The 57338-nt window shown below is 65.7% G+C and carries 50 protein-coding genes (1 of these 50 running past the window's edge); 20 read left to right on the top strand and 30 right to left on the bottom strand.

From position 1 onward, the window contains the following. Positions 1-423: the 5' portion of an amidase gene (locus ACQR1F_RS27870; protein ID WP_434914223.1), read on the bottom strand. 930 nt of this gene lie to the left of the window's left edge; 423 of the gene's 1353 nt are visible here — the first part of the coding sequence; it begins with the start codon at positions 421-423; the stop codon falls past the left edge of the window. A gap of 6 nt (positions 424-429) precedes the next feature. Beyond that, positions 430-753, bottom strand: coding sequence for an AtuA-related protein (locus tag ACQR1F_RS27865; RefSeq protein ID WP_434873736.1), 324 nt, complete (start codon positions 751-753; stop codon positions 430-432). 191 nt (positions 754-944) lie between these two features. Between ACQR1F_RS27865 and ACQR1F_RS27860 the strand changes: the two genes are divergently transcribed. From ACQR1F_RS27860 to ACQR1F_RS27845, 4 genes are all read left to right on the top strand, one after another. Next, positions 945-1358 (top strand): Zn-ribbon domain-containing OB-fold protein, encoded by a 414-nt coding sequence (locus tag ACQR1F_RS27860; protein WP_434914222.1) that lies wholly within the window; start codon positions 945-947, stop codon positions 1356-1358. Positions 1359-1362: 4 nt separating this feature from the next. Next, on the top strand, positions 1363-2502 hold the full coding sequence (locus tag ACQR1F_RS27855; RefSeq protein WP_315801295.1) for a thiolase C-terminal domain-containing protein: 1140 nt from the start codon (positions 1363-1365) through the stop codon (positions 2500-2502). A gap of 110 nt (positions 2503-2612) precedes the next feature. Continuing rightward, the gene (locus ACQR1F_RS27850; protein WP_315801296.1) at positions 2613-3527 is read left to right on the top strand and encodes an SDR family oxidoreductase; all 915 of its coding nucleotides are present in this window, start codon (positions 2613-2615) and stop codon (positions 3525-3527) included. Between the two features lie 416 nt (positions 3528-3943). Beyond that, positions 3944-4822: an SMP-30/gluconolactonase/LRE family protein gene (locus tag ACQR1F_RS27845; RefSeq protein ID WP_315801386.1), complete on the top strand. Its 879-nt coding sequence runs from the start codon at positions 3944-3946 to the stop codon at positions 4820-4822. A gap of 67 nt (positions 4823-4889) precedes the next feature. On the opposite strand, the gene ppc is transcribed toward ACQR1F_RS27845, so the two are convergent. The 3 genes from ppc to ACQR1F_RS27830 form a co-directional block, all read right to left on the bottom strand. Next, a complete protein-coding gene (gene ppc / locus ACQR1F_RS27840; RefSeq protein ID WP_434914221.1) occupies positions 4890-7673 on the bottom strand; it encodes a phosphoenolpyruvate carboxylase in 2784 nt (927 codons plus the stop codon). Between the two features lie 117 nt (positions 7674-7790). After that, entirely contained in the window at positions 7791-9335 is a 1545-nt protein-coding gene (locus ACQR1F_RS27835; RefSeq protein WP_434914220.1) for an acyl-CoA synthetase, read from the bottom strand. A 129-nt stretch (positions 9336-9464) separates the two neighbouring features. Then, a complete protein-coding gene (locus ACQR1F_RS27830; RefSeq protein ID WP_434914219.1) occupies positions 9465-10274 on the bottom strand; it encodes a crotonase/enoyl-CoA hydratase family protein in 810 nt (269 codons plus the stop codon). 104 nt (positions 10275-10378) lie between these two features. Here ACQR1F_RS27830 and ACQR1F_RS27825 point away from each other — a divergent pair, with 104 nt between their 5' ends. Together ACQR1F_RS27825 and ACQR1F_RS27820 are read left to right on the top strand one after the other, a co-directional pair. Continuing rightward, entirely contained in the window at positions 10379-11254 is an 876-nt protein-coding gene (locus ACQR1F_RS27825; protein WP_006613814.1) for an SDR family oxidoreductase, read from the top strand. Between the two features lie 132 nt (positions 11255-11386). Further along, positions 11387-12967 carry a fatty acid--CoA ligase gene (locus ACQR1F_RS27820; RefSeq protein WP_434914218.1) on the top strand — a complete coding sequence of 527 codons (1581 nt, stop codon included), beginning with the start codon at positions 11387-11389 and terminating at the stop codon, positions 12965-12967. A gap of 189 nt (positions 12968-13156) precedes the next feature. Here the strand turns inward: ACQR1F_RS27820 and ACQR1F_RS27815 are convergent, their stop codons facing one another. After that, positions 13157-14431, bottom strand: a complete 1275-nt coding sequence (locus tag ACQR1F_RS27815; protein WP_434914217.1) for an acyl-CoA dehydrogenase family protein — start codon at positions 14429-14431, stop codon at positions 13157-13159. 166 nt (positions 14432-14597) lie between these two features. Here ACQR1F_RS27815 and ACQR1F_RS27810 point away from each other — a divergent pair, with 166 nt between their 5' ends. Next, positions 14598-15377, top strand: a complete 780-nt coding sequence (locus ACQR1F_RS27810; RefSeq protein WP_434873730.1) for an enoyl-CoA hydratase-related protein — start codon at positions 14598-14600, stop codon at positions 15375-15377. Between the two features lie 233 nt (positions 15378-15610). On the opposite strand, the gene ACQR1F_RS27805 is transcribed toward ACQR1F_RS27810, so the two are convergent. The 3 genes from ACQR1F_RS27805 to ACQR1F_RS27795 are packed head-to-tail and all read right to left on the bottom strand — an operon-like array spanning position 15611 to position 17768. Then, positions 15611-15988 carry a DUF6285 domain-containing protein gene (locus ACQR1F_RS27805; protein WP_315801304.1) on the bottom strand — a complete coding sequence of 126 codons (378 nt, stop codon included), beginning with the start codon at positions 15986-15988 and terminating at the stop codon, positions 15611-15613. Next, positions 15988-16977 (bottom strand): phosphotransferase family protein, encoded by a 990-nt coding sequence (locus ACQR1F_RS27800; protein ID WP_434892292.1) that lies wholly within the window; start codon positions 16975-16977, stop codon positions 15988-15990. The genes ACQR1F_RS27805 and ACQR1F_RS27800 overlap by 1 nt, the downstream gene beginning before the upstream one ends. Next, positions 16974-17768 carry an enoyl-CoA hydratase/isomerase gene (locus tag ACQR1F_RS27795; RefSeq protein WP_316183436.1) on the bottom strand — a complete coding sequence of 265 codons (795 nt, stop codon included), beginning with the start codon at positions 17766-17768 and terminating at the stop codon, positions 16974-16976. The genes ACQR1F_RS27800 and ACQR1F_RS27795 overlap by 4 nt, the downstream gene beginning before the upstream one ends. A 178-nt stretch (positions 17769-17946) precedes the next feature. On the opposite strand from ACQR1F_RS27795, the gene ACQR1F_RS27790 reads away from it, so the two are divergent. Then, positions 17947-18726, top strand: a complete 780-nt coding sequence (locus ACQR1F_RS27790) for an SDR family NAD(P)-dependent oxidoreductase (RefSeq protein ID WP_315801307.1) — start codon at positions 17947-17949, stop codon at positions 18724-18726. 168 nt (positions 18727-18894) lie between these two features. Beyond that, positions 18895-19728, top strand: a complete 834-nt coding sequence (locus ACQR1F_RS27785) for an alpha/beta hydrolase (RefSeq protein ID WP_315801308.1) — start codon at positions 18895-18897, stop codon at positions 19726-19728. A 69-nt stretch (positions 19729-19797) separates the two neighbouring features. On the opposite strand, the gene ACQR1F_RS27780 is transcribed toward ACQR1F_RS27785, so the two are convergent. Next, entirely contained in the window at positions 19798-20088 is a 291-nt protein-coding gene (locus tag ACQR1F_RS27780) for a hypothetical protein (RefSeq protein WP_315801309.1), read from the bottom strand. 181 nt (positions 20089-20269) lie between these two features. On the opposite strand from ACQR1F_RS27780, the gene ACQR1F_RS27775 reads away from it, so the two are divergent. Further along, positions 20270-20881, top strand: a complete 612-nt coding sequence (locus ACQR1F_RS27775; RefSeq protein ID WP_315801310.1) for a flavin reductase family protein — start codon at positions 20270-20272, stop codon at positions 20879-20881. 20 nt (positions 20882-20901) lie between these two features. On the opposite strand, the gene ACQR1F_RS27770 is transcribed toward ACQR1F_RS27775, so the two are convergent. The 3 genes from ACQR1F_RS27770 to yghU form a co-directional block, all read right to left on the bottom strand. Beyond that, the gene (locus ACQR1F_RS27770) at positions 20902-21231 is read right to left on the bottom strand and encodes a cytochrome c (RefSeq protein WP_434882602.1); all 330 of its coding nucleotides are present in this window, start codon (positions 21229-21231) and stop codon (positions 20902-20904) included. Positions 21232-21236: 5 nt separating this feature from the next. Beyond that, a complete protein-coding gene (locus ACQR1F_RS27765) occupies positions 21237-22436 on the bottom strand; it encodes a molybdopterin-dependent oxidoreductase (RefSeq protein WP_434907010.1) in 1200 nt (399 codons plus the stop codon). A 528-nt stretch (positions 22437-22964) separates the two neighbouring features. Further along, entirely contained in the window at positions 22965-23840 is an 876-nt protein-coding gene (gene yghU, locus ACQR1F_RS27760) for a glutathione-dependent disulfide-bond oxidoreductase (protein ID WP_315801313.1), read from the bottom strand. A gap of 179 nt (positions 23841-24019) precedes the next feature. On the opposite strand from yghU, the gene ACQR1F_RS27755 reads away from it, so the two are divergent. Then, entirely contained in the window at positions 24020-25531 is a 1512-nt protein-coding gene (locus tag ACQR1F_RS27755; protein WP_316183440.1) for an acetyl-CoA acetyltransferase, read from the top strand. Between the two features lie 15 nt (positions 25532-25546). Here the strand turns inward: ACQR1F_RS27755 and ACQR1F_RS27750 are convergent, their stop codons facing one another. From ACQR1F_RS27750 to ltnD, 11 genes are all read right to left on the bottom strand, one after another. Next, positions 25547-25885: an antibiotic biosynthesis monooxygenase family protein gene (locus ACQR1F_RS27750; RefSeq protein WP_315801315.1), complete on the bottom strand. Its 339-nt coding sequence runs from the start codon at positions 25883-25885 to the stop codon at positions 25547-25549. A 112-nt stretch (positions 25886-25997) separates the two neighbouring features. Next, on the bottom strand, positions 25998-27086 hold the full coding sequence (locus ACQR1F_RS27745; RefSeq protein WP_434914216.1) for a J domain-containing protein: 1089 nt from the start codon (positions 27084-27086) through the stop codon (positions 25998-26000). A 39-nt stretch (positions 27087-27125) separates the two neighbouring features. Beyond that, positions 27126-28091: an MBL fold metallo-hydrolase gene (locus tag ACQR1F_RS27740; RefSeq protein WP_434914215.1), complete on the bottom strand. Its 966-nt coding sequence runs from the start codon at positions 28089-28091 to the stop codon at positions 27126-27128. A gap of 339 nt (positions 28092-28430) precedes the next feature. After that, on the bottom strand, positions 28431-30122 hold the full coding sequence (locus ACQR1F_RS27735; protein ID WP_434914214.1) for a methyl-accepting chemotaxis protein: 1692 nt from the start codon (positions 30120-30122) through the stop codon (positions 28431-28433). A gap of 470 nt (positions 30123-30592) precedes the next feature. Continuing rightward, entirely contained in the window at positions 30593-32299 is a 1707-nt protein-coding gene (locus ACQR1F_RS27730) for a methyl-accepting chemotaxis protein (protein ID WP_434914213.1), read from the bottom strand. A 386-nt stretch (positions 32300-32685) separates the two neighbouring features. Then, the gene (locus tag ACQR1F_RS27725; protein ID WP_434914246.1) at positions 32686-34194 is read right to left on the bottom strand and encodes an ABC transporter substrate-binding protein; all 1509 of its coding nucleotides are present in this window, start codon (positions 34192-34194) and stop codon (positions 32686-32688) included. A 159-nt stretch (positions 34195-34353) separates the two neighbouring features. After that, positions 34354-36057, bottom strand: a complete 1704-nt coding sequence (locus ACQR1F_RS27720; RefSeq protein ID WP_434882610.1) for a methyl-accepting chemotaxis protein — start codon at positions 36055-36057, stop codon at positions 34354-34356. A gap of 541 nt (positions 36058-36598) precedes the next feature. Beyond that, positions 36599-38626: a methyl-accepting chemotaxis protein gene (locus ACQR1F_RS27715; protein WP_316183447.1), complete on the bottom strand. Its 2028-nt coding sequence runs from the start codon at positions 38624-38626 to the stop codon at positions 36599-36601. A 267-nt stretch (positions 38627-38893) separates the two neighbouring features. Continuing rightward, positions 38894-40171, bottom strand: a complete 1278-nt coding sequence (otnK, locus tag ACQR1F_RS27710) for a 3-oxo-tetronate kinase (RefSeq protein WP_434848882.1) — start codon at positions 40169-40171, stop codon at positions 38894-38896. Continuing rightward, the gene (otnI, locus tag ACQR1F_RS27705; RefSeq protein ID WP_434914211.1) at positions 40168-40950 is read right to left on the bottom strand and encodes a 2-oxo-tetronate isomerase; all 783 of its coding nucleotides are present in this window, start codon (positions 40948-40950) and stop codon (positions 40168-40170) included. The genes otnK and otnI overlap by 4 nt, the downstream gene beginning before the upstream one ends. Before the next feature lie 22 nt (positions 40951-40972). Beyond that, positions 40973-41887, bottom strand: coding sequence for an L-threonate dehydrogenase (ltnD, locus tag ACQR1F_RS27700; protein WP_434907003.1), 915 nt, complete (start codon positions 41885-41887; stop codon positions 40973-40975). Between the two features lie 129 nt (positions 41888-42016). Between ltnD and otnC the strand changes: the two genes are divergently transcribed. The 6 genes from otnC to ACQR1F_RS27670 all read left to right on the top strand — a co-directional run bounded on the left by otnC (position 42017) and on the right by ACQR1F_RS27670 (position 47709). Continuing rightward, the gene (otnC, locus tag ACQR1F_RS27695; protein ID WP_434847515.1) at positions 42017-42676 is read left to right on the top strand and encodes a 3-oxo-tetronate 4-phosphate decarboxylase; all 660 of its coding nucleotides are present in this window, start codon (positions 42017-42019) and stop codon (positions 42674-42676) included. Positions 42677-42696: 20 nt separating this feature from the next. Further along, entirely contained in the window at positions 42697-42909 is a 213-nt protein-coding gene (locus tag ACQR1F_RS27690) for a hypothetical protein (RefSeq protein WP_316239520.1), read from the top strand. Positions 42910-43419: 510 nt separating this feature from the next. Continuing rightward, complete coding sequence (locus ACQR1F_RS27685; protein ID WP_315801387.1) at positions 43420-44457, top strand: ABC transporter ATP-binding protein; 1038 nt, start codon at positions 43420-43422, stop codon at positions 44455-44457. Positions 44458-44490: 33 nt separating this feature from the next. Further along, complete coding sequence (locus ACQR1F_RS27680) at positions 44491-45780, top strand: ABC transporter substrate-binding protein (protein WP_315801328.1); 1290 nt, start codon at positions 44491-44493, stop codon at positions 45778-45780. An 89-nt stretch (positions 45781-45869) separates the two neighbouring features. Beyond that, positions 45870-46805: an ABC transporter permease gene (locus ACQR1F_RS27675; RefSeq protein WP_434886517.1), complete on the top strand. Its 936-nt coding sequence runs from the start codon at positions 45870-45872 to the stop codon at positions 46803-46805. 1 nt (position 46806) lies between these two features. Next, positions 46807-47709, top strand: a complete 903-nt coding sequence (locus ACQR1F_RS27670; RefSeq protein WP_434914210.1) for an ABC transporter permease — start codon at positions 46807-46809, stop codon at positions 47707-47709. A gap of 429 nt (positions 47710-48138) precedes the next feature. On the opposite strand, the gene ACQR1F_RS27665 is transcribed toward ACQR1F_RS27670, so the two are convergent. The 6 genes from ACQR1F_RS27665 to ACQR1F_RS27640 form a co-directional block, all read right to left on the bottom strand. Further along, positions 48139-48843 carry an ABC transporter ATP-binding protein gene (locus ACQR1F_RS27665; protein WP_316183453.1) on the bottom strand — a complete coding sequence of 235 codons (705 nt, stop codon included), beginning with the start codon at positions 48841-48843 and terminating at the stop codon, positions 48139-48141. Continuing rightward, on the bottom strand, positions 48827-49558 hold the full coding sequence (locus ACQR1F_RS27660) for an ABC transporter ATP-binding protein (protein WP_315801332.1): 732 nt from the start codon (positions 49556-49558) through the stop codon (positions 48827-48829). Before ACQR1F_RS27660 ends, ACQR1F_RS27665 begins: the two co-directional genes overlap by 17 nt. Then, complete coding sequence (locus tag ACQR1F_RS27655; protein ID WP_315801333.1) at positions 49555-50562, bottom strand: branched-chain amino acid ABC transporter permease; 1008 nt, start codon at positions 50560-50562, stop codon at positions 49555-49557. Before ACQR1F_RS27655 ends, ACQR1F_RS27660 begins: the two co-directional genes overlap by 4 nt. Continuing rightward, entirely contained in the window at positions 50562-51440 is an 879-nt protein-coding gene (locus ACQR1F_RS27650) for a branched-chain amino acid ABC transporter permease (RefSeq protein WP_316183455.1), read from the bottom strand. The genes ACQR1F_RS27655 and ACQR1F_RS27650 overlap by 1 nt, the downstream gene beginning before the upstream one ends. A gap of 193 nt (positions 51441-51633) precedes the next feature. Then, positions 51634-52878, bottom strand: coding sequence for an ABC transporter substrate-binding protein (locus ACQR1F_RS27645; RefSeq protein WP_315801335.1), 1245 nt, complete (start codon positions 52876-52878; stop codon positions 51634-51636). Between the two features lie 96 nt (positions 52879-52974). Then, a complete protein-coding gene (locus tag ACQR1F_RS27640) occupies positions 52975-53793 on the bottom strand; it encodes a putative hydro-lyase (protein WP_434914209.1) in 819 nt (272 codons plus the stop codon). 113 nt (positions 53794-53906) lie between these two features. Between ACQR1F_RS27640 and ACQR1F_RS27635 the strand changes: the two genes are divergently transcribed. The 3 genes from ACQR1F_RS27635 to ACQR1F_RS27625 all read left to right on the top strand — a co-directional run bounded on the left by ACQR1F_RS27635 (position 53907) and on the right by ACQR1F_RS27625 (position 57246). Then, positions 53907-54869, top strand: a complete 963-nt coding sequence (locus tag ACQR1F_RS27635; RefSeq protein WP_434914208.1) for a LysR family transcriptional regulator — start codon at positions 53907-53909, stop codon at positions 54867-54869. After that, positions 54866-56116, top strand: a complete 1251-nt coding sequence (locus ACQR1F_RS27630) for a Zn-dependent hydrolase (RefSeq protein WP_434914207.1) — start codon at positions 54866-54868, stop codon at positions 56114-56116. The genes ACQR1F_RS27635 and ACQR1F_RS27630 overlap by 4 nt, the downstream gene beginning before the upstream one ends. A gap of 218 nt (positions 56117-56334) precedes the next feature. Beyond that, positions 56335-57246, top strand: coding sequence for an NAD(P)-dependent oxidoreductase (locus ACQR1F_RS27625; protein ID WP_434914206.1), 912 nt, complete (start codon positions 56335-56337; stop codon positions 57244-57246). Positions 57247-57338 lie beyond the last annotated feature (92 nt).

The raw sequence follows: 57338 nt of genomic DNA, 5'->3' as shown, positions 1-57338 counted from the left end.
GCCGTAATGCGGGTTGATGCCGATGCCGGAATAGGCGAACTCGGTCATGTTGGTGCGGCCGATCACGACGAAGCCGGCCCGGCGCAGCCGCGCCACCACGGGCGCGTCGGCTTCGGCCGGCGCCGAATCCTCCAGCGCCCGCGAGCCGGCGCGGGTGACCTGGCCCTTGATGTCGAACAGATCCTTGATCGACACCGGAATGCCGGCGAACGGCGACGGCGCGGCATTGGCCTTGCGCAGCGCGTCCATGCCATCAGCGGCAGCGAGCGCCGCCTCCTTGTCGACATGGATGAAGGCGCGCTCCCCCTCACCCGCAGGATCGGCAATGCGGGCGAGGCACCCCTCCACCAGCTTGCGCGCGGTGGTGCGGCCGGCGGCGAGATCGTCGGCCAGCGCGGCCAGGGTCGGAATTGAAACGGTCATGGCATCCTATCGCGTGTCTGCGGCATCGGCCGCGATGTCCAGATCGAGCAGCGCGGAACTCAGCGACTTGCCATGCGCGTCCAGCGCGAGCGAACGGGTGACCCCGCCGCCGAGCGCCCGGCTCATCACGAAGTTCAGCGCCGCAATGTTGGGCAGCTCATAGCGGACCACCTCGCCCTGGACAATGCCGGCGAAGTGCGCCTTCACCCGCTCCGCCGTGACTTGTGCGAGCAGCAGCGGGTAATCCCTGGGGTCGTAGGCGATGACCGAGATGTTCGAGGTGTCACCCTTGTCGCCGGTCCTGGAATGGGCGATGTCACGCAGCTTCATCTCGGCTCCGATCCTACTCTCCGCATCAAAGACCAATTTTCATCAGGCGGCAATTGCCGTCCAAACACCTCTGCGCCCCCCGGAGGGCCGCATGCGCGGCGTGATGGACCGTTGACGCGTCTCGGTCAAATGGCGCATCACGGATGAAAAGGAGCGGGCGACGGAGCCCGCCGCAGGGAGGATCAACCCGGATGGCCGAGCCGATGCGCGCACGTCCCAAACCGACGCCGGAGACGCAGCATTTCTGGGACGGCACCCGGGCCGGTGAGTTGCGGCTGCAGCGCTGCGACGCCTGCGCCCACGTCTACTTCCCGCCGCGCCCGTTCTGTCCGGCCTGCGCCAGCCGCAAGGTCAGCGTCTTCAAGGCCACTGGCAAAGGCACGCTCTACAGCTACGTCATCAACCATCGTCCCCCTGCACCTGGCTTCACGCCGCCTTACGCCATTGCCATCGTGGCGCTCGAAGAGGGCCCGCGCATGATGAGCAACATCACGGGCTGCCCGCAGACGCCGGAGGCGTTGGAGCTCGACATGGCCCTCGAAGTCACATTCGAGACATTGGACGAGCAGATCACCCTGCCCCTGTTCCGGCCGGCGAAAGGATAACGCCATGCGTCGAAACCAGGTTGCCGTGGTCGGCGCGGCCGAGACCACCGAGCTCGGTGTTATCCCGACGATGTCGCAGATCCAGCTGCATGCGGACGCGGCACTGAATGCGATCGCCGATGCCGGGCTGAAGCTGTCGGACATCGACGGCTTCGCCACCGCCGTCGAGACGCCGCAGCAGATCTGCCATTACCTCGGTATCACACCGACCTGGGTCGATGGCACCTCGGTCGGCGGCTGCTCCTTCATGCTGCATGTCCGCCACGCCGCGGCTGCGATCGAAGCCGGCCTGTGCAAGACCGTGCTGATCACCCATGCCGAGAGCGGCAAATCGATGATCGGCAAGCTGCCGCGCTCGATTGCGCCGGATAGCCTGCAGGGCCAGTTCGAGGCGCCGTTCGGCGTCTACGGCCCGCCCAGCATGTTCCCGATCCCCGTGCTGCGCTACATGAAGACCTACGGCATCACCCATGAGCAGTTGGCGATGGTTGCGGTCGTACAGCGCGAATGGGCGGCAAAGAATCCGCGCGCGATGATGAAGGACCCGATCACCGTCGACGACGTCCTGAACTCGCGCATGATCGCCTACCCGTTCCGCCTGCTGCAGTGCTGCCTCGTCACCGACGGCGGCGGCGCGCTGATCCTGACCTCGGCCGATCGCGCCAAGGATTTTCCGCGCAAGCCGGTGTACATTCTCGGCACAGGCGAAAGCGTGGAGACGCCGATGGTCAGCCAGATGGAGACGTTCAATTCGTCGCGTGCCTTCAAGGTCGCGGGCCCCCTCGCCTTCAAGGAGGCCGGCATTGGCCACGCCGATGTCGATCATCTCATGATCTACGACGCCTTCGCGCATCTGCCGCTGTTCGGGCTCGGCGATCTCGGCTTCATGCCGCATGAGGAGACCGGGCCGTTCATCGCAGCCGGACATACGCGGCCGGGCGGCAAATTGCCGCTCAACACCAATGGCGGCGGCCTGTCCTACATGCATTCGGGCATGTACGGCATGTATGCGCTGCAGGAGAGCGTGCGCCAGATGCGCGGCATCGCGCCGGCGCAGGTGCCGGGAGCCAAGGTCTCGGTGTGTCACGGCGTCGGCGGCATGTTCGCCGCATCGGGCACGATCATCTTCACGAACGAGAGATAGCAGCCTCCGTCATTCCGGGGCGCGCGGCACGTGCGAACCCGGAATCTCGAGATTCCGGATCTGGTGCTTCGCACCATCCCGGAATGACGGAGCAAAACAGGAGAAGACTCATGACCAAATCGCTCCAGGACAAAGTCGTCATCGTCACCGGCGCCGGCCGCGGCATCGGGCGCGAGATCGCGCTGCTGTGCGCCGCCGAAGGCGCCAAGGTCGTCGTCAACGATCCCGGCGTCGCGTCCGACGGCTCGGGCACCAGCGCCGCGCCGGCTGAGGAAGTGGTCGAGGAGATCAGGAAGCGCGGCGGCACGGCGGTGGCGAATTTCGAGAGCGTGTCCGAAGCGATCCCCGCCAGCAAGATCGTGAAGGCCGCGACCGACCACTTCGGCAAGCTCGACGGCGTGGTCAACAATGCCGGCATCCTGCGCGACATGATCTTCCACAAGATGAGCATCGAGGCGTTCGAAGCCGTCATCAAGGTCCACCTGATGGGCTCGTTCTACGTCGCGCACTCCGCCGCGCGGCTGTTCCGCGAGCAGGAGAGCGGCTCCTTCGTCCACTTCACCTCGACCTCGGGGCTGATCGGCAATTATGGCCAGGCCAACTACGCCGCGGCGAAGCTCGGCATCGTCGGCCTGTCGAAGTCGATCGCGCTCGACATGGGCCGCTTCAACGTGCGCTCCAATTGCGTCTCGCCGTTCGCCTGGAGCCGCATGATCGGCACCATCCCGGCGGAGACCGAGGCCGAGAAGGAGCGCGTCGAACGCATGAAGCGGATGGGGCCCGAGAAGATCGCGCCCGTCGTCGCCTATCTGCTAGGCGATGCCTCGAAGGACGTCACCGGCCAGATCTTCGCCGTTCGCATGAACGAGATCTTCCTGATGAGCCAGTCGCGCCCGCTGCGCTCGGTGCACCGCGGCGAGGGCTGGACGCCGCAGACCATTGCGGAGCATGGCATGCCGGCGCTGAAGCCGTCGTTCTACAAGCTCGATCGTTCCGCCGACGTGTTCGGCTGGGACCCGATCTGAGATTGCAGCGCCGAAATTCCGCTTGCGGCGCACACCATCTCAAGTTGTTTTTTATCCAAACGACCCGCGCGCCGCCATGATTTCGTCGTATGGTCGCCTCCCAACAAAAAGTCGGGAGGACACAGATGACGAATTCACGACACGACGGCGCACCGGACTTGTCGGTCGCAGCTCACGGCTTCAACCGGCGCAGACTGCTGAAAGGAGCCGCGGCTTTCGCCGCTGCTTCAACAGTCACGACTGCGTCGGCCGCAACCGTCACGCCGCCGGGCCAGACGGGGGCGCCGACAATCTCGACGGACCCGCTGCCGCTCGGTCCCTTGCCGGGCAGCCGCTATCCGGACTCTCATCTGGAGTCGGCGAAGAAGCCCAAGCTGTCATTCGGGCCGGCGGAATTTCCGGCCTTCGCAGGCACTATGGCCGTCGAGCGCGTCGCCACCGGAATGCGCTGGGCCGAAGGCCCGGTCTATTTTGCTGCTGGCCGCTATGTGCTGTTCAGCGACATCCCGAACAATCGCATCATGCGCTTCTCCGAGGACGATGGTCATCTCAGCGTCTATCGACAACCGTCGATGAATTCGAACGGCAACACCATCGATCGGGAAGGACGGCTGATCACCTGCGAGCACAGCGGCCGACGGGTCACCCGCACCGAGCTTGACGGCTCGATCACGATCATCGCCGACAGCTACAATGGCAAGCGCTTGAACTCGCCCAACGATGCGGTGGTCGCGGCCGACGGCGCAATATGGTTCACCGATCCGGTCTACGGCATCGGTGGTTTCTATGAGGGCCTCAAGGCGCAGCCCGAGCAGGACAAGCACAATGTCTATCGGGTCGATCCGAAATCGGGAGAGGTGAAGGTTGTGGTCGACGACTTCGTCGAACCCAACGGGCTGGCCTTCTCGCCCGACGAGAAGAAACTCTACATCATCGACACCGGCTTCACCGACGGGCCGGACAATCCCGCACACATCCGCGTATTCGACGTCGATCACGCGGCCGGCAAGCTGGCCAACAGCAAGGTGTTCGCCGAAATGCCGAAGCCAAGCATCTCCGACGGTGTCCGATGCGACCGCGACGGACGGGTCTGGTGCTCCGTGGGTTGGGGTGATCCGAACGAGGACGGCGTGCGCTGCTATGCCCCGGACGGAACGTTGCTGGGCAAGATTCATATACCTGAAACGGTCGCCAACCTTTGCTTCGGCGGCCAGCAGCGCAATCGACTCTACATCTGCGGCTCAACATCGCTCTATGCGGTGTATACGAGTGCACAAGGCGCTCTGAAGCCCTGATCCGCAGACAGCTGATGTGTCGGGCTGGCGAGGAGCTCATTGTCCTCGCCAGTCCGCGTTCGTCGCGTCAGCCCGTATTCCTCAGCCCCGCCGAGATGCCGTTGATAGTCAGCTGAATCCCGCGCAGCACCTGCTCGTCCGGGTTCTGGGCGCGGTGCGCCTTCAAGAGCTCGACCTGCACGTGGTTGAGCGGATCGAGATAGGGAAAGCGGTTGCGCACCGAGCGCTCCAGCAGCGGGTTGCCCTGCAACAGACGCTCCTGCCCGGTGATGTCGAGCAAGGTCTCGATCACCAGATTCCATTCACGGCGGATGCGGCCGAAGATCTTTTCCCGCAGGGCCTCGTCGGGGACCAGCTCCGCATAGCGCGAGGCGATCGCGATCGAGCTCTTGGCGAGCACCATGTCCATGTTCGACAACAGCATGCGGAAGAACGGCCATTCCCGGTAGAGCTCGCGCAGGAACGGCATGCCCTGCTCCGGATTCTCCGCGATCCAGGTCTCGACCGCGCTGCCGAAGCCGTACCAGCCCGGCAGCATCAACCGGCACTGCGCCCAGGAGAACACCCAGGGGATGGCGCGCAGATCCTCGATCGCGCGGGTCTTCTTGCGCGAGGCTGGGCGGCTGCCGATGTTCAAGGTCGCGATCTCGTTGATGACGGTCGAGGCCCAGAAATAGTCGACGAAGCCGTCGGTCTCGTAGACCAGGCCGCGATAGGCCTTGAACGCGAGCTCCGAGAGCCGGTCCATCGCGGTGAGATATTCGCGCTTTGGCGCCGGCTGGCGCGGATGCAGCAGGCTGGCCTCGAGCGTCGCCGCGGCGAGGATCTCCAGATTGTTGCGGCCGACCTCGGCATTGGAATATTTGCTGGAGATGATCTCGCCCTGCTCGGTGATCCGGATCTGGCCGTTCACGGCGCCCCCGGGCTGCGCGATGATGGCATCGTAGCTCGGGCCGCCGCCGCGGCCGACCGAGCCGCCGCGGCCATGGAACAGCCTGAGCCGGATGCCATGGCGTTCGAAGATGTCGACCAGGCCGATCTCGGCCTTGTAGAGCTCCCAGCCCGAGGTGACGAAGCCGCCATCCTTGTTGCTGTCGGAATAGCCGAGCATGACCTCCTGCACGGCGCCGCGGCTGTCGACCAAGCGGCGGTAATCGTGCAGCGCCAGCATCCGGTCCATGATGCCGCTGGACGCCTGCAGGTCCTCGATGGTCTCGAACAGCGGCACGATGTTGACGGCGCAGCGGCCCGATGGATCGATCAGGCCGACCTCCTTGAGCAGCAACGCCACCTCGAGCATGTCCGACATGCCCTTGCACATCGAGATGATGCACTGGGGAATCACATCGGCACCGAACGTCGCGTGCGCCTCGGCGGCGGCGCGGAACAGCGCGAGCTCGCCGACGGTCTCGTCGCTGTACTTCACGAACTGCGAGACCAGTGGCCTGGCATTGCGCAGCTCGCTGACCAGCAGGCCGACGCGGGCATCCTCGCTGAGCGCCATGTAGGACATGCCGGGCATCGCGGTGTCGATCAGCTCGGCCACGGTGCGCTCATGCACCGCCGAATTCTGGCGGATGTCGAGCCGCGCCAGATGGAAGCCGAAACAGTCGACCGCGCGACGGAGCATCCGCAGCCGGCCGCGCGCAATGACCTCGGCATTGTTGGCGATCAGCGAGCGATGCAGCACGTCGAGATCGTCCTGCAGCTCCTTGACGCTGTCGTAAGGCGCGACCGCCGCCACCGGCAGGCGGCTGATCTGGATGCCGAGCTTCTTCGCGGTGGCCGCCAGCCGCGCATAGATGCCGGACACCGCGAGACGATACGGCTCACCACGACGATGCGGCGACGTGTCCGGCGAGCGCTCGGCCAGCGCGCGCAGCTCCTCGGAGACATCGGCGAGATGCGCCGCAATGGACAGCTCGCTGCCGAGCAGATGCAGCTCCTCCAGATAGTAATGCAGCGCCAGGCTGGATTGCAGCTTGAGCGTTCCGCGCATGACCTCGGCGGTCACGAACGGATTGCCGTCGCGGTCGCCGCCGATCCAGCTCCCCATCCGCAGGAACGAGGCGAGATCGCCCGCCACCTCCGCGCCGTCGTTGAGCCGATCTTCCAGCGTGCACAGCAGCCGCGGCACCTCGCGCAGGAAGGTGTAGTCGTAGAACGACAGACCGTTGGTGACCTCGTCGAGCACCGTCAGCTTGGTCCGGCGCAGCAGGTTGGTCTGCCACAAGGTCAGCACGGCGCGGCGCAGCGCCTCGTCATTGGCCGCGCGCTCATCCGGCGTCAATTGCATCCGCTCGCGGCGGTCGAGCAGCATCGCGATCTCCATCTCGCGATCCATCGTGCTCTTGCGCCGCACCTCGGTGGGGTGCGCGGTCAGGACCGGGCTGACCAGCGCGGTGGAGAAGAACCTGCGCAACTCCGCCGCCTCGAAGCCGGCCGACTTGGCGTGAGCGAGCGTCGCCGCAAGCATGCCATTGCCGCCGTTGGCGTCGCTCTTGGCGCGCATGCGGCGGATGTTGTTCTGGTCCTCGGCGATGTTGGCGAGATGGGAGAAATAGCTGAAGGCGCGGACGATGCGGACGGTCTCCGCGGTCGACATGCCGTCGAGGATCTGCTCCAGCTCGCGCCGCGCCTGGCGGTCCTCGTCGCGATGGAAGCGCACCGAGGTCTGGCGTATCAGCTCGACGAGGTCGAAGACGTCGGCGCCCTCCTGGTCGCGAACGGTGTCGCCGAGGATGCGGCCGAGCAGCCGGATGTCGTCCCGAAGCCGCGCATCCTCCTCCATGGCCTGCGCCTCGGCGGCGCGGTTGGGACGGATTTCCTCTGGTATGGCTTGCGGCGACATGGATGCGCTCTCCAGCAGCTGCCCATTTACGGGTCAGTCTGCCGTATCCGTATTGCAGCGCAAGATCAAGAAAGAGGCGTCGCCTGCCCTATTCCAAGCTATCGTTCCTCCCCTCGGTCAGATTTGCCTTCCGGCTCGCTCCCAATACGGATCGCGCAGCCGCCGCTTGAAGATCTTGCCGGAATCCTCGCGCGGCAGCTTGCCGTGGATTTCGATATGCCTGGGCACCTTGTAGTCGGCCAGCGAGGCCTTCAGCCGCGCCTTGATCTCGCCGGTATCCAGCGTCACGCCGGGCTGCGGCTCGACCACCGCCATCAGCGCCTCGCCGAACTCCGTGTCGGGGATGCCGAACACAGCGCAATCATGCACGCCCGGCACGGCATGCAGCACCGCCTCGATCTCGGCCGGATAGATGTTGACCCCGCCGGAGATCACCATGTCGCGCTTGCGGTCGCACAGGAACACATAGCCATCGGGGTCCATGTAGCCGACATCACCCGAGGTGATGAAGCCGTCGCGGTCGATCTGGGCGCGCTTCTCCGGCTTGTTGTGATAGGTGAAATCCGGATTGCCCGCGATGCGCGAATAGATCTCGCCGATCTCGCCCTGCGGCAGGATGCGCCCGTCCTCACCGAGGAAGCGCAACTCGGCGCCCGGCGAGACCTTGCCGACGGTGCCGGGCTTCTTCAGCGCGTCCTCGGAGCTCGCGAAGGTGACTGCGCCCGATTCGGTCGAGCCGTAGAATTCGTAGATGACCGGCCCCCACCATTCGATCATCGCGCGCTTGACGTCGGCCGGGCACGGCGCCGCGGCGTGGATGATGTGACGCAGCGACGACATGTCGTAGCGGCCGCGCACCTCCTCGGGCAGCTTCATCAGGCGGATGAACATGGTCGGCACCATGAAGATGGTGTCGATCCGCTCCACCTGGATGATACGGAGAAACTCCTCCGGCTCGAACCGCGGCATCAGCACCAGCGCGCCGCCGAGCCGTCCGGCCCGCAGGCCGAAGGCGTTCGGCGCGGAATGATACAGCGGTCCGGGCAGCAGCGCGCGCGAGCCCGGCTTGAGTCCATAGATCAGCGCCCGCATCCGTTCGGCCGAGGCCGCCTGCTCCACCGTCGGCGCATTGCGCCGGACGCCCTTGGGATGACCAGTCGTGCCGGAGGTGTAGATCATGTTCTGCGGCTGCGGCACCTGCGGTCCTTCGTAAGGACCCTGTTGCATGAGCCAGCTTTCCAGGTCGGTCGCGAACTCCGGTGTTGCGAGCAGATCCGCGCCGATCTTGTAGTTGGACAGGATCTCCGGCGGCGTCGGGACGCTGAGCACGGTGATGCCGGAGGGAATCAGGCCGCGAAGCTGATGCAGCAGATCGGCGTGACCGATCAGCACCCGCGTCGCGGAGTCCTTGAGGATGTAATCGATCTCCTCCGGCTTGAAGTGCCAGTTCACCGGCACACCATAGGCGCCCAGTCGCATCGCGCCGTAGGCGGCCTCGATGAAGGCGATGTCGTTGCGCATGAGCATGCAGACGCAGTCGCCCTGGCGCACGCCGAGCTGCGCGAGACCGCTCGCGATCCGCGCGGCGCGGTCGGCGATGTCAGCGTGGCTGCGCCGGCGTTCGCCGGAGATGATGCCGCAAAACAGGGAGGACGTTTCCATTGTTATTGCCTTGTCCGATCTGGCGTCGGTTCGAGTTTCCGCCGTCATTCCGGGGCGATGCGCAGCATCGAACCCGGAATCTGGAAATTGTTTGGCTCAGCTCCTTCGGGACTGCCCGCAAGGAGGAGGCTAATCTACAAACTTGGGCGCACGCTTTTCGATGTTCGCCCGCACCGACTCCAGCTGGTTCGGGCTACCGATCAGCTTCTGCTGCTCGACCGATTCCGCGAGCAGCGCCGGGCCCGGATCGACCGAGAGGTTGTTCAGCATGCGCTTGGCGGCGCGGATCGCATCCGGATTCTTGCCGGCGATCTCACGCGCCGTCTCCAGCGCGGCCGCGCGCGGATCGGCGCAGATGCGTGTGACGAGGCCGTAGGACTGGCCTTCCTCCGGCGAGAACACCCGGCCGGTATAGGTCAGCTCGCGGAGGATGTCGTCACGCATCAGGGTCGCCAGGATCGGCGTGCCCGCCATGTCCGGCACCAGACCCCATTTGATCTCCATGATCGACATCTTGGTGTCCGGTGCGACGTAGCGCATGTCGGCGCCGAGCGCGAGCTGGAAGCCGCCGCCATAGGCCACGCCATGCACTGCAGCAATCACCGGCACCGGCAACTTCCGCCAGCCCCACACCGCCTGCTGGGCGAAGTTCGCCTTGCCGTGGGTGCGAACGGTGAGGTCGCGCTTCTCGCCGCCGGGTATGCCGTTGCCGCCGGAGTCCTTCATCGCCGCGAAGCGGCCCATGTCGAGCCCGGCGCAGAAGGCGCGGCCCTCGCCGGACAGCACCACGGCGCGCAGCCCCTTTTCCTTCGCCAGCCGCTCGGTGGCCGCCACCAGCGCCTCGAACATCTCCATGTCCAGCGCATTCATCTTGTCGACGCGGACCAGGCGAACGTCGGCGACGCCGTCCTTGATCTCGATCGCGATGCGGTTGTCCATCGAGCGGTCTCCTCACGAATGTCTTTGTGACTTTACAGAAGGCTGTCGGAGCGATTTAGTCAATCGACCAATTAACTCACAACATGTCAGGCGGAAACTCTCCCATGTTCAAGGACAATCTCCTCGAAGGTCGGCGCATTCTGGTGACCGGCGGCGGCACCGGCCTTGGCAAAGCGATGGCCGCACGCTTCCTGCAGCTTGGCGCCGAAGTGCATATTTGCGGCCGGCGGAAAATCGTCTGCGACGAGACCGCGACCGAACTGATGGACCTCTATGGCGGGCGCGTCACCAGCCACGGCGTCGACATCCGCAATGCGATGGCGGTCGAGGAAATGATCGAGGCGATCTTCCAGGAAGGCGGCCTCACCGATCTCATCAACAACGCCGCCGGCAATTTCATTTCCCGCACCGAGGAATTGAGCCCGCGCGGTTTCGACGCGGTTGCCAACATCGTGATGCACGGCACGTTCTATGTGACGCATGCCGTCGGCAAGCGCTGGATCGCAGCGAAGCAGCCGGGCAACGTCGTGTCGATCACGGTCACCTGGGTGCGCAACGGCTCGCCCTATGTGGTGCCCTCGGCAATGAGCAAGTCGGCGATCCACGCGATGACGATGTCGCTCGCCACCGAATGGGGCCGCTACGGCATCCGCCTCAACACCATCGCACCCGGCGAGATCCCGACCGAAGGCATGAGCAAGCGCATCAAGCCCGGCGACGAGGCCGGCGCGCGCACCAAGGCGATGAACCCGATGGGTCGCGTCGGCACCATGGAGGAGCTGCAGAACCTGGCCGTGTTCCTGATCTCCGGCGGCTGCAACTGGATCAACGGCGAGACCATCGCGATGGACGGCGCCCAGGCGCTTGCGATGGGCGGCAACTTCTATCAGCTGCGCGACTGGAGCGACGACGACTGGACCAAGGCCAAGGAGTCGATCAAGGCGCAGAACGAAAAGGACCGCGCGACGCGCACGAGCTGATGGCCCAATCGCCCGGTTGATCGGAGACGTGCTCCCTGTAGACTGATCGAGAGATGCTTGCTCCGGCGCAATCCGGGGCGAGAACCACCACAAGACATCGAACAAAGAAAAAGACGTAATCGGAGGGGAAACATGTCCGTCTCGACGGCAACGTCGACGCTTGTCGACGTCGTGCGCGACAGAGCGCAACTGCTGGGCTCCGCCACCGCATATGAGTTCGAAGGCCGCGTCACCAGCTTCGCCGAATTCGACCGTAAGACCAACCAGGTCGCCAACGCGCTGAAGGCGCTCGGCATCAAACCGCACGACCGAATCGCCTATTTCGGCAAGAACAGCGACATCTATTTCGAGCTGCTGGTCGGCGCCATGAAGGCCAACGTCGTGATGGCGCCGGTGAACTGGCGCCTCGCCGGTCCCGAGGTCGCCTTCATCGTCGAGGACTGCAAGGCGCCTGCCCTGTTCGTCGGTCCCGAGTTCATCACGATGATCCGCTACATCCGCGGCCAGATTCCGAGCGTGCGGCACATCATCACGACCGAAGGCGGCGCGCCGGAATGGCAGGACTACATGGCCTGGCGCGACGCGCAGAGTGCCGACGATCCTGGCGTGGCGATCACGCCGCGGGACATCGCGCTGCAGCTCTACACGTCCGGCACCACCGGCAAGCCGAAAGGCGCGATGCTGTCGCACGCGAACTTCCTCAACCTGGTGAATACCGGCAATCCCGAGGAGAAACCGGACTGGAACAAATGGTCGACCGACGACGTCTCGCTGATCGCGATGCCGATCTTCCACATCGGCGGCTCCGGCTGGGGCCTGATGAGCCTCTACCACGGCGCCCGTGGCATCATCGCGCGCGAGTTCGATCCCACGAAGATCCTCGACTTCTTCGAGCAGTCCGGCATCACCAAGCTGTTCATGGTGCCCGCCGCGATGCAGTTCGTGGTGCGGCAGCCGCGCGCGCGGCAGGTCGATTTCTCGCGGCTCAAATACATGCTCTACGGCGCCTCGCCGATCCCCGCGGCGCTGCTGAAGGAATGCATCGAGGTGTTCAAATGCGGCTTCGTGCAGATGTATGGCATGACCGAGACCACGGGCACCATCATCGCGCTGCCGCCCGAGGATCACGTCGAAGGACTGGAGCGGATGCGCTCGGCCGGCAAGCCGCTGCCGGGCGTCGAAGTCGCGATCATCGATCCCTTGGGCAATCCGCTGCCGCCGCGGCAGGTCGGCGAAATCGCCACCCGCTCCGGCTCCAACATGACCGGCTACTGGAACCTGCCGGAGGCGACCGCACGCACGCTTGGCAGGGACGGCTGGCTGCGCACCGGTGATGCCGGCTACATGGACGAGGACGGCTACGTCTACATCCACGACCGCATCAAGGACATGATCATCTCCGGCGGCGAGAACATCTATCCGGCCGAGGTGGAGAGTGCGATCTGCGATCATCCTGACGTCGCCGAAGCCGCCGTGATCGGCATTCCCGACGAGAAATGGGGCGAGGCTGTCAAGGCGATCGTCGTGATGAAGCCGGGCAAGCAGGCGACCGCGACCGACATCATCAACTTCACCCGCACCCGCATCGCCGGCTTCAAGACGCCGAAGACCGTCGACTTCCTCGACGCCCTGCCGCGCAATCCCTCCGGCAAGATCCTGCGGCGGAATCTGCGCGACCCATATTGGGCGGGCAAGGACCGGCAGGTGAATTGACAACCGGCGGTCTTCTCGTTGCGACAGCCTGGATCGCGTCGCTGGCGCTCGCGATGACGTGGAGAGAGCGCGCACTCTCTCCACACCGTCATTGCGAGGCGCCCTTGCGCCGAAGCAATCCAGGGGCCAAGTGACAGGTCTGGATTGCCGTGCTGACGCTCGCGATGCCGCCACGCGATCAGGCTGCGCTCACCGCTTGTTCGCCCCCATATAGCCAAACAGGAACCCCGCCACCTTGCGCATCTGGATCTCCTCGCTGCCCTCGGTGATGCGATAGCGGCGGTGGTGGCGGTATATGTGCTCGAACGGCCTGTGGCGCGAATAGCCCATGCCGCCATGCACCTGGATGGCGCGGTCGGCGGCCTCGCAGCACAGACGGTTAGCCCAGTAGTTGCACATCGACACCTTGTCGGAGAGCGTGTGCTCGACCTGCGCCTGGGTCAGCTGGTCCATCTCCCACGCGGTCTTGCGGATCAACAGCCGCAGCATCTCGGCCTGGGTCGCCAGCTCCACCAGCGGCCACTGGATCGCCTGGTTCTCCGCCAGCGCCTTGCCGAACGGCTTGCGCTCACGCGCGTAATTGACGCTCTCGTTGATACAGTAGACGGCCGCACCGAGCGAGCTCGCCGCCTGGCGGATGCGGTTCTCGTGCACGAAGCATTGGGCCAGCGACAGCCCGCGCCCGACCTCGCCGAACAGCGCGTCCTCCGGCACGAACACGTCGGTGAAGCTGACGCGCGGATGGTCGGTCGGCATGTTGAAGGTCCAGAGATATTCCTCGACCTTCACACCCTCGGTCTTGGCCGGCACCAGGAAGCAGGTGATGCCGCGCGCATCGCCGTCATTGCCCGAGGTGCGCGCAAACAATGCGCAATGCGTGGCGACGTGCATGCCCGTGGTCCACATCTTCTCGCCGTTGATCAGCCAGCCCTTGACGTTGTCGCGGGTCGCCGGCACCGCCTTCGTCTCCATGTGGGTCGCGTCCGAGCCGTGATGCGGCTCGGTCAGGCCGAAGGTGATGCGGTACTTGCCGGTGATCGAGCCGTCGATCATCGCCTTCTGATCGTCACGGCCGTAGCGGTCGAGCATGGTCACGATTGGCAGATTGCCGACGATCGAATGCTCGTTCTGCAGGTCGTTGTGCAGGCCGAGGCCCTTCGACGCGAAATGCTCGCGGATCACCGCCATCCAGAGGTTCGAGCCGTCCTTGCCGCCATAGCGTTTCGGGATCGCGAAGCGCAGATGGCCGGCCGCGTCGGCGCGGTCCTTGGCCTTGCGCAGCAGCTGCTCCCAGTCATGCCGCGGCAGGCCGCCATTCTCGAAATCGGTGCGCGCCCATTCGCGGCGATGATCGAAGAAGCGGATGTTGTCGTCCGCCTGCTCCAGCGGCTTGATCTCGGCGGCGATGAAGCGGTCGAGCTCGTCGAGATAGGCGATCAGTTCCTTGGGCAAGGAAAAATCCATGGCGCGTCTCCCTGTGCGTGTCGTTGTTGTTCTTGATCTTGGTCAGGCCAGCCCGCCGCCGCGTGCTTGTGGCGCGCAGCGCGGTTGCGTATTTGGATGACCGCGCACGCGGCGCAGGCGCTAAGCTCGCGCACGGCAGCCAATCAGAAACCAGGAGGAACGGTCGATGGAGCTGAAATTCTCGAAGGTCACGCGCAAGGGGCCGATCACAATCGTCACCCTTGCCCGTCCCGAGGTCTACAACGCGCTGCATACCGACGCACATTACGAGCTGGAGGCGGTGTTCGACGGGTTCGCTGCCGATCCCGAGCAATGGGTTGCGATTGTCACCGGCGAGGGTGACAAGGCGTTCTGCGCCGGCAACGACCTGAAATGGCAGGCGGCTGGCGGCAAGCGCGGCTGGGGCCGAAGCGGCTTCGGCGGACTGACGTCGCGCTTCGATTGCGACAAGCCGCTGATCGCCGCCGTCAACGGCGTCGCCATGGGCGGCGGCTTCGAGATCGCGCTGGCCTGCGACCTGATTATCGCCTCGGAGAATGCCACCTTCGCCCTGCCCGAGCCGCGCGTCGGCCTTGCCGCGCTGGCCGGCGGCCTGCAGCGGCTGCCGCGCCAGATCGGCATGAAGCGCGCGATGGGCATGATCCTCACGGGCCGCCATGTCGGCGCGCGCGAGGGCCACGAGCTCGGCTTCGTCAACGAGGTGGTGCCGCAGGGCGAGGCGCTGGAGGCCGCCGAGCGCTGGGCCGAGACCATCGCCAGGAACTCGCCGATGTCGATCCGCGCCTCCAAGCAGGCGATCGAGAAGGGCCTGGCGGTGTCGCTGGAACAGGCGATCACCGAGCAGCGCGACTATCCGGCGGTGCAGGCGATGATTCATTCGCAGGACTACATCGAAGGGCCTAAAGCGTTCTCGGAGAAGCGGCCGCCGAAATGGCTTGGGCGGTAGAGCCTCACCGAGCTCGTCATTCGGGCGCGCGCGCAGCGCGAGCCCGGAATCCATAGCCGCGATCGTCCCTATGGATTCCGGGCTCGCGACTGCGTCGCGCCCCGGAATGACAGCGCGGGTCTGCCTCCACTCCGTCATGGCCGGGCTTGACCCGGCCATCCACGTCTCGCGGCAGATTCGTGAGAGGATGGATGCCCGGGTCAAGCCCGGGCATGACGACGGAGAGTTACACTTCATTCGTGCCTCCCCGCCTCGCGCTTGTAGGATGCGTAGTTCGGCTGATCGACGGCGAGCTTGTCGAGCGTGGTCTGCCAGAGATGCTCCTTCAGACCCGGCGTCGCGAGATCGACAGCACCGCTCGCAATCTGCTCCGCCAACGCGCGATTGAGGTCGAGCAAGGCACCGTCCTGTCCCAGCAAATCCTTCAAACGCGCATGCTCTGCAGCCTCCGCGGGCGCCGCCTGTGTCAATTGCCGCACGACCAGATCGAGCGCGTTGATGCCGACGCGCAGCTTGAACGCCTGATGTCCCGAGATCAGCGGGGCTACATCGTTGCGCAGAAAATCGGCCACCGCCTGTACCAGCTCGGTCGGAGTCGGTTCGTCCTGCATCAGCCCTCTCCCCGCGGCGCCAGCAGCCGCAGCAGATCGATCTCAGTCTCCGACGCGCGGCGGCCGATCATGGCGCGTTCCATCGAGTGGTCGGGACCCAAGCGAAACCGCTGCATCATGCCGCAGCACATCACGCCCCAGCGCAATGTGCCCATGACCTCCCAGAACTTCACCCTGCCGGCATCGACCTTGCGGCCAGCGGCCTCGTAGCCCGCGTACAGCTCCTCGCGCGAGCCGAAGCCACCGACGGGCTTGTCGATCTCGCCGAAGCGCCAGGAGTTGACGCAGATCCAGCCGAGATCCTCCATGGGATCGCCGAGATGGGCGAGCTCCCAGTCGAGCACGGCGCGCACCCCGTCGGGGCCGATGATGAGATTGCCGTTGCGGAAATCGCCGTGCACCAGCGTGACCTCCGCCGAGGGGCCGGGATCATTGTGCGACAGCCAGCGCAACGCGAGATCGAACACCGGGCGCGGCCAGTCGAAGCTTTGATATTCGCGCGCAAGCTCCGCGATCTCCCTGACCGCGTTCATCTCGCGCAACGCCGGCAGTGCCTCGCGCCGAATGCCGTGGATGCCGGCGGCGATGCCGCCGAGCTGGCGCGCGAGACGGGGGCGCGCCTCGGCAAACTTGGCATCGCGCAGGATCTTGCGCGCGATGGTCTCGCCCTCGACGCGGCGCATGATGAAGCCGGCGCCGAGATCGTCCTCCGGCGTCAGCAGGTGCAGCACCTCGGGCGACGGCACCCCGGCGGCACGCGCCAGCCGCATCAGCGCCGCCTCGTTGTCGAGCCCGGCGGCGCGGCCAGGCGCGGCGCCATAGCCCTTCGGCGAGCGGCGCAAGATCGCACCGACATCGCCCGCGGGATGGACGATGTCGAAGCGCCACGTCTCCTGGCTGGCGCCGCCGGAGAGCTTTGCGGCGCCGTGCACGCCGGTCGCCCCCGGCATGAACGAGGCGACGCAGCGGGACAGCTCGGCCTCGATCATTGGCCCTTGAACTTGGCCGGCCGCTTCTCGAGGAACGCGGTGACGCCTTCCTTGAAATCCGACGTGCTGCCGGCGACGCGCTGCGCCTGGAATTCAGCGTTGAGCTGCTCCTCGAACGAGTTCTCGGGACTGTCCCAATACAGCTTGCGGATCTGAGACAATGCGACCGTCGGGCCATTGGCGAGCTCATGCGCGAGCTTCATCGTCTCCTCCTTCAGCGCCGCATCGTCATAGACGCGATTGACGAGCCCCCATTGCAGTGCCGTCTCGGCCGGCAGCTTCTCGCCGAGCAGCGACAGCTCGATCGCGCGCGCCTTGCCGACAAGGCGCGGCAGCAGCCAGGTCGAGCCGCAATCGGGAACGAGGCCGATGCGGCGGAAGGCTTGCAGGAAGTAGGCGGACTTGGCGCACAGGATCATGTCGCCCATCAGCGCGAAGCTCATGCCGGCGCCCGCGGCCGGGCCGTTGACCGACGTCACGATCGGGCAATGCAGGTTGCGCAGGCGGCGCAGGAACGGATGGAAGGCGGTCTCGAGCGCGGCGCCGGCATTGCTGCGGCCGGGCTTGGCCTGCGTGTTGCGGCCCTGCAGGTTGGCACCGGTGCAGAACGCGCGTCCCGCGCCGGTGACGACGAGACAACGCACTTCCGCCTTCTTCTCCTCGATCTCGTCGAGTGCCTCGGCGAGCCCGCCCAGCATGTCGATCGAGACCGCGTTCATCACCTCCTGATGATCGAGCGTGAGGACGGCGACGGGCCCGTCGAAATCGAGCGTGACGTGCTTGAACTGCATGGTTTCCTCTCAAGAGCTTTTCGAGCGCTGCATTCTTTACGGCGGAAATTCGCTGCATCGCCGGGTTCGTGCAGCATATTTGATTTTTGCGCTGCGCTTGTCCATGGTTGGATCATCCCAATAACTGAAGCGGCGCGCAGCGCACTCACATCATCACGGAAACGTCCGAGAGAACCCCATGAACATGTTCGACCTCACCGGCCGCGTGGCCGTCGTCACCGGCGGCAATGGAGGCATAGGCCTCGGAATCGCCCAGGCACTTGCGTCCAGTGGCTGCAACGTCTCGATCTGGGGCCGCAACGCCGAGAAGAACAAGGCAGCCGCGGCCTCGATGGCGGCTGGTCCCGGCAAGGTCGACACCCGCGTCTGCGACGTGACGAGCCCTGCTTCCGTCAACGACGCGATGCAAGCGACGCTCGACGCCTTCGGCCGCGTCGACGGCTGCTTCGCCAATGCGGGCATCGGCGGCGGCGGCCGCAAGCCTTTCATCGAGCGCAGCGAGGAGGAATGGCGCACGATGTTCGCGACCAATCTCGACGGCGTCTTCCACGCCTTCCAGGCTGCCGCGCGGCACATGACGGCCCGGGCGGAGGCCGGTGATGCGTTCGGCCGCCTGGTCGCCACCTCGAGCCTCGCCTCGCTGTTCGGCACCGCGCGCAACGAGCACTATGCCGCGACCAAGGCCGCGATCAACGCGCTGTGCCGCGCGCTCGCGGTCGAGCTCGCACGCCACGGCGTCACCGCGAATGCGATCCTGCCCGGCTGGATCAGGAGCGACATGACCGCGGGCATCATGGGCAATGAGAAGTTCGTCGCCAATGTCATGCCGCGCATCCCGGTGCGCCGCTTCGGCGAGCCGTCGGATTTCGGCGGCATCGCCGTCTACCTCATGAGCAAGGCGTCGTCCTATCACACCGCAGACTGCTTCGTGATCGACGGCGGCTATACCGCCTTCTGACCGGCAGCAGCGACCGGTGGGCCGGTGCGCCGGTCTGCCGAACCCGGATTTGTTCCACATCCGTATTCCAAGATTTCCGAAATTTAATGCTGTCCAGGCTGCCACGCCCTCGTGACCTCGGCGTTGTCCCTCATCACATAACGAGGAGAAGCCGAGGGGAAGGAAGCCATGAAGCGAGGCGTGACGGTTTTGGCCTGTGTGTCTGCCCTGACTGTGGCCGGCTATTTCGCCATTGCGAAGTGGGGCATCCAGCACGAGAGCCGTGAGTTTTTCGATGCCGAGCGGCAGCGGCCGATCACGGTCGACGTGGCCGTGCGCACGGATTACGAGATGAAGGCCAATGCCGGGCTGTGGCGGCTCCCGGTGGCGATCATCAGCAACGGCAACACCGTCAAGAACACCGAGTATTCCTTCCTCGCGAACGTGTTCGCCGCGCGCGGCTATCTCGTCGCCAGCGTTCAGCAGGACCTGCCGACCGATCCGCCGCTCGTCACCAAGGTCGGCATGCCCTATGTCGGCCGGCTCGACGTCTACAAGAAGGGTGAGGCCAACATCCTGTGCGTGCTCAAGGAGATGAAGAAGCGCCATCCGAATGCCGACTATGAGCATCTGACCCTGGTCGGCCATTCCAATGGTGGCGACACCGCGATGTATTTCGCCAAGGAGCATCCGAACATCGTTTCGCAGGTGGTGACGCTCGACAATCTGCGGGTGCCTTTCGTGATCCGGGACAAGCTGAAGATCCTGTCGTTCCGCTCCGACGATCCGCAGTTCAAGACCGATCCCGGCGTGTTGCCATCGCAGGTCGGCAAGAAGAGCGGTATCGACATCATCAAGACCGAATTTCAGCACACCTGGATGAGCGATCGCGGTCCCTATACGGCGCGGGAGCGGATCCAGGCGACGCTCGACAAATATCTCGGCGGCGACACCACCAGCGAGCTCGCACCGGCAGACACCGACAATCTGATCGTCACCAACGGCGCAGCGGCCCTGCCCTGATCTGACGATACGTCGGCGGGGCGGCATGCGCATGGCAGCGGCGCAATCGCGCAGCCGCCATCGCAGCCGTCAGTTCTGCGGTTTCTTGGCCGGCGGGCCGTTCTTATTCCCCGGCATTCCCTTGATATTCGACGGATCCTGAGCGCTGACGTCCGGATTATGGCGGTTGATCGTGGACGAGCCGACCGTGCCGCCTGTCGTCTCAGTGCCCGGTCCGTTCTTGTTGCCGGGCGCGCCCTGGATGCCTGCTCCGGAATTCTGCACACTCGGCGGCGGCGTGGTCTGCGGGCTGCCCTGCGCCAGCGCGGACGTAGCCGAGACGGCGAACGCGCAAGCAATCAGACTGATCATTGGTTTCATGGCGCGACCTCCATTTGTAGTTGCTGTGCTGTCCGAACGTGGCGCTGGCGGAGCCGTTCCCGGAAACATGGAGTTTCCCGCGCGAGGACGCCGATGTGCGCACCCTCTGCCCGCTTTATTGGCTTCCGGATCGCGTCACGGCCCACTACGGTCGGGGAACCGACGCACCAGAGGCCCCTACATGGAATACCTCTCCACCGATCTCAGCCCGCGCGAGCGCTACAAGATCTTGACCTCCTTCGTGCTGCCACGGCCGATCGCCTGGGTCACGACCAGGGGCGAGACCGGGGTGGTCAACGCCGCGCCGTTCTCATTCTTCAACGTGATGGGCGAGGACCCGCCGCTCTGCGTGTTCGCGATCAACCTGCGGCCGGACGGCCGGACCAAGGACACCCTGGTCAACATCCGCCGCTCAGGCGAGTTCGTGGTCCACATCACCGACGAGCCCCTAGCGCAGGCAATGCACGAGACCGGCGGCGACTTTCCGCCCGAGATCGGCGAGCCCGATCATCTCGGACTCAAGCTCGCACCCTCGCGCATGATCGGCGTGCCGCGGCTGGCGGACGCACCGTTCGCGATGGAGTGCAGGACCTGGCAGCTCATCGATGTCAACGGCGACCGCGTGCTGGTGCTCGGCGAGGGCCTCGCCTTCCACATCCGCGACGAGTTGTGGGACACCGAGAAGATGCGGGTCGAGATGGAGCTGTTCCACCCCGTGGGGCGCATGTTCGCCGACCGCTATTGCCGCACCGACGACCGCATGGATTTCCCGCCGGCGAAGGGCGCCGGCTGAGCGCTCCCGGCCGGACGCCGTCAGTAGGTCGCGGCCAGATAGCCGACGATCTTGTCGACATCGGCCGCGTCGATCGGGGCACCATAGACCTTGATCATCTTGGTGACCTCGGCCTGCCAGAACTCCTTCTTGTTCTGCATCGGCGGCTGCGTCTTGATGTAGTCGGAGGAGTGGCAGGCCGTGCAGTTGCCCTGGACCACGGCGAGGTCGGGCCCCGGCTTGAAGGCGGCAGTCTCCTGTGGAACCTGGTAGTTGACGGGCGCTGCGGTCAGGGCGATGGGGTTGCCCGCCAAGCAACCAAGTCCAGCGGCCAGCGAGGCGATGAGGAACGACATCCGTTGCATGGTCATCCTCCTCAGGCCGCCGTGACGCGGACGGTTTCGACGACATTGCGCAGATAGCCGGCCGGATTCCAGCGCGGTGTCTCCGGCTGGGTTTCGCCGGAATTGCTCGTGGCCCGCACCTTGAGCTCGTGGGCTCCCACGGCAAGCTTCACCGGCAGCTTCCACTCGCGGAAGGAATATTTCCCGAGATCCCTGCCGAGCTTGGCGTCGGTCCAGCTCTTGCCGCCATCGGTCGAGACCTCGACCTGCTTGATCCCCGTTCCGCCGTCGAATGCGATGCCGCGCAGCACCGCCCTGCCGGCCTTCAGCTTCGCGCCATCGGCCAGGCTGGTGATGAACGAGCGGACCGTGAAGCGGTTGATCGGGATGGTGGCTTTCGGCGTCGTGCCGGGCTCGACGGCATTGTTCGGCGTGTCCGGGATGCGATAGGCCGATTTCATCCAGAAGCCGTCGAACACGCCGTCGACGACGGTGATCTCGTTGAGGTGCTTGACCCAATACGTCCCGTAATAGCCGGGCACGATCAGTCGGAGCGGGAAGCCGTTGAGGAACGGCAGATCCTCGCCGTTCATGCCGTAGGCCAGCATCACCTCGCCATTCATGGCGTGATCGAGGTCGAGCGCCTTGACGAAATCCGGCGTCTTGTCGATCACCGGGCCGTCCATGCCGCCGAACGTGACCTGTCTGGCGCCGGCCTGGACACCCGCCATGTCGAGCACGGTCTTCAGCGGCACGCCCCGCCAGCGCGCATTGCCCATGGCGCCGTTGCCAAGCTGGCCGCCTGCGACGCGAGGCTCGAAGAAGCCGCGGCTGTTGCCGGAGCATTGGTTGACGGCGACGATCTCGGTCGCCTTCATCTTGCGGATGTCCTTGAGCGACAGCTTGAGCGGCTTGTCGACCTTCCCCTTGATCGCGAGTGTGAACTTGTCCGGATCGAGATCGTAAGGCAGGCCCGCCAAATGATAGCGGACGAAGAAGGCATTGTTCGGCGTGATCACGCCGTCATTGAACACCCCGAATGGCGTTTCGAGTTGCGGCGGCCGGCTGGTCAGGCCGATCATCGGCCGCTTCTGCGGATACTTCACCAGCGGCCGCTCGCCGTTGGCGAAGGGCAACGTCACCGTCTCCCCGGCCAGCGCACGGGTCGTGCCGAAGCTGCCCAGCAAAGCAGCCATCCCCGCTCCCTTGAGCAGATCACGTCTGTCGATCATGGGTCTCCCTCCGGAGTGGTGGTTCTCGCCAGGGGTCATCACCTCGGGACGAGTTGGTCAGCACACGGCATGCATTGCGGCGCCAGATGATTGTTGCACGATTCTCTTGTGACAAGAAAAGACGTGATGTCAGAGATCAAACCATCGCGATTCATCGCACTGCGGCAAAAATGAAGACCGCGCGTGGGTGACGGAGTGCGCACGCGAGTCGTGCCGGCGAAAGGGCGGTTCGCGGGTCGTGTCGTCCTTGCGAGCGAAGCAATCCAGAGTCCCGCGTCGACTCTGGATTGCTTCGTCGCTGCGCTCCTCGCAATGACGGGTGTTAGCCCGGGTGCCTGGATCGTGGCGGATTTGTAGCCCGGATGAGCGGCTGACATCCGTAGGGTGGGCAAAGCGGCGCCATCAGGCGGCGCGTGCCCACCGGCGGTTGATGTGAGGGAGCGCGGTGGGCACGGCGCGTCGCACAGATGTGAACGCCAACAATGATGGAAGGCGCGCCTTTGCCCACCCTACGACACGACGACCGAACTACCCGCCCTGCCCGATCTTGTCCTGCGTCTTGGTATCGAAATCGCCGGCGTCGTGGCGCTCGTGGAGCTGGCTCTTGGGATCGCCGGAGACGCGGTTGACCATGCGGCCGCGCTTCACAGGGGTGCGCTGCGCGATCTGGTCGGTCCAGCGCTGGACGTGTCTGTAGTCCTGCACCGAGAGGAATTCGCCGCCTTCGTAGAGCAAACCCTTGGCGAGCGCGCCGTACCACGGCCACACAGCGATGTCGGCGATGGTGTAGTCGGGGCCGGCGAGATACTCGCTTTCGGCCAGGCGGCGGTCGAGCACGTCGAGCTGGCGCTTGACCTCCATCGCGAAGCGGTCGATGGCATATTCGATCTTGGTCGGCGCATAGGCATAGAAGTGGCCGAAGCCGCCGCCGAGATACGGCGCGGCGCCCATCTGCCAGAACAGCCAGGACAGGCATTCGGCGCGCTTGGCCGGCTCGGTCGGCAGGAAGGCGCCGAACTTCTCGGCCAGATAGACCAGGATCGCGCCGGACTCGAACACGCGGATCGGCTCGGGCCCGCTGCGATCCATCAGCGCCGGGATCTTGGAATTGGGATTGATGGCGACGAAGCCCGAACCGAACTGATCGCCCTCGCCGATCCGGATCAGCCAGGCATCGTATTCGGCGCCGCTGTGGCCGAGCGCCAGCAGCTCCTCGAGCATCACGGTGACCTTCACGCCGTTCGGCGTTCCCAGAGAATAGAGCTGCAAGGGATGACGGCCGACAGGCAATTCCTTCTCGTGGGTCGGACCTGCGATCGGCCGGTTGATGTTGGCGAAGCGGCCGCCGCTGGCCTTGTTCCAGGTCCAGACCTTGGGCGGCACATAGCTGTTCTGTTCGGACACGGCAGACTCCGGCATGAGCGTCAGGAGCGAGCGTTTTAGGCGTATATGCCGTCGAGCGGAAGCCGCACCGCGCGCGGGCGCCATCAGCATTTTCTGCATTGCGCGGTCGAACCTGCGATGACAGAACGGAGACAAGACAACAATGACGGTCCGTCATGGGCCCGCTCCTGGAAACGCCGATGACTGCAACTACCCTGCCCCCCGACCGCATTCCCGTGATCGTCGGCGTGGGCGAGATCGTCGATCGCCCGAAGGACATTCGCGACGGTCTGGAGCCGCTGGCGCTGCTCGAACAGGCGATCCGCCGCGCGGAAAATGACGCGGGCGCCAAGCTCGTCCATGACACCGGCTCGCTCGACGTCGTCAACTTCCTGAGCTGGCGCTACCGCGCCCCCGAGCAGCTTCTCGCGCAGCGGTTGGGCGTCGCGCCGGCGCACTGCCATTATGGTCCGGTCGGCGGCGAGAGCCCGATCCGCTTTCTGCACGAGGCCGCCTTGCGCATCGCGCGCGGCGAATGCGAGGTCGCCGTGGTCTGCGGCGCCGAGGCGCAATCGACCGCGACCAAGGCCGAGCGTGCCGGCATCACTCTGCCGTGGACGCCGTTCGCCCATGATGTCGAGGAGCCGAAGCGCGGCGCCGCATTCCAGAAGCCGCTGGCGGTGAAGCTCGGCGTGTTCCGTCCGGTCTCGGTCTATCCGTTCTACGAGGTCGCGAGCGCGGCAAAATGGGGCCAGACGCCGCGGCAGGCGCTCGCCGAATCCGGCGAGCTGTGGTCGCGCTTTTCGGCGGTCGCCGCCTACAATCCCAACGCCTGGCTGAAGCGGCACTTCGCGCCCGACGAGATCACGACGCCGTCGGCCGACAATCGCCCGATCGCCTGGCCCTACACCAAGCTGATGGTCGCCAATCCCATGGTCAACATGGGCGCGGCGCTGATCCTGACCAGCCTCGCCAAGGCGCGCGCCGCCGGCATCGCCGACAACCGCATGATCTATCCGCTCGGCGGCGCATCGGCGGAGGATCCGCGCGACTATCTCACGCGCGACCAGTTCGCCGAGAGCCATCCGCAGAACGCTGTATTGCGGGCCGCGATGAACATCGCCGGTGGCAGCGGCGCGGCGTTCGACGCCATCGAGCTCTACAGCTGCTTTCCCTGCGTGCCGAAGATGGCACGGCGAACCCTCGGCCTCGGCGCCGACGTCGAGCCCACCGTCACCGGCGGGCTGACCTTCTTCGGCGCGCCGCTCAACACCTACATGACGCATGCCGCCTGCGCGATGGTGCGGCGGCTGCGCGGCGGCGCCAAGCGCGGCCTGCTGTACGGCCAGGGCGGCTTCGTCACCAAGCATCATGCGCTGGTGATCTCGCGCGAGCCGCCGTCGTCCCTGTCACAGGAGGTGAGCGTGCAGGCCGAGGCGGACCGGCACCGCGCCGTCGCGCCGGAGTTCGTCAGCGAGGCCAGCGGCGGCGGCAGGGTCGAGAGCTTCACCGCGCTGTTCGATCGCAACGGCGAGGTCGAGCATGGCGTGGTGATGCTGCGCACCGAGCAGGACGCGCGCACGCTGGCGCGCGTGCCGGCGCAGGACGCAGCCACGCTGGCGCGGCTGATGGATCAGGACAGGTCGCCGGTCGGCTTGCTCGGCACGATCACGATGGCCGCGGATGGCGTGCCGGAGTGGCGGGCGAATTAGTCCACTTCCGTCACCTCACACCTCCCGCGCCTCGTGCTGCCAGCGTGCATAGGCCGTATCCCAATCAGGATCGCGCTCCGCCACGAAGCCGAGCGTTCGGCCGCCGCCGAGGTCGCGGAAGCCGATCATGGCGCGCCGGTGCGCGCCGCTTCTGACATAGACGCGCATGCTGGCTTCGTCGGTCCAGACCGTCAGCGTGTGATAGATGCCATTCACCGGACGAAGCTCGACGCGCAGATTTCCGGGAGCGGCGCGCGCCTGGCGGACGGCGCGCAGCGTGTGCCACCAGAATCGCGCCAGCCGAGTGAGGCCGCGGTGCGGGCGGAAGCCGGTGACGGACACGTAGACGCTCATGGCGCGCTCCTGGATCGCACCCCGTCGCGGGGAAAACGGTCGCGCCGGCGGGTGTGAGCACAACGCTGCTCACCGCGTCCTGGATGTCGGCGCGTAGATCACGGTCCGGCGGTCAGCGCCCACTTCGCCTGGGCTTCACGTCGGCAGGGACCGTGCCGGTGGTCTCCGCAGCCGCCGGGGGCGAGCTGTTGTCGCCCGCCAATTGCTGGTCGCGCTTGAGCGCGACGGCCTCATCCCGCCGCGCGGCCGCAACCGCCGATTCCGGATCCAGCTTGAGCGCCTGGTTGAAGTCGGCGAGCGCGCGGTCGTAGCGCCCCTTTTCCAGCCACACCGCGCCGCGGTCGCTGTACGTCGCGGCATCGTTGAAGCCCATGCGCACGGCGTGGTCGAGATCGACGAGGGCCTCGTCCAGATCTCCCTTGCGCTGGAACGCCAGTCCACGATCGTGAAACAGCATCGGGTTGTTCGGATCGAGCCGGATCGCCCGCTCATAATCGCCAAGCGCCCGGTCGAAGCGGCCCATCCGGACCAGATCCCTGGCGCGGTAGCGATAGAGATCGGCATTGCGGGGCGCGAGCCGGATCGCCTCGTCGAGATCGGCGACGGCCCCTTCGACATCGCCCTGGCGGCTGCGGTCCATCGCGCGCTTCACCAGGGATGCGGCGGTCATCGGTTCGGCCGGGACGACCGGCTCTGCGGCTTGCGGCGCCGGCGCCTCCATCGCCGGGGGCGGCACCGGCAGCACGGCTCCGGTCGCATCCTGGACGGCAGGCGCCGGGATGGTCTCACCTGCGACCTTGCGCTGCGGCGCGGATCGGGCCTGCGGCGACGGTGTCACGATCGAGCGCGTCGCCTGCCTGCTCATCCAGTCACCGGCGGAGGGCAACAGCAGAATCTCGAGGCCGATCAGGATCGCGCTGAGCACGGCGGTCGCCGCGGTGAACTGCAGGATGGCGTCCCAGCGCTCGCGGCGGGCGCGATCGCGCTCGGCGGCAAGATCGGCGTCGTATTCGGCGCGCAGGCCAGGGTCGCGCAGCACGTTGTAGGCGACGATGATCATCTTGAGCTGATGCTCCGACGCCGCATCGGCGCCGCCCCGGAGGTCGGGATGGTGCGCCTTGGCGGCCAAGCGGAACGCCCGCTTGATCGTGTCGAGATCGGCCCGCGGCGATACGCCGAGCACCTCGTAATGCGTCTTCATGGTGCGATCCCGTGCCTCTCTACCGAGGCCGGTTCGGGATCACGCGGGGTGCAGGTCGAGCGCATAATGGGCGCCATCGCGGGTGAGCCTGCCAAACGCGGCCCACGGAAAATGAGATCCACAAACCAACATCTTTTCTGCAACGATACGATCGAGCAATCTGCGCCGGCTGACCTCGGCAGCCGGGCCGTCCTGGTCATAGGCGCCGTGCCATTCCGGATGGCGCAGGCACAATGCCGGCACATAGGCGGTGTCGCCCGAGATCATCAGTTGCTCCGCTCCGGAGCTGAGATGAAAGGCGGTGTGCCCCGGCGTATGTCCGGGGACGCTGACGAAGCGGATGCCCGGCACCACCTCGTCCTCGCCCTCGACCGGCAGCACGTTCTTCCACCCCGGGATCACGCTCTGGATGCGGCGCGCCAGCGACTGCCGCCACGGGGGCAGCCGGCTGGTCAGAGATGCGTCGGTCCAGAACTTGTATTCCGCCGCGGCCACGATGATCTCGGCGGTCGGAAACACCGGCGCGTTGGTGTCCTCGCCGAGCAGTCCGAAGATGTGATCGGGATGGAAGTGCGAGATCAGGATGGTGTCGATGTCCTCCGGGCGAATGCCGGCTGCTTTCAGATTGTCCAGCATGCGACCTGAAATGAAGATCGAGTCGGAATTGTAGCCCTGCACCTGGCCGCCGCCGCCGGCATCGCACAGCACGGTCTTGCCCTTCAGCCGCACCACGAAGGTGGAGATCGGGATCGGGACGAAGGCGGAGCTCAGGCCGGCGGCTCGCAGTGCCTGCTTGACGTCGCTGATGCTGGCGTTGCCGATGAAGCCGGCCTCGTGCGGCTTTTCCCAGATCCCGTCATAGAGGGCGATCACCTCGGCCTCGCCGATCGTGATCCGGCGATAGCCGGGCGTGGGATCCTCAGTGCGGCGGCGCGGCTTGGCGGCAACGACGGCAAGCCCCGCATCGAGACCGAGGGCGGCCGCAGCCGTCGCGGCCGATAGCACCAAGGTCCTGCGCGAAGGGCCGCTCGCAATCACATTGCCTGCCACTAAATGTACCGCTGGTTGAATAAATATCTAACACAAGTTAACCTCTGCACCTTAGCGGGATTATGGCGCGACAACGGCCTTTCTGGCCGGGGCGTCAGGTGTGGGGAGTCTGCAACGGTGGGGGAATGATCCGGTCGAGCGGGGCGCCGCCTGACGAACGGCGTACGCATGGGCGTCGACGTGGTTCGCCGGGGCGTCATCGGCTCTGCCCGCGGCTATCGGTAGGGCTGTTCGACTATCGGATGCAACGGCGGCCCATCTCGGCCGCTGTCGCAGGCTTCGTCATGCCGCGGATCAGGCGGCGCGAACGGATTGCAGGAAGCGGCTGACCTCCTGCTTGAGCCGGTTGCTGTCGCCGGAGAGCTGGCGCGCGGCGCTGAGCACCTGCCCCGAGGTGTCGCCGGTCTCGCTGGCGCCGCGCTGGACGTCGGCGATGTTGGCGGACACCTGCTGTGTACCCGCGGCGGCGTGCTGGATGTTGCGCGAGATCTCGGCGGTTGCGGCGCCCTGCTCCTCGACCGCGGCCGCCACCGTCGCGGCGATCTCCGACAGCCGCTCGATCGTCGTCGAGATCTCCCTGATGGCACCGACCGACTCCTGCGTGGCCCCCTGGATGCCGGAAATCTGTTGGCCGATCTCGCCGGTCGCCTTTGCAGTCTGTTCGGCCAGCGCCTTGACCTCGGAGGCGACGACGGCAAAGCCGCGGCCGGCTTCGCCCGCCCGCGCAGCCTCGATGGTGGCATTGAGCGCCAGCAGATTGGTCTGCCCGGCGATCGTGTTGATAAGCTCGACGACGTCGCCAATGCGAGTCGCCGCCTTCGACAGCTCCCCGACACGATCATTGGTGCGGCGAGCCTGCTCGACCGCATCGGAGGCGATGCGCGCCGACTCCTGCACCTGGCGGCTGATCTCACGGACCGACGAGGTGAGCTCCTCGGTCGCCGAGGCGACGGCCTGAACGTTGGCCGACGCCTCTTCGGAGGCCGCGGCGACGGTGGTGGACAGCTCCTGCCCCCGCACGGCGGTGCTCGACAGCGAATTGGCAGAACTCTCGAGCTCGCTGGAGGCCGAGGACACCGTATTGACGATGTTGCCAATGGCGCCTTCGAAACTGTTCGCAAGCTCTGACATCTCCCGCTTGCGCGAGGCGGCTGCGCGCCGCTCCTGCTCACCGAGCTCCCTGGCGTTGAACCGCACCATCGTCTGCACGGTCTGCAGGTTACGCAGCGCGCGGCCGATCTCGTCGTCGCGCTCGATGCGCATGCGGGTGTCGAGCTTGCCCTGAGTGATGCTTTCCATCGTCTCGTTCAGATGATCGAGCGGCGCCACGATCACGTTCATCGTGCGCAGCCCGACCAGGCCGCACAGCACGACACCAGCGGCGGCAATCGCCACGGCGGTCATTCCGGCGAGCCCGCCCTCCCCGAACGAAATGACGCCAAGCACGAGCAGGAACAGTGTCTGCAATCCAACCAGCGTTCGCAGCCTTGCCGCGATCGTGCCGGCGAACATCGAGAGATGGTCGAACACCGAGCGGCGGCGGACGATGCCGTCGTCGATCTTGTAACCATGTGGCCGCTTTTCGCGAATCGCCGCATAGACCTGCTCGGCCTCGGCGCGCTGGTCGGCGGGCAGCTTGGTGCGCACCGAGGTGTAGCCGACGACTTGGCCGTCTTTGCAGATCGGCGACGCCGTCGCCAGCACCCAGTAATAGTCGCCATTCTTGCGGCGGTTCTTGACCGCGCCGACCCAGGGACGGCCGGCCTTGAGCGTGGTCCAGAGATTGTCGAAGGCTTCAGGCGGCATATCGGGATGGCGCACGATGTTGTGCGGCTGCCCCATCAGCTCGGCTTCGGTGAAGCCGGCCGCGTCGACAAAATCCTGGTTGAAGAAGGTCAACTTGCCCTTCGTGTCGGTCTTGGACACGATCAGCGTGTCATCCGTGATCGGATACTCGACGTTGGTGACGGGCAAATTCTTACGCATGGCGAGTCTTTCAATCGACGATGATGGCCGTGAGCCGTGCCGGCACTGGCATGACTAATTTTGTTGCAAGAGATGCATCGATCGTCGCAGTCGCCGATTAACCTAAGATAAAATGCCGCCACCGTTGAAATACGGGCGCTGGCGCTCATTGATGGCAGTTGCAAATCGCGCAAGGCCTGTAGCCGGTGTGTCGCCACACGAGTGCAGACAGAACGGCGCATCCATGTTGCCGCCGTTGACGGAGCGCACAGATCGTTGCGCTCCTGGCCGCTCGGGATCTCAGGCGGCGCGAACCGTTTGCGGGAAGCGCGTCGCCGATGCGGGTCGCGGCCCTCGACAGCTCGCCGAGGCGATCGGTGGTCGAGCGCGCCTGGCCGACTGACTCGCCCGCCATCCGCGCCGACCGGCCCACGAAAAAGGGCGCGGCCTCCCGGCTACGCCCTGGTCTCGTTGGAATCTGCCCGCCGGGATCAGGCGGCGCGCACGGTGTCCAGGAAACGTCCGACCTCGAGCTTGAGGCGGTTGCTGTCGCCGGACAGCATCTGCGCCGCCGAGAGCACCTGGGACGACGCCGAGCCGGTCTCGCTGGCACCGCGCTGCACCTCGGCGATATTGGACGACACCTGCTGCGTGCCGATCGATGCCTGCTGGATGTTGCGCGAGATCTCCTGCGTCGCCGCGCCCTGCTCCTCCACCGCGGCGGCGATGGCCGAGGAAATCTCCGACAGCTTCTCGATAGTGCCGGAGATCTCGCGGATGGCCCCAACGGATTCCTGCGTCGCTGTCTGGATGCTGCCGATCTGCTGGCCGATCTCGCCGGTGGCCTTGGCGGTCTGCTCGGCCAGCGCCTTCACCTCGGAGGCGACCACGGCAAAACCACGGCCGGCTTCACCTGCCCTGGCGGCCTCGATGGTCGCATTGAGCGCCAGCAGATTGGTCTGGCCGGCGATGGTGTTGATCAGCTCGACGACGTCGCCGATGCGGGTCGCGGCCTTCGACAATTCGCCGACGCGATCATTGGTCCGCCGCGCCTGGTCGACGGCATCGCTGGCCATGCGCGCGGACTCCTGCACCTGCCGGCTGATCTCGGTGACCGAGGAGGCCATCTCCTCGGTAGCGGATGCGACCGACTGGACGTTGGTCGAGGCTTCCTCGGAGGCGGCGGCAACCGTGGTCGCCAAGGTCTGCGAGCGCGCGGCGGTCGAGCTCAGCGACGTGGCCGACGCCTCCAGTTCGGTCGAGGCATGCGACACGGTGCCGACGATCTGCCCGACGGCCTGCTCGAAGCCGTCGGCCATCTGATGCATCTCGGCGCGGCGCTTCTCGGCCATCAGCTTGTCCATCGCGATCTTGGCCTCGGCCTCCTGCTGCGCCTTCTCGGCCAGCATCACCTTGATCTGGTTGACGGCCTGCGCCGTATCGCCGATCTCGTCGCCGCGGCCCTCGCCGGAGATGGCTACCTCCTCTCCCTTTGCCATGCGCTGCAGCACGGCGACCAGCGCGCGCATCGGCTTGGCAATGCCGTACTGGCCGATGACGAAGCCGAGCGACAGACCGGCGATGATGCTGATGGCGGAGAGTACCATCAACCTGTGTGATGTTTCGACATACTCATCAGCCGACGACTTGGCCAATTCTTCGACGCGGTGATCCACCTGCTCGGCCACTGCCCGCATCTTGGCTCGGAGCGTCTCGGCAACGGCATCACTGGCCTTGACCGTTTCGAGCAACTTCTGAGCGGAGTCGCTGATCTGGTTGGAGGACGCCGCCTCCACCACGGCCAGCGTCTTGCCGATACTTATCTGATAGGCTGCGAATGCGTCTCGAACGCCGCCGAGCATCGCCTGGGTTTCCTGGTCATTCGTCTTTGAGACTTCGTCCAACCGTTCCTTGAACGCCTTCATCTGCTCGTCGATGATGTGATGCGCTGCGTTGCGGTTGTCGTCGCGAGGATCGAGTGCGCTACGGAACTCAGCGCCGACGATGGACGCCACATTCGTGTTGGCTCGCGCGGCCAGCATCGAGCGCCGAGCAGCCCGCGCCATGCGCTCGGCGTTCTCGTTGAGATCGCGCAATGCACCGGCGGCGATGTAGCTCAGGGCACCCATCATGGCGCTGAGCAGGAGCACGATCGTAAGAATCTTAGTCAGGACGCGAAAGCGCGAAAGAAACGACATCTACAACCTCTCATGAAGGCCGATGACGTCAAACGAAGCCGAGACTACGTCGAGGACGCAATCGAAGTCGCTCCTGCATCACCGGTGATGTTGGGTGAGCCGACCTTGTTGCGCTTGAATCGAAAAAAATCTTAATTTTCTCGACCGTAAAAATTCGGATCAAATGATACGCGCGGACGGTATTTTTCCCCGCCGCGCGCTCGCCCCGATAGACAGCCACGGTAGTGGCCAACCGCTGCGAGCGCTCGGCCACCGAGGGTCGGGGATCTTCACCGAGGCTTCGAACTCACCGGAGGCAGAGGACGCGCACGCCGACGATCCGCGAGCCCGTCGCTTCGAGGGCGCGCCGGCAAGTTGCTTCATCTCGCGCTCCCCCGCGCCGCGGATCATTCCAGCTCGATCGGCTGATAGGCGCCGGTCTCGTCGAGCGCGGTGCCCCAGATCTTGTGCGAGGCCTGATGTTCGGCGGGGCCGAAGTTGAGCGAGGCGCCAAGCCCCAGATCGATGTTGCGCATCGACTCCAGCGTATCGATCAGCCGCTCGGTATCGAGCTGCGGACCGGCCTGCTTCAGGGCTTGAACCAGGATGCTTGCCTCGATGTAGCCCTCGAGCGAGGTGTAGTCCGGCGGTTCGCCGGGGAAATGCTTCGCCAGCGCGGCCTTGTAGTCGAGCACCACGCTCGAATAGCCGGAGACGGCGGGAACGGTCTGGGTCACGACCACCCCGGCTGCGTAGCGTGGGCCGAGCAGCATGAGCTCGTTGGCAAGCGCCGATGCACCGACCGCCGACACGTTGACGAAGAGGACGCCGGGCAGCGCGTCGCGCGCCTTCTCGATGAACTTGGCGGCCGCGCGCGAGGTCGCGACCATGATGACCGCACGGACCGGCACCTTCTGGGTCTTGAGCTGATTGATCGCGGGCTCCACATCCACGGTGTTGCGGGTGTAGTTGACGCGCAGGATCGCCGCGTCGTTGAGGCCGAGGACGCGAAACGCCTTTGCAACGCCGGCAAAGCCTGCATCGCCGAACGAATCGTCCTGCGCGAACAGCGCAATCTGTCGTGGGGGCACGCGGCGCAGCTTGACCAGGTAATGCACCAGCGCATCGGCCTCTTCCGAATAGCTCGGACGATAGTTGAAGACGTAGCGGTCCGGCGGATCATGACGCGAGACGTTCGCGCCGGTGTAGGGGCTGAAGAACAGCATCCTACGCTCCAGCGAATATGGAATTGCGACGGCCGCCGTCGCGGTCCCGAAACTGCCGACGAAGCCGAATACGCGCTCCTTCTCGTAGAGCTGCTTCATGGCATCGAGCGTGCGGTTCGGATCATAGCCGTCATCGGCCACGGCGAGCCTGAGCATTCGGCCATTGACCCCGCCAGCTTCGTTGGCGCGGTTGAATGCGGCTTCGATGCCCACCTTGAGCAGGCGGCCCGATTCCTTGTTCGCGCCCGACAGCGGCAAGACGCTGCCGAACGTGATGTCGCGCTCCGTGATGCCGCGAACCGCCGAAGCAGCCACGGCACTCGTTGCCCCCGTCGCAGCGACGGAGAGCGTCGGGTCCCGCAGCGCGCCGGCCGCCGGTGCGCCGATCGATCGCTCGATGTCGGCGAGCTGAAGCTCGGCCCGCCGGCAGTCCTGGCGGCCGCTCGCCACGGCCGCGCGACCGTCGGCGATGGAGCGGTCGAACTGGCGCGTCAGCTCGTTGCGATCGCCGTCGTTGTTGGACGCCTCGCGGATGACGGCCTGGAACTTGCCGATGATGGCCTGGATCCGCGGCCGAGGGATATCGCTGCAGGCAAGGGCCGCCCCGATGGCGGGACCGATCCTGCCGCCGAGGTCGCGCACGACGGCAAGGTTGTCGCCAGGCGCGGCCCCGACAGAGGTCGTGAGCATGAGGGTGAAGATGATCGCCGAGGAAGTCGCGAACGATCGCGTCCGGCTCATCATCTCGTGGCGGGCCCGAAGGTCAAGGAAGGTCATCATGTCGGGATTCGAACTCGTTGAAACATGTTGGTCGGATCGTTGTGAGCTGATGAGATCGCCGCAGGTCTGTCAGGCCGCGCGGACCGTCTCCAGGAAGCGGCTGACCTCGCGCTTGAGGCGGTTGCTGTCTGTCGACAGCCCCTGGGCCGCCTCCAGCACCTGGGTCGAGGCCGAGCCGGTCTCGGTGGCGCCGCGCTGCACGTCGGTGATGTTGACGGAGACCTGCTGCGTGCCGTGAGCCGCCTGCTGCACGTTGCGCGAGATTTCCTTGGTCGCGGCGTTCTGCTCTTCGACGGCGGCTGCGATCGTCGAGGACACCTCCGACAGCCGTTCGATGCTGCCGGAGATCAGCCTGATCGCCGCGACCGATTCCTGCGTCGCCGTCTGGATGCCGGCCACCTGCTGGCCGATCTCGTCGGTCGCCTTGGCGGTCTGCTCCGCCAGCGCCTTGACCTCGGCGGCGACGACGGCAAAGCCCCGCCCCGCCTCGCCGGCCCGCGCCGCCTCGATGGTGGCGTTCAACGCCAGCAGATTTGTCTGCCCGGCAATGCTGTTGATCAGCTCGACCACGTCGCCGATGCGGCTCGCCGCCCGCGACAGCTCGCTCACCCGCTCGTTGGTCTTCTTCGCCTGCTCGACCGCTTCGTTGGCCATGCGCGCCGATTCATGCACCTGGCGGCCGATCTCGGTGACCGAGGACGTCATCTCCTCGGTGGCCGAGGCGACGGATTGCACGTTGGTCGACGCTTCCTCCGACGCAGCCGCCACCGTGGTTGCGAGCTCGCCGGCGCGGACCGCCGTCTTGCTCAAGGTATCCGCCGAGACCTCCAGTCTGGACGAAGCCGACGAGACCGTCTCGACGATCTCGCCAACGGCGCTTTCGAAATCGTCGGCCATCTTGTGCATGTCGGCCTTGCGGCGGGCCAGCGCCCGCTGCTCGGCTTCCTTCTGCTCCGCTTCCAGCGCGTGACGTGCGACCGCATTGCTCTTGAACACCTCGACGGCGCCGGCCATCTCGCCGATCTCGTCGCCGCGTCCCACGCCGGGCACCTCGACGTCGAGGCGGCCGCCGGCGAGGCTCTTCATCGCGCTGGTCATGCGATGCAGCGGGCTGGTGATGCCGCGCCCGACGATCGTTGACACGACGAGCAGGACAAGCAGCACGATCCCGGCCGCCATCAGCGACTGCCGCGTCGAGGCCCAGGCCTGCGCCGAGAGGTCATCGATATAGACGCCGGTCCCGACCAGCCAATTCCAGGGGGCGAAGCCGGCGACATGGGTGAGCTTGGGCTGCGGCGTCTCGGAGCCGGGCTTCGGCCAATCATAGTCGACGAAGCCGCGGCCATGCTGGCGGACCACGTCGATCATCTCGATGAACAGCTTCTTGCCGTTCGGATCCTTCATGTCCGCGACGTCCTGCCCGACCAGCTTGGTCGAGATCGGATGCATCAGCATTTTCGCGGTCAGATCCGTGACGAAGAAATACTCGTTGCCGCCATAGCGCAGCTGGGAGGCGCGCTCGAGCGCGCGCTTCTGCGCCTCGGCGACCGAGATCGTCCCCTTTTGCGCGGCCGCATGCTCCTCGGCGAAGATGCCGAGCGCGAGCTCGGTCAGATGCTGCAGCTCGAGCTGCTTCTGCTGCTTGAGGCCTGCGGCGAGCTCGCGGGAATTGAAGGCGGTCAGGCCGATCAGACCGAGGAAGCTCAGACCGATCAGGGCGTAGATCTTGATACCGATGGTGAGCTTGAGGCGATGAGGCATTGCAAACGACATGTCAGTCTCCACGGGCGCGACTCATGCTGGGGCGCTCGGGGACAGATCACGTCGAGGGGCGTGGGCTCGCCCTCGTATGCACGCAAACGGGCCCGCAGCCCACGCGTGGAAGCTACGGAACCCAAAATTAAGTCTGGTTAAGACGATGTCCGTACGACTACGGAGCAGCGATCGAAAAGCGATCGTTGCCCATCCAGATCGGTAACGCGCTCCGGCTTGGCGGTGCGACGCGTCGTCTCATGTGGTGCGACCGAACGAGGGAGCGCCGTTTGCCCGTGGAGCTCGAAGGTGCGTTGGCCGCGAATGACCAGACACTACACGCCGACTCTTAACGCAAGTTAAAAATGCAGATTGACTACGCAGGTTAGTTTTGCCGGTGTCGATGCAACGCGAATAGAAAAGCCGCAAGCAACGGGCCAGGGAGTGTCTCTGTAGGGTCGGAAAACGTTGGATCAGAAAATGCAAAAGGCCGGAGCGTTCGATGCTCCGGCCTTTCAAGCCCCCTGCGCGACCAGGGATTGGCCGCTTCCGCGGCCCTGCGTTACGCCGCCCGCACCGAGCCGAGGAAGCTCGCGACCTCCTGCTTGAGACGATTGCTGTCGCCGGACAGCGCCTGTGCCGCTGAGAGCACCTGGGCCGAGGCCGACCCGGTCTCAGCCGCGCCGCGCTCGACATCGGCGATGTTGGACGAGACCTGCTGCGTGCCATGCGCCGCCTGCTGGACGTTGCGCGAGATCTCCTGCGTCGCCGCGCCCTGCTCCTCGACGGCGGCTGCGATGGTCGAGGAGATTTCCGACAGCTTCTCGATCGTAGAGGAGATCTCCTTGATGGCGCTGACCGACTCCTGCGTCGCGACCTGGATGCTGGAGATCTGCTGGCCGATCTCGCCGGTGGCCTTCGCGGTCTGTTCCGCCAGCGCCTTGACCTCGGAGGCGACGACCGCAAAGCCGCGGCCGGCATCGCCCGCGCGCGCCGCCTCGATGGTGGCGTTGAGCGCCAGCAGGTTGGTCTGGCCGGCAATGGTGTTGATCAGCTCGACGACGTCGCCGATGCGGGTGGCGGCCTTGGACAGCTCGCTGACGCGCCCGGTCGTGGTGCGGGCCTGGCCGACGGCGTCGTTGGCGATGCGCGCCGATTCCTGCACCTGGCGGCTGATCTCGGTGACCGACGAGGCCATCTGCTCGGTCGCAGACGCCACCGACTGGACGTTGGTCGTGGCTTCCTCCGAGGCAGACGCAACCGCCGTCGTCAAGCCTTGCGAGCGCGTCGCGGCCTGGGTCAGCGTCGTGGCGGACTGCTCGAGCTGGCTCGAGGCCGACGAGACGGTGTTCACGATCTCGCCGACCGCGGCTTCGAACTGCTCGGCCAGCCGCTGCATGTCCGCCTTGCGCTGGCGCGCCGCGACCTCATCCAGCGCGCTCTTTTCCTCGGCCTCGGTGCGCGCCTTCTCCTCGGCATTGCCACGGATCACCGTGACGGTCTTGGCGAGATCGCCGATTTCGTCACCCCGCGATGCGCCGGGAATGGCGATGTCGATGCGGCCGCGCGCCATCTCGCCGAGCGCCGCGTTGAGCCGCGTCAGCGGCCGCGCGATCCCGAGGAACGAGAACACGACCGAACCGATCACCGACAACAGAACCGCCAATCCGACAAACAGCGTGATATAGCTCGCCTGCGCGGCGACCTGGTCTGCCTCGAACCGGGCGCTCGCGTTGCGCGCGCGCGCGTCCTGGATCGCAGAGGACATCAGCTCGCCGGCCTCGCCGAGATAGATGAGCGTGCGGTCGCGCAGCACGGCCTCCTTGATTCCCTCGGTCTTCACCACCTCGTCGTTCGCGGCGACGAAGTCGGAGGCGAGGCCATTGAGCTTGGTGATCGTGGCCTGGATCTCGCGGTTGTCGGCGAGCATGCGAGCGTCGGTCAGCGAGCTCTTCAGCCCCGGCACCGTCTGCTTCACGGTCAGGATGGTTGCGGCGTCGCCAGTCATGCCGAACCGCCACGCCTGCGACCGCATGTAGTTCAACTTGGCATCGGCGGCGTGAAGCTGGCGCTCGACCCGCTCGCGGAAGGCGAGGTTCGGCAGCGACGGCGAAGCGAGCAGCGCCTTCAGGCTGGTGTTCCACTCGTTGGAGACCGCACTGCGCTTCTCGATCTGCGTCAACAACTTCTTCTGCGCCTCGGCGAGATCGACCGCTCCCGCGGCATAGCTCGTCATCAGCTCCTTGATCCGGGTCAACCGGGCGCGATTGTCGGCGGTCGATACGTTGCCGAGCGCGGCGTCGATGTCGGTCACCATCGCGGTCGAGAACTGCTGAATGTCGGCGGCTGCCTTCTCTGCCTCGGCCGGCGCACGCGCCAGCCGCGCCGAACGGCCGCCGAGCTGGGTCTGCTGCATGTTGATGCTGGCCGACAGCACGCTCTCGACCACGCGCCGCGCGCGCTCGGCCTGCTGATTGGCATGGTTGACCGCTCTTTCCGCCATCAACTGGTTAGCGATCATGCCGACGGCGAGAGATGCGCCGATGGCGCCAGCGAGCCCGAGTTTGTAGCCGATCCGATTCAGTTTCATTGCCCTACCCACAGATGGACGCGTCACGCGACGGTCCGTACTGGAGGTATAGCGGTGAGGTCCCTAGAGACCGTTAATTTACGGGAGTTATCGGGCATTACACGCAAAAAACATCTGCTTTTTCTGTGTGCGCCCCGATGCTTACGGCGGCACGACGGCGCTGCCGCGCCGAGCGACGGCTCACAAACTAAGCAGATGATGTAATCGGCACCGAGGCCCTGCGCGTCGTTCCAGAATCCGGCACACGCTCACGCAGCCGATGCGCAGCTAGCGCATCAGCCCGAGCGCATCGGCAAAGAACTGCGGACCGCCGAAATTGCCGGACTTCAGCGCCAGCAGCATGTCGCCCGCCTCGGCGCCGATCGCGCGCAGCACCGGCACGCCGGCCGCGATCTCCGGACCGACCAGGAAGCCGGGAATCCTGAGCCTGTCGACGACGGCGCCGGAGGTCTCGCCACCTGCGACGATCAACCGCCGCACGCCGGCCTGGATCAGCCCCGCGGCCAGATCGGCCATTGCCTGCTCGATCGCGTGCCCCGCCGCCTCGCGGCCGTGCCTGGATTGCAGCGCGCTGACCTGATCCGGCGTCGCACTGGAGGCGATCAGCACGGGTCCCTTGGCGACGCGCTCACGCGCCCAGGCGAGCGCTCGCCGCGCCTCGTCCGGGCCTGCGACCAGGCCCGCCGCATCGAGATGCAGCACCGGCATGATGGTCTCGGCCTGCGCGATCTGCTGCAAGGTCGCCTGCGAGCAACTGCCGGCGAGGCAGGCGGCCAGGCCGCCGACGGGGGCATCGGCGTGATGCGCCAAGCCGTGGGAATGAACCTGCCCGGTCTCGACCAGCGCGCGTGCCAGCCCGAGCCCGATGCCGGACGCGCCGACGGAGACCCGGCTCTTCAAGGCGGCCGCACCGATCGCGGTCAGGTCGGCATCGAAGACGGCGTCGACGATCGCCGCGCCCATGCCCTGCCCGGCCAGCTCCTGCAGCCGGCGGCCGATCGCCTCGGGCCCGTGCACGACGGCGGCGAGATCGACCAGGCCGATTTTCCGCCGGCTCTGGCGCGCCAGCACGCGTACCAGGTTGGCGTCATGCATCGGGTTGAGCGGATGGTCCTTGAGCGGGCTCTCGTTGAGCGGCACGGAGCCGACGAACAGGTTGCCCTGATAGACGGTCCGCTTCGTCTCCGGGAAAGCCGGCGTCACCAGCACGATCGCGTCACCGGCGTCGCCGGCCAGCGCATCCATGACAGGGCCGATGTTGCCGGCGTCGGTGGAGTCGAACGTCGAGCAGATCTTGAACAGCACGTGGTCAGCGCCCCGAGCGCGCAGCCATGTATCGGCCTCGCGTGAGCGGGCCACGGCGAGCGACGCCTCGATCGAGCGGCTCTTCAGCGAGACGACGACGGCATCGACCTCCGGCAGCGTGAGGTCATCAGCCGGCACGCCGATGGTCTGCACCGTGCGCAGGCCGGCGCGGGTCAGGGTATTGGCGAGGTCGGAGGCGCCGGTGTAGTCGTCGGCGATGCAGCCGAGCTTCAGGGTCACGGCTTCACTCCCTTGTAGGGCGCGAACCAGCCGAGCCCGTCCTCGGTGCGGCCGCGCGGATTGTACTCGCAGCCGACGAAGCCGGCATAGCCGAGCCGGTCGAGCTCGGCGAACAGGAACGGATAGTTGAGCTCCTCGCTGTCAGGCTCGTTGCGCGAGGGAATGCTGGCGATCTGGATGTGGCCGATGATGTCCATCATCTCGCGCAGCCGCATCGTGACGTCGCCGTGGATGATCTGGCAGTGATAGATGTCGAACTGCAGCTTGAGATTGGGAATCTTCAGCTCGTGGATGAGATCGCGGGCGAAGCCGAAATCGTTGAGGAAGTAGCCGGGCACGTTGCGCGAATTGATCGGCTCGATCACGACATCGAGCCCGTGGGGCGCGAAGAACTCCGCCGCCCAGGCGACCGACTTGGTGTACGCCTCCACGGCTTTCGCATCATGACGATCGGCGATGCCGGCCATCAGATGCAGCCGCTTCACGCCGGTGGCCTTGGCGTAAGGCAGCGCGGTCTCGAGGCTCGCCTTGAGATCATCGAAACGGTGCGGCAGTGCGGCAAAGCCCTTCTCGCCGGCATCCCAATTGCCGGGCGGCAGGTTGAACAGCGCCTGAGTCAGGCCGTTGTCATCAAGCCGCTTGCCGACCTCCTCGGCCGGATGATCATAGGGAAACAGGAATTCCACCGCGGTGAAGCCGGCCTTGGCGGCCGCCGCAAAGCGATCGAGGAACGGATGCTCGGTGAACATCATCGAGAGATTGGCGGCGAAGCGGGGCATGGTGCGAGAACTCGTCGTGCTGTTACTTGGAGGAGCCCGGCAATTTCGTGCCGGTAACCTGCGCATACATCCGCGCCACAGAGGCGTCGTCGTCGCGGCCCATGCCGGCGGCCGCCGTCATCAGGAACATCTGCAGCGCAGCCGCCGAGACCGGGACCGGGAAGCGGTGGTTGCGCGCCATGTCCTGGATGATGCCGAGATCCTTGACGAAGATCTCGACCGCGCTGCGCGGCGTGTAGTCGCCGTCGAGCACATGCGGCATGCGGTTCTCGAACATCCAGGAATTGCCGGCCGAGGCGGTGATGACCTCATAGACCTTGCGGATATCGAGCCCCTGCTTGGCGGCGAAGGCGATGGCCTCGCTGGCAGCGGCGATGTGCACGCCGGCGAGCAGCTGGTTGATCATCTTGAACGCGGCGCCCTGCCCCGGGGCATCGCCGAGCTCGTAGAGCTTGGCCGCCATCGCATCGAGCGCCGGCCGCGCCTTCGCAAACGCAGCCGCACTGCCCGAGGCCAGGATCGTCAGCTCGCCTTGCGCGGCGCGCTGCGCGCCGCCGGAGATCGGCGCATCGAGGTAGTGCCGACCTGTGGCTTCCAGCTGCTTCGCCAGCCGCCGCGCGACGTCGGGATCCATGGTCGCGGAGGAGACGAACACGGCCTCCTTCGGCATGGTTTCGGCCGCGCCGCCAGGACCAAAAAGAATGGCCTCGGTCTGCGCCGCGTTGACGACGACGCTGACCACGATGTCGGCACCTCGCGCCGCCTCGACGGGAGTTTTCGCACCCTTGCCGCCCTCGGCAACGAAGCGCGCCACGCTATCGGCCGAGACATCGCATCCGGTCACCTCGAAGCCTGCGCGCTTGAGCGAGGTCGCCATGCCATACCCCATCGAGCCGAGCCCGATCACGGCGACTTTCAATTGCGATGGCGACGGCATGTGGCAGATCCCTGAAGCGTTTCCCGGAGACGTCCGGTTGCCCCGGACTGCACTCTGGGTATCACGGCTTGGCCGCGTTGCCAAAGCGTGAGACAAAGCGGCAAAACAGCGACATGCGAGGAAAGACCAGTGGCGGAAACTGCGATTCGCGAGGCCATCTGCCGGTTCGGTCGCTCGCTGTTCGAGCGCGGGCTGACGCCGGGATCGTCCGGCAACATCAGCGTGCGGCTCGATGACGGCGGCTGGCTGGTGACGCCGACCAATGCCTCGCTCGGCTTCCTCGATCCGGCCCGCCTGTCGCGGCTCGATGCGCGCGGCGATCTGGTCTCGGGCGATGCGCCGACCAAGGAGGTGCCGCTGCACACGGCGCTGTACCAGACGCGCGACGCGGCGCGCGCCGTCGTGCACCTGCACTCGACGCATTCGGTCGCGATCTCGATGCTGCCGGAGATCGATCCGCGCGCCGCGCTGCCGCCGCTGACACCTTATTACTTGATGCGCTGCGGCCAGACCGCGCTGGTGCCCTATCATCGTCCCGGCGATCCCGCGGTCGCCGATGCCATCAAGGGTCTCGCCGGCAAATACGCCTCCGTGCTGCTCGCCAATCACGGGCCCGTCGTGTCCGGTGACACGCTGGAAGCCGCCGTGTTCGCGATGGAGGAGCTCGAGGAGACCGCAAAGCTCTATCTGTTGCTGCGCGGGCTCAACCCGCGTCATTTGTCGCCGCAGCAGGTCGACGATCTGGTCAAAGTGTTCGGCCTCACCCTGCCTCACAGCGATCATCACTGACCCACCGGCGGATGATGGGCATGCACTATTTCGCAACAACGCCGGCCGAGATCGATGCCGCCGTCCGGGTGCTCTACGAGGAGGCCCGCTTCTATCGCTGGTTTCCGATCGCAGCCGACTCCTATGACGCGTTCGCCGCCTCTGATCCGATCGCGGCCAGCGAGCTGCGCGGCATCGCCGAGCGCATGCTGGTGGCCGCCGCGCAGGCCAGATCGCGGGCACGGCGGGTCTAGCGTCCCGTCAACCCGGCTTGCATACGGCGGAGCCTGCGCCGCCTTGTCGCTCATCAAGCTGCCTTGCCTCAGGAGGACAACGATGCCTAATATTCGGGCAAAGTGCGGCTGCGGCAGCCATCAGGGATGGATCGGTCGAACAAGGACGGCACCGGCAGCCCATCACTGCCGTGGCGCGAGGATGCGCCCCGCTCGTCCACCATCGATTGCAGCCCCTTCGTATGGCACGCCCCGAGCCACGAAAGGACAGGGCAAAATGCTTCCACATCGGCGTGGGCGCGGCCGTTTGACCGGATCGGCGGCGGATCTGAGCGGGCTGACGCCGGGACCGCGGATTGCCCTTTCGAGCGTTGCATACACATCTCCCCCAACGCGCAATCGTTCCGGGCTGCGCCGCCCCCGCGGCGGCCCTTGGCATATCCGTTGCAGACGTCAGACGGGTCGGATCGCGGCCGCGCGACGGAGCGAGCTGCGATCATGACCGATAAGGGACAGGGCGACGGAGGGCGGATGGCGGCGGGCGCGAGCTTGGAACTGGTGAAGGTGACGAAGATGTACGGTCACGTCACCGCCGTGGACGCAATCGACCTGCGGATTCCCGCCGGCTCCTATTGCTGCCTGCTCGGCCCGTCCGGCTGCGGCAAAACCTCCACCCTGCGCATGATCGCCGGCCATGAATCGGCGACATCGGGCGACATCATCGTCGGCGCCAGGAACGTCACCGAGCTGCCGCCCGCCGGGCGCGGCACGGCGATGATGTTCCAGTCCTACGCGCTGTTTCCGCATCTGTCGGTGATCGACAACGTCGCGTTTGCGCTGAAGATGAAAGGCGTCTCCAAGCCCGAGCGCCACGCCAAGGCACGCGAGCTGCTCGAGCTCGTCGACATGCAGGGCTATGCCGGCCGCCTGCCGGCGCAGCTCTCCGGCGGCCAGCAGCAGCGCGTGGCGCTGGCGCGCGCGCTGATCACCTCGCCGCAAATTCTCCTGCTCGACGAGCCGCTGTCGGCGCTCGACCCCTTCCTGCGCCTGCGCATGCGCGCCGAGCTGAAGCGGCTGCAACGCGAGCTCGGCCTCACCTTCGTCCACGTCACCCACGGCCAGGACGAGGCGATGGCGCTTTCCGATCTCGTGGTGCTGATGAATGGCGGCCGCATCGAGCAGCAGGGCAGCCCGCGCGAGATCTTCAATCACCCGCGCACCGAGTTCGCCGCCCGCTTCATCGGCGGCCACAACGTGATTCCGCTGAACGGCGAGACCTTCGCCGTGCGTGTCGACCGCATCCAGCTCAAGGCGCCGAATGCCGCGGTCGACGGTCCGGCCGTATCGGGCACGATCAGCAAGATCGAATATCAGGGCACCTATGTGCTGGTCGCGGTCGCCACCGACGGTGGCCCCGAGATCTCGGCGCAGCTCAGCGACGATCAGTTCGATGCACAGACCCACGTGATCGGCGAGCGCGTCGTCGTGACCTGGAATCCGGCGCTCGCCGATGCCCTGACTTCCCGCCCCGCCGCAACAGCCACGCCGGCTGCCGAGCTGGTCGCCTGATTTCGTTTGCCTGCTTTTCCCAAGGAGATGATCATGACCGATCGATCGAAGACAACATCCATCAGCCGCCGTTCGCTGCTCAAGGGCGCGGCGGGCGTCGCCGGTCTCGCCGGCTCGGGCACGCTGCTCAGCGCGCCCTACGTCCACGCCGCCGATGCCAAGGTGCTACGCTATCTCGGCACAGCGGTGAACGAGGGCGACGAGATCTCCAAGAAGTGCCTCGCCGACACCGGCATCAAGATCGAATACATCACGGCGACGACGGACGACGTGACCAAGCGCGTCATCACCCAGCCGAACTCGTTCGACGTGCTCGACACCGAATATTTCTCGCTGAAGAAGCTGGTGCCATCGGGCAACATCTTCCCGCTCGATGCACGCAAGATCAAGGAATTCGACAACATCACGCCGGTGTTCACCAAGGGCGAGCTGCCCAACGGCAAGAAGATCGGCGGTCAGGGCACCGCGCCGTGGAAGGTGCTCTATCTCGACGGGCCGAACTCCAAGACCTTCTCGGCCACCCCGACCGAATGGGTCACGCTGATCCCGACCGTGTACAACGCCGACACGCTCGGCATCCGCCCCGACCTGATCAAGCGCCCGATCAACTCCTGGGCCGAGCTGCTCAACCCCGAATTCAAGGGCAAGGCCTCGATCCTCAACATCCCGTCGATCGGCATCATGGACGCCGCCCTCGTCGTCGAGGCGACCGGCCAGTACAAATATGCCGACAAGGGCAACATGACCAAGGCCGAGATCGACCTGACGATGAAGGTGCTGACCGAGGCCAAGAAGGCCGGCCAGTTCCGCGCGTTCTGGAAGGACTTCAACGAGTCCGTCAACCTGATGGCCTCGGGCGAGACCGTGATCCAGTCGATGTGGTCACCCGCTGTGACCAAGGTGCGCTCGATGGGCATCGCCTGCACCTTCCAGCCGCTCAAGGAAGGCTACCGCTCCTGGGCTTCCGGCTTCTGCGTCTCCAAGGCGGTGGCCGGCGGACCGAAGCTCGACTGGGCCTATGAGTTCGTCAACTGGTACCTGTCCGGCTGGGCCGGCGCCTATCTCAACCGCCAGGGCTACTACTCGGCCGTGCTCTCCACCGCCAAGGCCAATATGACCGAGGACGAGTGGGGCTACTGGATGGAAGGCAAGCCTGCGAAGGCCGACATCAAGGCGCCGGATGGCACGCTGATGGAGAAGGCCGGCGCCGTGCGCGACGGCGGCTCCTACGACGACCGCATGGGCGCCGTCGTCTGCTGGAACGCCGTCATGGACGAGAACGACTACATGGTCCGCAAGTGGAACGAGTTCATCGCCGCCTGATGTGACGATCCCGACCTGCCGCGCCGTGCTTTGCGGCGCGGCAGGTCGTCTTGCCTTTTTCTCCGCACACAGCACGACAGGTTGCATCCGTGGCCGTGACGATCGACAATTCGCCCGATAGCCTTGCGCCCGCGGAGAGCACCTTCCGCAAGATCACCATGCGCTCGATCGCCTGGCTGCAGGCCGGTCCGATGATGCTGGTGTTCGCGCTGTTCTTCCTGCTGCCGCTCGTGCTCGTCGTCGTCGTCAGTGCGTGGGACTACAACGAATATGAGATGATCCCGGCGTTCAGCTTCCGCGGCTACACCGACACCTTCGAGGGCTGCGTCGCAAACCTGCCCGAGCTGTGCACGATCCTGAAGACATATCTGAAGACGCTGAAGCTGTGCCTGCTCACCTGGGGCCTGACCTTGATGATCGGCTTCTGGGTCGCCTATTTCCTTGCCTTCCACGTCCGCAGCAAGACCTGGCAGATCGTGCTGTCGCTGTTGTGCACGATCCCGTTCTGGACTTCCAACGTGATCCGGATGATCGCCTGGATTCCCCTGCTTGGCCGCAACGGCCTCGTCAACCAGGGGCTGATCGGCGCCGGCGTGGTCAACAAGCCGGTCGAATGGCTGCTGTTCTCGGAATTCTCGGTGGTGCTGGCGCTGGTCCACCTGTTCACCTTCTTCATGGTGGTGCCGATCTTCAATTCGATGATCCGCATCGACAAGCGCCTGATCGAGGCCGCCTATGACGCCGGGGCGTCGGGCTGGCAGACGCTGGTCAACATCATCATTCCCTTGGCGAAGCCGGGCATCGTCATCGGCTCGATCTTCGTCATCACCATCGTGATGGGCGACTTCGTCACCATCGGCGTGATGGGAGGCCAGCAGATCGCCTCCGCCGGCAAGATCATCGAGTCCCGGCTGTCGGCGCTGCAATTCCCGGCCGCCGCGGCCAACGCCGTGATCCTGCTCGGCATCACCATCATCATCATCTCCGCGCTGACGCGGATCGTCGACGTGCGCAAGGAGCTCTGAGATGGGAGACAAGCGCCCCCGCTCCTTCTACATCCTCGCCCTGTTCTTTGCCGCCTATGTCCTATTTCTTTACGGACCGATGATCGCGATCTACATCCTGTCGTTCCAGGGACCGGACGGCGGCCTGACGTTTCCGATGAACGGCGTCTCGCTGACCTGGTTCGCCAAGGTGTTTTCCGGCGGCGGCATCGTCGACATCGGCGCCGCGTTCAGGCGCTCGCTGGCGCTCGGCCTCGTTGTGATGGTGATCACCGTGGTGCTGTCGGTCGCCGCCGGCATGGCGTTCCGCAAGCCCTTCCGCGGCGCCTCGATCCTGTTCTACACCGCGATCGCCAGCCTGATCATGCCGTCGATCATCACCTCGCTCGGCATCGCGCTGGAGTTCCGGCTGATCGACGACTTCGTCAACAAGCACGGCGCCGACCTTGGCCTGGGCTGGCTCGCCGATGGCTACACCACCGCCATGGGCCTGTTCACCTCGGGCTTAGGTGCGCATCTCACCTGGACCCTGCCGTTCGGCCTGCTGATCATGTTCGCGATCTTCAACCGCTTCGACGGCCGTCTGGAGGAAGCCGCCCGCGACCTCGGCGCCACGCCCTGGCAGACCTTCCGCCACGTCGTGCTGCCGATCATTCTGCCCTCCGTGGTCGGCATCGGCCTGTTCGGCTTCACTTTGTCCTGGGACGAACTGGCACGGTCGAGCCAGGCGATCGGCTCGGTGAACACGCTGCCGCTGGAGTTGCAGGGCCTGACGACGACCGTCACCAAGCCCGACATCTACGCGCTGGGCACGCTGACGTCGGCGGTGTCGTTCGTGGTGATCTTCGCGGCATTGTCGGTGATTCTGGTGCTGCAGGCGCGGCAGCGCCGGCAGGGCTCGGATGCCGGCAAGGGGATGGTGTAGGAGTTCAGCGCCGAAAAGCAGTCACGATCGAACTCATCGTGGCAAAGCTTGACAACAAGCAGCGAGCGCGGTGCCTGTGAATGCGCCCTCGCCCCTTGTAGGAGAGGGCATATAGGACAGCGCAGCAAGCTCGGTTGGGTGAGGGGTTTTTCTCTATGAGCGACACTCGCGGAGAGATACCCCTCACCCAACCGCGTACGTGGATGGGCCGTACATGCCCTCTCCCACAAGAGGCGAGGGCGCTGTATCTCGCAGCGCCGTCGTCTCGCGACTTTGCTCGGTGCGTAGGGTGGGCAAAGGCGCGCCAAAGTCTCCGATGATTTACGACGCCATCTCCCGCGCCGTGCCCACCGTCTTTCCTCATCGGCACCGCTGGTGGGCACGCGCCGCCTGACGGCGGCGCTTTGCCCACCCTACGAGGTCATTGCCTCAAAGCCCCAGATACGCCTTCCGCACATCCTTGTTGCCGCTGATCTCCGCTGATGTCCCCTGCATCAGCACGCGACCCGTCTGCAGGATGTAGGCCCGATCTGCGATCTCCAGGCATTCCGCCATGCGCTGCTCGACGATGAGCACCGTCATGCCGGCGTCGCGGATGCGCTTGACGGCCTGGAAGATCTCGTCGACCAGCTTCGGCATGATGCCCTGCGACGGCTCGTCGAGCATCAGGAGCCGCGGCCGGGTCATCAGCGCGCGGCCGATCGCCAGCATCTGCTGCTCGCCGCCGGACAGGGTCTCCGCACGCTGCTCGAGCCGCTCGGACAGGCGCGGGAACAGCGTGAACACGAACTCCAGCGGCTGCTCGCGATTGGCCTCGCTGCGATAGAGATAGCTGCCAAGCCGCAGATTGTCGCGCACCGAGAGCCGCGGGAACAACCGGCGGTTCTCCGGCACATAGGCAATCCCTTTGGCCGTGATCAGGTGCTGCGCCATGCCGTCGATGCGGCTGCCATCGAAGGTGACGCTGCCCGCGCGCGGCCGCTCGGCGCCGGCGATGGACTTCAGCAGCGTCGACTTGCCCGCGCCATTGGCGCCGGCGACGCAGACGATCTCGCCCTTCTCGACGTCGATCGAAACGTTCGAGATCGCAACCAGCCCCTGATAGGCGGTGGTGACGTCACGCACCGACAGCATGGCGGTCTCCAAGATAGGCGGAAATGACTTTGGGGTCGCGGACGACGTCCTTGGGGCTGCCTTCGATCAGCACCTTGCCGAGATCGAGCACGATGGCGCGGTCGACCAGCGGCATCACGATCTCCATGACGTGCTCGACCATCAGCACCGTGATGCCGGTGTCGCGCACGCGGCGCACGAGCTCGACGCCCTTTTGCGACTCGACCGGGGTCAGGCCGGTCAGCACCTCGTCGAGCAGCAGCAGCTTCGGCTCGGTCGCGAGCGCGCGCGCCACTTCGAGCCGCCGCTTCTCCGACGGCACGAGGTCGCTCGCGAGCACGTCGGCCCGCGCATCGAGCCCGCAGAAGGCCAGCACCTCATGTGCCTTCCGCCGCGCCTCGCGGATATTGGTGGTGCGAACGAGCGCGCCGACGATGACGTTCTCGATCACCGTCATGCTCTCGAAGCTTTTCACCACCTGGAAGGTGCGGCCGATGCCGCGCTGGCAGCGCTCTGCCGCGGGCAGCGCCGTGACGTCCTCGCCGTCGAAGATGATCTGGCCTTCGGTCGGCTTGAATGCACCGGCGATCAGGTTGAACAAGGTCGACTTGCCGGCGCCGTTCGGCCCGATCAGGCCGACGATCTCGCCGCGCCCGACCGAGATCGAGACTTCCGAATTGGCGGTCAGTCCCGAGAAGCGCTGGGTGATGTTGCGCGTTTCCAACAGCGCGGTCATGACGCCACCGCCTCTCTGACCGGCTGGGCACCCCGCTTCGGCTTGCGGGAGAACAGGCTGACGAGTCCTTGCGGCCGGGCGAGCGAGATCGCGATGATCAGGCCGCCATAGACGATCAGGTCGACGCCGCGGCCGGAGCCGCCGATATAGGAGCGCGTCAGCTCGGTCAGCGGGATCAGGATGACGGCGCCGAGCATCGGGCCCCAGAGGGTACCGATGCCGCCGAGCACGGCGGGCAGCGCCATCAGCAGCGAGAACTGGAAGCCCATCACGCTCTCGGGATCGATGTAGGTGACGTACATCGCATAGAAGCCGCCGCCGACGGCGACGAGAAACGCCGACACGGCCGCCGCGCCCATCTTGGAATTGAACACGACAACGCCCAAGCTCTCGGCCGCGACCGGATTGTCCTTCACGGCCCGCCACCAATAGCCCCACTTTGAGTCCTCCAGCCACCAGGTCACGAACCAGGCGACGCAGGCCAGAGCGAGCGCGAAGTAGAAGTAAGGCAGCTTGTCCTTGGCGAATTGAAGGGTCAGCCAGCTATCCTGCTTCGACAGCGGGATCGTGATGCCGAGCGCTGCTCCCGCCCATTCCCAGTTCTGGAACAGCACGAGCGCAATCTCCGCGATCACGATGGTGGCAATGACGAAATAGTGTCCGCCCAGTCGGAAGCAGGGATAGCCGAGCGCCATCGCGATGACCGCCGACAGCAGCCCGCCGGCGAACATGCCGAACCAGGGCAGCATCCCGAACTTGGTGTACAGAAGCGCGGTGACGTAGGCGCCGAGCCCGAAATACAGCGCGTGCCCAAGCGAGATCTGGCCGCAATACCCGGACAGGATGTTCCAGCTCTGCGACAGCGCTGCATACATCAGGGTCATGATCATCATGTTCTGGATGTACACATCGGTGACGTAGCGCGGCACCTGGGTCGCGAGCAGTGCCAGGCATGCGGCGACGATCAGGTCGCGCCGCCGGCGTTGAATGAATACCTTGTCCATCAGATGGATCCGAACAGGCCGCGCGGGCGAATGAAGACGACGAGGAGATAGACACCGTAGATGCCGACCGTCTTCAGCGACGGCGGCATGATCAAGGTGGTGGTGGCCTCGACGAGACCGACCACGATGCCGCCGGCGAACGCGCCGAACACGCTGCCGAAGCCGCCGAGTGCCACCGTGACATAGGCGATGGTCGCAAACGACGCGCCGACGTCGGGGAACACATAGAAGAAGATCGACATGACCGCACCGGCGAGTCCGACCAGCGCCGCACCAAGACCCCAACCGAGCGCGAACACCTTGTTCTTGTCGATGCCGACCAGCGCCACCGCACCGGCATCCTCACGCGTCGCCTCAAGCGCGCGGCCGAAATCGGTGCGGTGGATGAAGAAATACAGGCCGGCGAAGGCCGCGATCGCAATGAGAGCACCGACCAGCTGCGGCTGCGGAAGGTAGATGCCGGCGATCGAGATCGTCTTGCCGCCCAGCCATGAGTGCGGAATGCTGCGATAGTCCGGGGTGAAGAAATACTGCGCGACGCCGCGCATCAGGACGGCGAGACCGAAGGTGGAGAAGATCTGCACCATGCCGGTGTTGGCCTTGGCCCTGACCGCAAATCTGACGATCAGCAGATAGACCACCGCCCCGAACACGAACAGGGCGGCTGCGACCAGCGGCGCCGCCAGCAGCGGATCGAGCGCGAAATAGGCGAACAGGAAGAAGCTCGCATACATCGCGATCATCAGGAACTCGCCATGGGCGAAATTCACGACGTCCATCAGGCCGAAGATGAGCGCCAGTCCCACGGCGATCAGGCCATAGAGCAGGCCCATCAACAGGCCGCTGGCGAGACTTTGGATGATTGTTTCTGCTGTCACAGATCTTGCCCCACTCTCGATGTGACTCGGGGTGTCGTCCTGGCGAACGCCAGGACCCATAACCACCACTGTTTGTGTGGGGCACGACGACAGCCGATCATCGTCCAACCACGGCCTCGGCGTATGGGTCCCAGGTCGGCGCCGCCACGCGCTGGCGCGCATCGCGGCTTGCCCGGGACGACATCCGAGTTGATTACTTCATCGGCCAGCTGGCTTCGGCGACCGCGGCCTGTGTCGGGAAGATCGTGACGAACTTGCCGCCGACATATTGCAGCAGCACCGGATCGGCGTCGTTGTTCTGGCCGTTCTCGTCGAACTTCACCCGCTTCCACGGCATGATGGTCGCCTCGCCCGGCATGTCGGTGGCGGCGAGCGCGTCGCGGATCTTCTCGCCGTCGGTCGACTTGGCGCGGTTGATGGCATCCGCCATCACGATCAGGCCCATGAACTGGCGCGACGAGTAGTCGTTGAAGTCCTTGCCCGACTTCGCCTTGAACATGTCGTTGATCTTGCCGACCATCGGCCGCTTGGCGGCGAGATCGAGCGAGAACGAGCCGCGCGAGATCACGCCTTCGAGCTTGTCGCCGACGGCGTCATACAGCGCCTTTTCCGAGAAGCCGGCGTCCTGCGCGACGATCGCATTCGGCTTGTAGCCGAGCTCGGCCATGGTCTTGACCAGCAGGATGCCGTCGGTGGTGTAGCTCGACGGCATCAGCACGTCGGCGTTGGCGGCCTTCAGCTGCTGCACCTCGGCCGACAGCGACGGCGAGTTGGCGCGGTACTTGATGTCCGCGACGACCTTGTAGCCGCGCTCCTGGGCGAGCTTGAGCTGGGCGTTGCTTGAATCGGTGCCGAAGATGGTGTCCTCGTGGAACAGCGCGAGCGTGTCGATCTTGGTGCCCTTCTTCTTCATCATGTCGAAGAAATCGAACATCGCCTGCGAGAACATCTCGTCATGCGGCGCGGCGCGGAAATAATACTTCAGGCCGCGGCGATGCAGGCTCGGCGAGGAGTTGTCGGCGGAGAGATACGGGATCTGGTAGCGCTCGCAGATCTGGCTCGCGGTCACCGCGACGGCGCTCTGATACGAGCCGATGACGGCGGCGACCTTCTCCTGGGTGATCAGGCGCTCGGCCTCGGCGCGGCCCTTCTGCGGGTCGGCCTGGTGGTCGGCGAACACCAGCTTGATCTTGGCGCCACCGAGGCCCGGCAGCCCTTCGGTGCGCGCGAGCGGCAGGTCGTAATCATACTTGCCGTTGATGATCTCGGCCGCCGTCTCGAACGCGCGCTGCGCGTCGACGCCGATCTGCGCGCTGGCGCCCGAGAACGGATAGATGACGCCGATCTTCACTTCCGAGGTCTGGGCGCGGGCGGCGATCGGGCCGAGCGCGGCGGCAGCGGTGGCTCCAAGCAGGACGTTTCGGCGCGTGATGGTCATGGCAAGATCCTCTGATGAAAGCGCATCGATGAAGCGGTTGAGATCGGTGGTAAAGGCTCAATAAGCAGCAAGACTGCCTGATTAAAGGCTGCCTGATTAGAGGACGGCGAGATCCTTGTTCCTGAGATCGGTGATCAGCATCAGCCCCGGCGCGTGGGTGATGGCGAAGGGCAGCTTGGCCGCGGCGATGACCGCCTGCGGCGTCACCCCGCAGGCCCAGAAAACGGGAATTTCGTCTGAGCCGACCGGCACCGGATCGCCGTAGTCCGGCTTGTTGATGTCGGCGATGCCGATCTGTTCGGGAAGACCGAGATGCACCGGCGCGCCGTGCACGGCCGGAAAGCGCGTCGTGATCTGCACGGCGCGGATCGCCTGCGCCGGCTTGAACGGACGCATCGACACCACCATCGGGCCGGCGAACGGGCCGGACGGCGTGCAGGCGATGTTGGTGCGATACATCGGCACGCGGCAGCCCTGCTCGATGTGGCGGATCGGCAGGCCGTCGGCCATCAGCGCCTCCTCGAAGGAGAACGAGCAGCCGAGCACGAAGGTGACGAGGTCGTCGCGCCAATGCGACATCAGGTCGGTCGGCTCCTCCACCATCTCGCCGTCGCGCCAGACGCGGTAGCGCGGCACGTCGGTGCGGATGTCGAGATCGGCGCCGAGTGCCGGAATATGAGGATTGCCCGGATCGGACATGCCGATGATCGGGCACGGCTTCGGATTGAGCTGGCAGAACCGGTGGAAGGCGCCGGCGTACTGCTCGGGCAGGATCGCCAGATTGCCCTGCACGAAGCCATTGGCGACGCCGGCGGTGCTCCAGCCCTTGCCGGTGCGATAGTCCAGGCGGGCCTGATGGCTCGGGAGAAGGTCTGTCTCGCTCGCTGATTGCTGCAATGCCGCAGAAACAGTCATTTGTGCCACTTGCCTAATATCTCGACAAACTCACTGAACATCAGCCATTCTATAAAGTCTAATCTTCGTTTTTAATCAGGATCGATAAAACAAATTGATCCGAGCGGGGCGCGATGTTGGATTTCCGTTCCATCGAGACCTTTCTCTGGGTGGTGAAGCTCGGCAGCTTCCGCGGCGCGGCGCAGCGCCTGAACACCACCCAGCCGGCCATCTCCCAGCGCATCGCCCAGCTCGAGCGCGAGCTCGGCGTCAAGCTGCTCAACCGCGACCATCGCGTGGCCTCGCCGACCGCGGTCGGCCGGCAGATGCTGGTCTATGCCGAGAAGCTGATCGGCCTGCGCGCGGAGATGCTGGCGGAGGTCGGCGACCGCTCGGCGATGCGCGGCGTGCTGCGGCTCGGCGTCGCCGAGACCATCGTGCATGACTGGTTGCCGCGGCTGATCAAGAGCGTCAACGAGAGCTATCCGAACCTGTCGCTGGAGATCGAGGTCGACGTCACGCCGCATCTGCACGCGCGGCTTTTGGCACAGGAGATCGAGCTCGCCTTCGCACTGGGCGCGCCGTCCGAGTCCGGCATCCGCAGCCGCGTGCTGTGCGATTATCCGATCAGCTTCCTCGCCAGCCCTGCCCTCGGCTTCGGCACGGGCGTGGTCACCGCCGAGCAGATGGCGCGCTTCCCGATCATCACCTTTCCGCGCAACACCCAGCCCTATGACAATGTGCGCTCGCTGTTCAACCGCCCGCATCTGCCGCCGATGCGGCTGCACGCCAGCGCCTCGCTGGCAACCGTGATCCACATGGCGGTCGAGGGCCTCGGCGTCGCCGTCATTCCCGCGGCGATCGTCGCGCATGAGATCGAGCGCGGCCGGCTGCAGGAGCTGAAGACGGACTTGCGGATTCCGCCGCTGACCTTCACCGCGAGCTGGCTGTCATCTCCCGAGATGGTCGCGATCGAGCGCGTCGCAGAGCTCGCAGCCCGGACGGCGCAGACGGCCAGCCATCCCTCCGCATCGGTTGACGCGCTCGCCGCGGCGCGCGATGGACAGGATGCCGGAGTACAGGGATGTCAAGCATGAGCCGCGCCGTCACCAATCTGCAGATCGATTCCGCCCGCCTCTGGGACAGCATCCACGAGACCGCCAAGTTCGGCGGCACGCCGAAGGGCGGCGTGCGCCGGCTGACCCTGAGCCAGGAGGACAAGCAGGTCCGCGACTGGTTCCGGAAGGCGTGCGAGGACGCCGGGCTCGAGGTGCATGTCGACGCGCTCGGCTCGATGTTTGGCGTGCGCAAGGGTCGCGACATGTCCAAGGCGCCGGTCGGGCTCGGCTCGCATCTCGACACCCAGCCGACCGGCGGCAAGTTCGACGGCATTCTGGGCACGCTCGGCGCGCTCGAAGTGATCCGCACGCTCAACGATGCCGGCATCGAGACCGACGCGCCGCTGTGCATCGTCAACTGGACCAATGAAGAAGGCTCGCGCTTCGCGCCGGCGATGATGGCCTCCGCCGCCTATGTCGGCGACTTCACGGTGGACGACATTTTGTCGCGCAAGGATGCCGAGGGCACAACCGTAGGCCAGGCGCTGGACAGCATCGGCTATCGCGGCGCGGCCAAGGTCGGCACGCAGAAATTCTCCGGCTTCGTCGAGCTGCATATCGAGCAGGGCCCGATCCTGGAGGCCGAGAACAAGACCATCGGCGTGGTCGATCACGGCCAGGGCGTGTTCTGGTACGACGGCAAGGTCACGGGCTTCGAGAGCCATGCCGGCTCGACACCGATGCCGCTGCGCCGCGACGCACTGCTGGCGCTGTCGGAGTTCGCGCTGACCCTGGAGCAGATCGCGATCAGGCTCGGGCCGAACGCGGTCGCCACCATCGGCGAGGCGGTCATCGCCAATCCCTCGCGCAACGTCATTCCCGGCGAGATCGCCTTCACCATCGATTGCCGCAGCGCCAATGCCGACACCTTGGAGGCACTCGATGCCAGCCTGCGCGCGGCTGCGGGCGAGATTTCGAAGAAGCGCAAGGTCGAGATCGCAATCGACCAGGTCTGGCGCAAGCCGCCGACCCATTTTGATCCGAAGCTGGTCGATGCCGTCGAGCGCGCCGCCGGCACGCTCGGCTATGCGCACCGCCGCATCACCTCCGGCGCCGGCCACGATGCCTGCAACCTCAACACCATCATGCCCGCCGCCATGGTGTTCGTCCCCTGCAAGGACGGCATCAGCCACAACGAGCTCGAGGACGCCACCCAATCCGACTGCGCCGCTGGCGCGAATGTGCTGCTGCACACGGTGCTGTCGCTGGCCGGCGTGGCGTCGTGACGGGCTGACGCTCGCGGGCTTGTCTAGGGCCTCATCCTTCGAGACGCCGCTGCGCGGCTCCTCAGGATGAGGGGAGAGTCTTCGATGTCGCTGCTTCCCCTCATGGTGAGGAGCGCCGAAGGCGCGTCTCGAACCATGAGGCCCGAGATGCTTCAAGTTGAACCACATTGAGTTGCCCTGCCCCATCTTGTCTCATCGGGGCTCGTCAGGAGGTATCCGTGCGCGGAGTTTTCATCGACGCCAACGACTCGCTTGCCGAGATCTTCGAGCGGCAGCGCAAATCCGGCGATCCCGAGATGCGCGTGCATCTCGACCCCGACATCAAGCCGGAGGACTGGCCGGCGATCCTCGACGGCGCCGAGATCGGCGTGGTCGATCACACCGCGCTCCCGACCGACGTCGCGAGGCAATGCAAGGGGCTCAAGCACGTCGTCTTCCTGGGCACCGGCGCACGCAGCTACATGAACCCGGAGGAGCTCGCCGAGCTCGGCATCACCGTGCATCTGATCAAGGGCTACGGCGACACCGCGGTTGCCGAAGCCGCCATCGCGCTGATGTGGGCCTCTGCCCGCGGCATCGCACAGATGGACCGCGAGATGCGCGCCGGCAACTGGCTGCGTGACGACGGCATGCAGCTCACCGGCAAGACGCTCGGCCTGATCGGCTTCGGCGGCATCGCCGCGGAAGTCGCGCGCATCGCTTCGGGCAGCGGCATGAAGGTGATCGCCTGGAACCGCTCGCCGAAGAGCCATCCCGGTGTGGAGTTCGTCGAACTCGAGACGCTGCTCCAGAACAGCCACGTCGTCTCGCTGCATCTTCTGCTCAACGACGAGACCCGCGGCTTCCTGTCGCGCGAGCGCATCGCGCAGATGCGCAAGGGCGTGATCTTCGTGAACACCGCCCGCGCCGCCATCGTCGACGAGCCCGCGATGATCGACGCGCTCCGCTCCGGCCAGATCCGCCACGCCGGCCTGGACGTCTTCACCACCGAGCCGCTGCCGGCCGGCCACGTGCTGACCACGATCCCCAACGTGACACTGTCGGCACACTCGGCGTTCCGAACGCCCGAGGCGAGCGAGAACCTGATCCACGCCGCGTGGGAGCACTGCCGCCGCGTGGCGAACGAGTAGTCCGCGCCCTCTCCTCCGTCATTGCGAGCGAAGTGTTTAGCCCGGAGACATAGCTTACACCTGTTCGGGGACATGGTTGACACTTTTGGGGT

Origin of the sequence: Bradyrhizobium sp. HKCCYLS3013 (assembly GCF_051167615.1) — a bacterium.
Lineage (GTDB): Bacteria > Pseudomonadota > Alphaproteobacteria > Rhizobiales > Xanthobacteraceae > Bradyrhizobium.
This window is presented reverse-complemented; position numbering and strand designations above follow the sequence as displayed.

What these genes read in the sequence shown, in the direction of transcription:
- ACQR1F_RS27865 (WP_434873736.1), bottom strand. Translation starts at nt 753, where the DNA reads ATGAAGCTGCGTGACATCGCCCATTCCAGGACCGGCGACAAGGGTGAC.
- ACQR1F_RS27860 (WP_434914222.1), top strand. Translation starts at nt 945, where the DNA reads ATGGCCGAGCCGATGCGCGCACGTCCCAAACCGACGCCGGAGACGCAG.
- ACQR1F_RS27855 (WP_315801295.1), top strand. Translation starts at nt 1,363, where the DNA reads ATGCGTCGAAACCAGGTTGCCGTGGTCGGCGCGGCCGAGACCACCGAG.
- ACQR1F_RS27850 (WP_315801296.1), top strand. Translation starts at nt 2,613, where the DNA reads ATGACCAAATCGCTCCAGGACAAAGTCGTCATCGTCACCGGCGCCGGC.
- ACQR1F_RS27845 (WP_315801386.1), top strand. Translation starts at nt 3,944, where the DNA reads ATGGCCGTCGAGCGCGTCGCCACCGGAATGCGCTGGGCCGAAGGCCCG.
- ppc (WP_434914221.1), bottom strand. Translation starts at nt 7,673, where the DNA reads ATGTCGCCGCAAGCCATACCAGAGGAAATCCGTCCCAACCGCGCCGCC.
- ACQR1F_RS27835 (WP_434914220.1), bottom strand. Translation starts at nt 9,335, where the DNA reads ATGGAAACGTCCTCCCTGTTTTGCGGCATCATCTCCGGCGAACGCCGG.
- ACQR1F_RS27830 (WP_434914219.1), bottom strand. Translation starts at nt 10,274, where the DNA reads ATGGACAACCGCATCGCGATCGAGATCAAGGACGGCGTCGCCGACGTT.
- ACQR1F_RS27825 (WP_006613814.1), top strand. Translation starts at nt 10,379, where the DNA reads ATGTTCAAGGACAATCTCCTCGAAGGTCGGCGCATTCTGGTGACCGGC.
- ACQR1F_RS27820 (WP_434914218.1), top strand. Translation starts at nt 11,387, where the DNA reads ATGTCCGTCTCGACGGCAACGTCGACGCTTGTCGACGTCGTGCGCGAC.
- ACQR1F_RS27815 (WP_434914217.1), bottom strand. Translation starts at nt 14,431, where the DNA reads ATGGATTTTTCCTTGCCCAAGGAACTGATCGCCTATCTCGACGAGCTC.
- ACQR1F_RS27810 (WP_434873730.1), top strand. Translation starts at nt 14,598, where the DNA reads ATGGAGCTGAAATTCTCGAAGGTCACGCGCAAGGGGCCGATCACAATC.
- ACQR1F_RS27805 (WP_315801304.1), bottom strand. Translation starts at nt 15,988, where the DNA reads ATGCAGGACGAACCGACTCCGACCGAGCTGGTACAGGCGGTGGCCGAT.
- ACQR1F_RS27800 (WP_434892292.1), bottom strand. Translation starts at nt 16,977, where the DNA reads ATGATCGAGGCCGAGCTGTCCCGCTGCGTCGCCTCGTTCATGCCGGGG.
- ACQR1F_RS27795 (WP_316183436.1), bottom strand. Translation starts at nt 17,768, where the DNA reads ATGCAGTTCAAGCACGTCACGCTCGATTTCGACGGGCCCGTCGCCGTC.
- ACQR1F_RS27790 (WP_315801307.1), top strand. Translation starts at nt 17,947, where the DNA reads ATGAACATGTTCGACCTCACCGGCCGCGTGGCCGTCGTCACCGGCGGC.
- ACQR1F_RS27785 (WP_315801308.1), top strand. Translation starts at nt 18,895, where the DNA reads ATGAAGCGAGGCGTGACGGTTTTGGCCTGTGTGTCTGCCCTGACTGTG.
- ACQR1F_RS27780 (WP_315801309.1), bottom strand. Translation starts at nt 20,088, where the DNA reads ATGAAACCAATGATCAGTCTGATTGCTTGCGCGTTCGCCGTCTCGGCT.
- ACQR1F_RS27775 (WP_315801310.1), top strand. Translation starts at nt 20,270, where the DNA reads ATGGAATACCTCTCCACCGATCTCAGCCCGCGCGAGCGCTACAAGATC.
- ACQR1F_RS27770 (WP_434882602.1), bottom strand. Translation starts at nt 21,231, where the DNA reads ATGACCATGCAACGGATGTCGTTCCTCATCGCCTCGCTGGCCGCTGGA.
- ACQR1F_RS27765 (WP_434907010.1), bottom strand. Translation starts at nt 22,436, where the DNA reads ATGATCGACAGACGTGATCTGCTCAAGGGAGCGGGGATGGCTGCTTTG.
- ACQR1F_RS27755 (WP_316183440.1), top strand. Translation starts at nt 24,020, where the DNA reads ATGACTGCAACTACCCTGCCCCCCGACCGCATTCCCGTGATCGTCGGC.
- ACQR1F_RS27750 (WP_315801315.1), bottom strand. Translation starts at nt 25,885, where the DNA reads ATGAGCGTCTACGTGTCCGTCACCGGCTTCCGCCCGCACCGCGGCCTC.
- ACQR1F_RS27745 (WP_434914216.1), bottom strand. Translation starts at nt 27,086, where the DNA reads ATGAAGACGCATTACGAGGTGCTCGGCGTATCGCCGCGGGCCGATCTC.
- ACQR1F_RS27735 (WP_434914214.1), bottom strand. Translation starts at nt 30,122, where the DNA reads ATGCGTAAGAATTTGCCCGTCACCAACGTCGAGTATCCGATCACGGAT.
- ACQR1F_RS27730 (WP_434914213.1), bottom strand. Translation starts at nt 32,299, where the DNA reads ATGTCGTTTCTTTCGCGCTTTCGCGTCCTGACTAAGATTCTTACGATC.
- ACQR1F_RS27725 (WP_434914246.1), bottom strand. Translation starts at nt 34,194, where the DNA reads ATGCTCACGACCTCTGTCGGGGCCGCGCCTGGCGACAACCTTGCCGTC.
- ACQR1F_RS27720 (WP_434882610.1), bottom strand. Translation starts at nt 36,057, where the DNA reads ATGTCGTTTGCAATGCCTCATCGCCTCAAGCTCACCATCGGTATCAAG.
- ACQR1F_RS27715 (WP_316183447.1), bottom strand. Translation starts at nt 38,626, where the DNA reads ATGAAACTGAATCGGATCGGCTACAAACTCGGGCTCGCTGGCGCCATC.
- otnI (WP_434914211.1), bottom strand. Translation starts at nt 40,950, where the DNA reads ATGCCCCGCTTCGCCGCCAATCTCTCGATGATGTTCACCGAGCATCCG.
- ltnD (WP_434907003.1), bottom strand. Translation starts at nt 41,887, where the DNA reads ATGCCGTCGCCATCGCAATTGAAAGTCGCCGTGATCGGGCTCGGCTCG.
- ACQR1F_RS27690 (WP_316239520.1), top strand. Translation starts at nt 42,697, where the DNA reads ATGCACTATTTCGCAACAACGCCGGCCGAGATCGATGCCGCCGTCCGG.
- ACQR1F_RS27685 (WP_315801387.1), top strand. Translation starts at nt 43,420, where the DNA reads ATGGCGGCGGGCGCGAGCTTGGAACTGGTGAAGGTGACGAAGATGTAC.
- ACQR1F_RS27680 (WP_315801328.1), top strand. Translation starts at nt 44,491, where the DNA reads ATGACCGATCGATCGAAGACAACATCCATCAGCCGCCGTTCGCTGCTC.
- ACQR1F_RS27670 (WP_434914210.1), top strand. Translation starts at nt 46,807, where the DNA reads ATGGGAGACAAGCGCCCCCGCTCCTTCTACATCCTCGCCCTGTTCTTT.
- ACQR1F_RS27665 (WP_316183453.1), bottom strand. Translation starts at nt 48,843, where the DNA reads ATGCTGTCGGTGCGTGACGTCACCACCGCCTATCAGGGGCTGGTTGCG.
- ACQR1F_RS27660 (WP_315801332.1), bottom strand. Translation starts at nt 49,558, where the DNA reads ATGACCGCGCTGTTGGAAACGCGCAACATCACCCAGCGCTTCTCGGGA.
- ACQR1F_RS27655 (WP_315801333.1), bottom strand. Translation starts at nt 50,562, where the DNA reads ATGGACAAGGTATTCATTCAACGCCGGCGGCGCGACCTGATCGTCGCC.
- ACQR1F_RS27645 (WP_315801335.1), bottom strand. Translation starts at nt 52,878, where the DNA reads ATGACCATCACGCGCCGAAACGTCCTGCTTGGAGCCACCGCTGCCGCC.
- ACQR1F_RS27640 (WP_434914209.1), bottom strand. Translation starts at nt 53,793, where the DNA reads ATGACTGTTTCTGCGGCATTGCAGCAATCAGCGAGCGAGACAGACCTT.
- ACQR1F_RS27635 (WP_434914208.1), top strand. Translation starts at nt 53,907, where the DNA reads ATGTTGGATTTCCGTTCCATCGAGACCTTTCTCTGGGTGGTGAAGCTC.
- ACQR1F_RS27630 (WP_434914207.1), top strand. Translation starts at nt 54,866, where the DNA reads ATGAGCCGCGCCGTCACCAATCTGCAGATCGATTCCGCCCGCCTCTGG.